A 55,468-nucleotide genomic window follows, 5' to 3' on the forward strand; every position below is an offset into this window, starting at 1 on the left:
ACCCGGAACCCGGAACCCGGAACCCGGAACCCGGAACCCGGAACCCGGAACCCGGAACCCGGAACCCGGAACCCGGAACCCGGAACCCGGAACCCGGAACCCGGAACCCGGAACCCGGAACCCGGAAGGTGGACCGGACCGGGCTGATCACTGGGACACCGTGCGGGTGCAGCGGCGGGTCCTCGGGGTCGTCCGCACGCTGACCGCGTTGGACCGACTGCTGGACGTTCTTCCGGCGCTGGCCGACGACATGCGGGTGGAAACCCGGTTCGCGGTGGCGGAAGGCTCGAAGTTCGCATCACAGCTCACCGACCACCTGCACCGCTGCGAAGCCCAGGTCGCGGACTGGCACGACGCGACCGGCGAGAACTTCGACTTCGCGATCTCCCCGAGCGGCAACGGCCCGCTGCACGAGTTGGACGTCGCGGTGCTGACGATGTCGCACGGTGCCGGGCCGCACAAGTTCCGCGCCGTGGAAACCGGCTTCACCCAAGAGATTTCAGGCCTGTCCCGAACGCAACTGATGCACGAGGGGCGGGTGGTCCCCGCTGTCGTCGGACTGTCCCATGTGGACCACTTCGAGACGTTGCGGCGCAGCTGCCCGGAGGCCGTCCCGCGTGCCGAGGTGATCGGTGATCCGTGCTTCGCGCGCCTGCGGGCCAGCCTGCCGATGCGCGAGCTCTACCGGAAGGCAATCGGCACCGGGCCGCGGAAACTCGTCGTGCTCGCCTCCACCTGGGGACCGCAGTCGCTGTACGGCCGCCACGGCGACCTGGCGAAACAGCTGGTCAGCGCATTGCCCGCCGCCGATTACCAGGTGGCGCTGATCCTGCACCCGAACATCTGGGACAAGTACAAGCGCCTGCAACTCGAAGGCTGGACGCAGACCGCCCGGCGCAACGGGCTGATCCTGGTGCCGCCGCTGCGGAAGTGGCAGGCCGCGCTGGTCGCCGCGGACGTGGTCATCTCCGATCACGGCTCGCTGGCCTTCTATGCCGCTACCCTGGGGAAACCGCTGCTGCTGGCGGCCTTCGGCAGCGACGAGGTCGTGTCGCGATCGCCCATGGCGACGCTGGGTGAACGGGCGCCCCGGCTGGATCCGAACACAGCCGTGCGACCCCAGATCGACTCGGCCAAACCGATCAACGGTCATCAGGAGCTGGCCGCGAGCGCCTTCCAGGACCAGGCCTACCCGCGACTGCGCAAGGTCATCTACGACCAGCTGGGCTTGCCGGAACCGCCGTGGCCAGCGCGCCCGGAACCGGTGGAGCTGTTCACTCCGTGAGCTTCCGGCGCACCCGCTCGGCCTTCGGGCTGTGCGCCTGCTCGTAGATCGCGAGCGCTTCGGCCAGGTGCTCCTGGGCGTCCGGCCGCCCGGTGGCACGCAGCGAATCCGCCAGCATTTCCAGCGGCTCGGCCAGGTCGAACGAAGCGTTGCGCTCACGAGTTGCCGAGATCGTCTGTTGCAACGCGGGGATGGCCTGCTCGTGCTGCCCGAGCGCCTGGTGCGCGGCGGCCATCGCGACCCGGATGCGGGACGGAATCCGCTTGTCGCCGGGGAATTCCGCCATCCGCTCAAGCGCGGTCCCCAGCACCGCGACTGCTTCGTCGTGCCGCCGAAGTCCGGTGAGCGCCTTGCCCATCAGGTATTCCTGCAGGGCCACGCCGCGCGGTCGACCGAGCTCCTCGTTGAGGCGTCGAGACCGCTCGAACAACTCGACGGCCTCGGTGAACTCCTCGCGGGCATGCCGCACCTTGCCCTGGAACTCCAGCGCCGACGCCAAGATCCGCCGATGCCCGGCCTGCTCAGCGACCTGCACTGCCTGCACGCACTCCCGCAGCGCCGCGGGCAGCTCGCCGCGTTCCATCAGCAGCTGGCCCCGCAGGCTCCGCATCCGAGCCTCGGCAACCAGGTTCTTCAGTTCCCGCGCGGCCCGGATTGCCCGCTCCAACGCCCGCAAGGTGTCCGAATAGTGCTTGTGCTGGTTGTGCAACGCCCACAGTGGACCGTCGCAGAGCGCGACGACGTCGACGTGCCACCCGCGCTCGGCGGCCAGCTCGACCAACGCTAGGAGGTTGATCCGCTCGCGCTCCAACCACTCCAACGCCTCGTCCGCCGAGAACGGGTTCTCGCCGGTGACCTCGTCGTCGACGACCCGGAGCCGACTGGGCTCCATCACCATCCGATCGGCGAAAGCCCCCTGCCGCCGATACCAGCCGACCAACCGCCGCAACGCCTCGTCACGCCGATCGGCACCGAACTCCCGGGCCGCCGCCGCAGCATGCTCGCGCACGAGGTCGTGAAACCGGTACTGGTCCTGATCGTTTTCTTCCACCAGGCAGGTCCTGTGCAGTTCGTCGAGTCGGTCTTGAGCGTCGAACTCGCCGAGATCGGCCAATGCCGCCACCGCCCCAGCTCCGAAAACAGGACCGGGAAAGACCCCGAGCAGCGCGTAGAAGTCGAATTGCGCGGCCGGAAGCTGCCCGGTCACCAAGTCCAGCGCCGTGAAGGCCTTCTTGAAGTAGCTCCGCCGCCGACGCTGATCGGACAGCTCCCGAACCGCCCGAGCGATGCTCCAGGACGCCTTCTGGTTCAGCAGCCCGGCCACGATGTACAGCGCGATCGGCAGGTAGTCGCACCGCTCCACGAGCTCCCCAGCAGCCGCGGGCTCGGCGTCGATGCGCTCCCGCAGCCCGTTTCGCCGCAGGTAGTCGAGCGCATGCTCCGGTTCCAGCTCGGTCAAACGGATCGGTCGAACCCCGCTTGGCACGAGTTCGGCGGCGTCCTGGTGACTCGTGCACAACACCATGCTGTGCGCCGAGGCAGGCAACAACTCTTCCACTTCTCGCGGGTCAGCAACATTGTCGAAGAAGAACAACAAACGCTGCCCGTTGGTCTGGCTGCGCAGCAGCGCGATCTTGTCGTGCACCGACAACGGGATCCGCTCCCCCGACACGCCGAGCGAGCGCAGGCAATGCTCGACGGCCTGGTCGAGGCCGCGCCCACTACCGAAGTCGAAGCAAATCTGACCGTGCTCGAACAACTCGCTGACCTGGTGCAACCAGTAGCTGCCCAATGCGCTCTTGCCGACCCCGCTGGGCCCGCTGATCACGGCCCAACCAGCTCGCGCCCCGCGCTGCTCGGCCAACACCCCGTCCAAATCCGCCCGCTGCGGCTCGCGATCGACGAAGTGGACCGGCACCGGCGGCAGCTGAGCCGGACGCTTCGCGGCGGCCTGGTGGAAGTGCACGTCGCCGTGGAGCGTCCCGACCTGCACGAGGTTGTGCACCTCACCGCTGTTCGTGTTGCCCATACCCACCCCAGAGGCGCCGAACGGTAACGATCACCTGACGATACGCGACGGGCACCTGTTGCCGATGCGACTCGATGGCGCCAACCAGGTGTCGGTCCCGAACAGCAACCCAGGTACCCTTCGCCCTAGGCCCTCGTAGCTCAGGGGATAGAGCACCGCTCTCCTAAAGCGGGTGTCGCAGGTTCGAATCCTGCCGGGGGCGCTCAAAAGGTCGATGGATACGCGGCGGGTAGGTCGTGCACATCGTGCCGCGTCGCGCACTTGGCGATCTCCTGGCGCCTGCGCGCATAGACCGGATCGCGATCAGACACATCAGCGCCCTCTCGACAGGTGCCCTATGCTCACCGTCAGTGGAACGAGCGTAGGGTAAAGACCTACGGAGGTGACAGTCATGGGGCATACTCCTGCTCGGGTGCCTCCCGAACTCCTTCGACGGCCGATCCGGGTCCTGCGCCCGCAAGACGCTGGCGCTGTCTATGCCCATCCGCGCCCCGAGGTCGCTCGCCTCACCCGTGCGGGGGCGCTGCATCGGCTCGCTACCGGGTACTACGCCGCGGTGCCGGATGATCAGCTCGGTCGTCACTGGCTTCCGGAACTGGAGGCCGCCGCACTCGGCATCGCCGCCGCTGACGACGGCATCGACGCGGTCGCGCTCATGGGACTGTCCGCAGGACGCGTTCACGGCGTGATTCCACGCGGGCTCGCGGTCGCCGTCGTCGCCGCGGCTCGACGTCGGCCGGTGCTGCAGTTGGCCGATCGCGACGCCAGCGTCGTGTTCGTTCGCCGCGACGTCGCCGCGCTCGATCTCCAACAACACACCAATGAACTCGGCCGAGGCTGGGTCACGACGGTCGAGCAGACCATCCTCGACCTCGCCGCTCGCCCCGAGCTTGGCGGTATACCAGCAGAAACCCGCGCGGCCATCCAAGGATTGCTCCCGCGCGCCGATCACGACCTGCTCCGCGAACTCGCGACCAAACAACGTCGCCGCGCAACCCTTCAACGCGTCCTCGAAGGTAATTGACCATGCTCGATCCTGACGAAGAACAGGCTGTCGCCGAACAATTCGGAGTCGCGCGCGCTCAAGTGCGCCGTGACCACCTGATCTCCCACCTGCTGGCCGCCCTCAGCCAGCACTTGGCCGAACAAGTCCTCTTCTTCGGTGACACTGCCCTGTCTCGGACGTTCATCCCAGGAGGCCGCCTGTCCGAAGACATCGATCTGATCGCGCTCAGCGGACGCCGCGCAACCGCCGAAGCCCTCGAACGATCGCTGGTACGGGCCGTCCGGCGCGAATACCCAGGGCTTACCTGGAACCCTCCGTTGACGACGGTTCGCGACGTCGAACCAGCCGTTCTTGCTGCCCCGGACGGCACGACCGTGCGAATCCAACTGCTCAACCACACCGGATATGCGCCGTGGCCGACCGAACGTCGAGCGCTGGTCCAGCGTTACTCCGACGCACCGCCAGCCACCCTGCTGGTGCCTACCCGAGAGTCCTCCGCAGCATGGAAGACGACTGCATGGGTCGACCGCGCAGCATCTCGCGATCTCTACGACCTCTGGCTGCTCGCAAACGTTGGAGCGCTGGATGCAGCCGCGGCGGAGCTGTTCAGGAAGTACGGACCGACCAACAAGATGCCGACAGCGGACCAATTCGCCACACCACCTGACGAAGCCACCTGGCAACGCGAGCTAGCCGGGCAGACACGCCTGCGCATCACCGCCGTTGAGGCACTGGGCGAAGTCCGGCGCGCTTGGCAGGAGGTCCGAGAATCATAGGCGTGGTCAACGAGGCGAACATCTCCTAAAGCGGGTGTCGCAGGTTCGAATCCTGCCGGGGGCGCTCCAAGGATGGGGACGGGAACGGTGCTGGACATGACACCCTCCCTGTTCTCGTTGTCGTTTTTGCGCTAGTAAGGCCGCTGCTCACGGTTGAATAGCAACAGGACGGCCTCGCCAGCGGCCTGACGCGCTGCTGGGACGGTCGACCCATTCAGCCGGGCGGTACGTTCGATCGACTCGCAGATGACGTAGTCGAATCGCCGATCGGGGCGTTCGGCCTCGGCGAGCAAGTCTTGGATGCAGCCATCACGAGTGATCGGGATGTTGAACTGTTCGTGCGCGTGTCCGCCCCCGCGTGTCGAGGTCCATGCGGACGGATTCGACGTCGTAGAAGTGCGCGACGATCAGCCCGTCTTCGGGAAGGGCGCGCTGGGACGAACCGAGCTGTCGCGGCAAGGAGAGTGTGGGGCTCGCATGTCGCGAGTGGACACACGTCCCAGTCATGCGAACCGCAGCAGAGTTGGCTGTGTGGCAGCGTCGATCGACTCCCCGCCCGCTGCGGCTTTGCTGTAGGGGCTTCGCGCACGTCCTACGCTGCGTTGTCCAGCCCACGCGCGGACCTGTTCCGGGCCTGCCATTGCGTCACTTCCCACAACACTCGTGCCTGTTCCGCGGCAAACCGTTCCCCTCGATTCCTTCCACGGTGCGGATTTCGGCGATCAGTTCCGGCGGTTCGTCAGGAATCAGTCGTCCGGTGGCGTCGTCACGGCACTCGTTTTCTCTTGCCAACGCTCACATTCCTCGCCCGATAGTGTAGCAGCTCCCGATGGTGAAGTAGCTGGAGCCGAGGACGCGGCGGCGTATGAGCGCGGCGAGTGCGCGCGCCTCGGTCAGCATCTCCAACGCCGGGTCCCAGGGCTCGGTCGCGTAGGCGGTCGAGACACAGTGGTGTGCGGCGACGCGTTCGCGGTCCAGAAGAACAAACTGATCGCCCGAGAGGCGATCCGCCTTCACACAGACGATCAGGTCGTAGTCGGGCTCTGGGGTGGCCAGGGATGCGGCCAGGTAATCGTCAACGAGCACGCCGCGATCCTGAACGCGTGCCTCGACGGCGACCCCGAGGCCGCCGCTCGACCGGCACCATCTAGAGCTCACCCAGGACGCGATCCTCCAATGCCCCGGCACCCAGTTTTCCGGGAACCTAACGATCTGTCCCCGGATGCATCCGGGCGGCGCGTCGCACGGGTGGTCCCATATCCGCGGAGGCGATACTCGCAATGGCGTCGGCAAGGGCCCGCAGGTCGACACCCACGAGGTGATCCATCACCCGACGACGGACACTGGCCAGGTGACTCGGCCATGCTTCCTCCAGCCGAGCAAAGCCGTCCGCGGTGAGCACTGCGACCTGCCCGCGCTTGTCCGACTCGGCGCGCATCCGCTCGACGAGCCCGTGCCGCGACAGCCGCTCGACCACCCTGGTCATTCCGCTGACACTCAGCGACATGTAGTTCGCCAGCTGACTCATCCTGAGCGAGCGGCCCGGAGCCTCGGAGAGGTTCATCAGCACCGAGTATTCGGTGTTGCCCAGGCCCCGCGCGCCGCGCAGGTCCGCGTCGAGCACGCGCGGGATCACGACGATCGCGCGGGCCAATGCCCGCCACGCCGCCTCCTCGGCCGGCGTCAGGGGCTGAACCTCGAACTCCGCTGTCCGCTTCCTCACACTGCGAATATAATTGTTTGTTTCTGCAAGTTCAAGGGAGTGTGGATCTACTGAACAGGCAAGCAAGGAGCATTTCGTTGGTAGCCAACGTCCCGCACTCCCCCGCCGACGCGATAGCCGGACCCCCGCCAACGTCCGGCTTTCCCGGCGCCGCGACCATCCGCGATTCCGCGAGCAGGGCTGGCTCGCGTGTCCGTCCGGCCTCGGTGGGTGCGGCATGACCGTGACAGGCGCAAGGCCGGATGAGAGTCTCCAGCCGAACGAAGGACTCATCGCGCTGCGTGCCTGGTCGGCGGTGGCATCCGTCGCGCTGGGCGCCTTCGTGATCGTGACGACGGAGTTCCTGCCAGTGGGGTTCCTGCCTCGGATGGCCGACGGCCTGCATGTCTCGCTGGGCACGGCAGGCCTGATGGTGCTCATTCCAGGCATGAGTGCCGCTGTCTCCGCGCCGCTGATCCTGGTGATCGCCCGGCGCATCGACAGACGTCTGGTGATCGCCGGGCTCGGATTCCTGGTGACCCTCTCCAACGTGATCGCCGCCGCTGCTCCCGTCTTCTGGCTCGTCCTGGTCGGCCGCATACTCCTCGGTGTCGCGATCGGTGGCTTCTGGACAGTGGTCCCGCCGACCGGTGCGAGGCTGGTGGGGCGCCGTCACGGCACCCGCGCGAACTCGATCATCATCGGCGGCGTCTCCGCGGGAACGATTCTCGGCCTGCCTGCCGGGCAGTTCCTGGGCAACGTCCTCGGCTGGCGCCTGACCTTCGCGGCAGCGGCGGCCGTGGCAATCCTGATCGCCGTCGCACAGCTCGGCTTGCTGCCGAACATCGCGCCCCATGGCCGAACACGCTTTCGGGACTTCGGCAGCCTCTTCCGGATCCCGTTGGCCAGAGCCGGGCTGGCGGTCACGACTACCGTCTTCGTCGGACAGTTCGCGGCTTCGACCTACGTCACACCATTCCTGCTCTCGCATGCCAACTTGAGTTCCGCCCAGGTCACCGGACTCCTGTTCGGATACGGAGCGGCGGGCATTGTCGGGACGCTCGCCGGCGGCTCACTGGTGGCCCGAAGTCGCGTGACGACGTTCGCGGTTGCCGCGACCGGAGTCGGCATCGCCCTCGTCGTCCTGCCCACGCTCGGCGCCTCCGCCGTAACTGTGGGCATTCTGGTCGTCATCTGGGGATTCGCCTGGGGTGTGGTGCCCCTTGCCACCCAGATCTGGATGCTGGATGCGGCTCCGAAGGCGCAGGAGCCGGCGTCGGCGCTGGCTGTCAGCACTATGCAGATCTCGATCGCAGCCGGCTCCGCGATCGGGGGATTGCTGGTGGACTCCGCCGGAGTGTCGGCGGTGTTCACAACCGCGGGCGCGGTCGCGGTCGCTGCGGCGGCCCTGGCACTGATGTTGGGACGATCGATCCATACGCGTCGCCCCTCCACGCCTGTGGTGAACGAGTAAAGGGCGTTGACTCTTGCGAACGTGCAGCCACCGCAGCGCCCGGTAGGCGGTGCCGCGGTGGCTCTCGCTTCGGTGTCCGAACTCCGTCTAACTACTGGGGCTGCCGCGGATAACGAGGGCGTGCACTACGGGAATGTGCGTAGGCCAGGCGACCTCGCGCTCGAATGCGAGGGCATCCCATGACCTGGCGCGACCTGGATCACCTCAACCTCGATTGGGCCGGTCGGCTGAAGAACGCCGGCCTCGCGCCGGGGACCGGCTTGGATTCCGCGCCAACAATCATTTTATTTGCTTGCGCAATCAGTTGACCGAGTCTCGTTGGCGAGAGCTTTCCCGCGAGCGAACGACTCGCACATGGCGCAAGCCAGCCACAGTCGAACGGCCCTGATCGGGCCTTTACCAGCTCGATAAGGACCCACGCGCCTCGCGGGAAAGATCAGATATCGCGCTCCCCGATCTTCCGGAAAGCCGCGGCGAGGGCGGTCAGGTCCAGTCCGGCGAGGTGGTCCACGACGTGTCGCCGCACGCTGCCCAGATGACTCGGGTAGGCCTTGCGCAGACGGTCCATGCCCGCCTTGCTCAGGCGTGCGACCTGACCGCGGCCGTCTGACTCGTCACGAACCCGCGCGATGAGCTCTCGCCGTTCGAGCCGGTCGACGACCCGCGAGAGGCCACTCAGCGACATGGCCACCGCGTCAGCCAGCTCACTCATCCGCGTCGAGCGCCCAGGCCGCTCCGACAGCGTCATGAGTACCTTGTACTCGGCAATATTGAGCCCCTGCTCCTCCATGAGCTCCGACTCCAGGACACGCGGGATGACCAGCACCGCACGCGCGATCGCACGCCACACCGCCTCCTCGTCAGGAGTGAGCGGTTCCGGCCGTGGTTTGCGACTCACCCCACAATTCTAGGCGTGCTCGTACCAGCGGAAAGGTGCACCCCTCAGGCGCTCGCCGGTCGACCTCGCCTCACTCGGCAGAGCCGCCGAACGGCGGAACGGCGCCCAGCTGCTGCATCAGGTCGAGCAGAGTGGCGACGCCCCAATGTGCCACGATTTTCCCGCCCTCGACTCGCATGACGTCCACCGTGTAGAAACTCACGGTCTTGCCAGTAGCGGGAACGCCGAGAAACAGCCCTTCGTGCGTGCCGTGATAAGTCTTGTACGTGGTCACCATGTTCCCGGCAGCCACCTGCCAGTGGATCTCCGGACGGAAATCCGGGAACGCGTCCCGGAGTCCTTTGTAGAGCGTGAGTACACCAGCCTTATCCGCGGTGACACCGGGCTGCGGCGTGTGGTCCACGAAATCCTCGGACCACAACTCATCGAACAGGGCCCAGTCCCCCTGGCCCTGAATCTCCTCGGTGTTGCGGCGCACGATGGCGATCGCTTCGCCACCCACGGTCGGATTGCTCATCTTTTCACTCCTTGGTCACGGCGCCATCGGTACGAACATCAGGACGAACTGGCTCAGGCCTCACGAGAACCGCATCGCCGAAGGGGAAACTCGACCGACGATACCTACCGAACACACAGGCATCTTCTGGTTCGAGTATTCCAGGTTAATTTGCCTCGTCAAGCAACATTGCTAGTTCGAGCGAGGGGAGCTCACGAAGTCCCGTCCAGCGTCAGCCGATCAGGACTGGCGCCAGTTCGACCAGCTCACGGACCGGAAACCGCCCGTTCGGGCAACGGTCCGTGTCGGTGAGCGGCTGAATGCACACGTGATCGGCACCTGCCACGAGATGCTGCTCCACCCGTCGCTTGATGCCCTCCGCATCGCCCCACGCGACGACGGCATCGACCAGGCGATCGCTGCCTCCATCGGCAAAGTCGGCTTCGGTGAACCCGAACGTCAGGAGGTTTTTCGTTACTGGTCGCAACCGTGCAACTATTTGCTTGACATTGCAAGTTATTCGAGTACGTTCACGTGGGCGCCCTTGTCGTGGCCGCTCCATTCCGGACCACCGCGGCCTGCCGGCGGTCACCAATCCGTGCCGAACCAAGGAGGTTCACGTGGCTACCGTCAAGGATGCGAGGACATGGTCGGAGGGCTTTCTCCGCTTGGTGGACTTCTGTGACGCAGACGCCATCGCCGACCGCGTCAGCCAGGACGCATCGCTGACGAGCGGGAGTGGCGAAGCGGTGCTCTGCCGGGAGGCGATCCGCGCCATGATCACGCGGTTCCGCACGACGATCACGAGCCTGCACCACGACATCGTCCGTGCGTGGTCCGTGCCGGACGGGGTCATCGCCGAGCTTCGGGTCACCTACGTCCGACTGGACGGCACGACGCTCACGCTCCCGTGCACGAACATCTTCGACATCGACGGCGAGGGCCTGGTCAGCAACTACCAGATCTTCACGGACATGAACCCGGTTTAAGCCTGATCGGCTTCATTCCCCGCGGAGTACGGAAATGAAGCCGATCGAGCACCGAGGCGTCGTCGATCGTCGCGGGCACCGGCTCGGGGGTTCCGTCGGCAATCGCCCGCATCGCCTTGCGGAGAATCCTGCCAGAACGCGTTTTGGGCAGTGCCTCGACGATGGCGATGTCAGAAGCGAGGCCACGGTCCATCTCCACCGCGTCGTCGGTATTTGCTTGACGAGACAAGTTTATTGGAGTAGTTGTCTGTAAGTGTGATGTGTCGTCGCTACCCACCGCGGGGACGAAGGGAGGCGTTGTGCCCAGGGCAGTGAGATTTCGGCGGTATGGCGGGCCGGAGGTGCTTGAACTGGTCGAGGTCGAGCGCCCCCGCGCACCACGCGGGCGCCTCGTGGCCCAGGTCTTTGCGGCGGCGGTCAACCCGGGCGAGATCGGCATCCGTGAGGGGTTGTTCGCGCAGCGGTGGCCCGCGAACTTCCCTGAGGGGCAGGGCAACGACTTCGCGGGCCGTGTCGTGGAGGTCGGTGACTCCGTCGACGGGTTTCCGGTCGGGGCTGAGGTCATCGGTTTCGCACCGCGTGCCGCGCATGCCGACTTCGTAGTGATCGAGCCGAACGCGGTGGCCCTCAAGCCACCCGGCGTGAGCTGGGAACAGGCCGCATGTATCGCCGGGGTCGGCAGCACAGCTTGGGCTTCGGTGGAAGCTGTTGCTCCTGGCACCGGTGAGACCGTCGTAGTTTCGGCTGCGGCGGGCGGTGTCGGCACCATTTCCGCCCAGTTGGCACGACTGCGTGGCGCTCGCGTCGTCGGCACAGCCGGGCCGGGCAACTTCGAGTTTCTGCGCTCGCTGGGTATCGAGCCGGTCGAGTGCGGCGCGGGGCTGCGCGAACGTCTTGTAACGGTGGCGCCGCATGGGATCGATGCCTTCCTGGACAACTACGGCGATGGCAATGTCGATCTCGCGGTCGCGCTGGGGGTGGCTCCGGAACGGATCAACACCGTCGCCGACGGAGCGGCTGTCGCACGTTACGGCGTCCACGCTGATGCCCAGGAACAGGCGTCATCTCCGGAGATCTGGAGTCGTCTCGCGGCCCTCGTCGCCAGTGGCGCACTGACCGCCCATCGCCGCCGTCTATCCCCTGGAGCAGGTCCAGCAGGCTTATCGCGACGTCGCCACCCGGCACGGTAGCGGCAAGCGAGTCCTCCGACTCGTCGACGACGGCGGCGGTGCTGCCGCGCCCTCGCAAGACAAGGACAGAAACATGAATATCGAGATTCCTGCCCCGGGGAAATGGGTCGTGGACCCACAACGGTCGTCAATCAATTTCACCGCACGCCACCTGTTCGGACTCGCTGGGGTCTCCGGCTCGTTCGAACTGCTGTCGGGTGAACTCGTTGTGACTGATCCACCCACGGGCTCGATCGTTCGGGCTACCGCGAACGCCCAGAGTTTCTCCAGCGGCAACCCGAGCCGCGACGCCAAAGTTCGATCCAGCTCGTTCCTACACGTGGAGGAGCACCCAGCGATCGGGTTCGAATCGCTGGTGGTTGAGAAGCGGCATGACACCTGGATTCTGGTAGGCAATATCACCGCCCGCCCCCGGACAGCACCGGTGGAGTTCGCGGTGAGTTCGGCGTCCGTATCCGGGAACACTCTTGTCGTACGCGCGACCGGGACCGTCGATCGCTACGCGCACGGCATCACGGCCATGAAAGGGATGGCCGGTCGCCATGTAGAGCTGGAGTTGTCGGTGCACGCCGAGCGCGTCTCCGGGGCCGTACCACGCTCTGCCGCGGTTTCCCACGGCAATTCTCATCGAAAGGAAGAAACATCCATGACCGACCTCGCCAAAATCGCCGTCGTCTACTACTCATCGACCGGGACTGTCTTCGAGCTGGCGCAGTCCGTCGTCGCGGGCGCGAAGGACGCCGGCGCTGAGGTCAAGCTGCTCAAGGTCGCGGAGCTGGCGTCCGAGGAGGCGATCGCTTCCAACCAGGGCTGGGCCGATCACGTGAAGGCGACCCAGGACGTCCCCGTCGCCACCTCGGACGACATCCTGTGGGCCGACGCCGTCATCTTCGGCAGCCCGACCCGCTTCGGCAACGTCGCCAGCCAGATCAAGCAGTTCATCGACAGCCTCGGCGGCCTGTGGGCCCGGGGCTTACTGGCCAACAAGGTCTACAGCGGATTCACCGCCACGGCTACCGCGCACGGCGGGCAGGAGTCGACCTTGCTCGCGCTCTACAACACGGTGTACCACTTCGGCGGCTTCGTCGTGCCTCCCGGATACACCGACCCGGTCAAGTTCGTCGACGGCAACCCGTACGGCACCAGCCATGTCAACGGCAACGGGACGATTCCCGTCGACGACACAGCCCGTGACGCTGCCATGTTCCAGGGCAAGCGGGTTGCCACCATCACCGGTGCCTTGAAGGCCGGCCTCGCCGACGGACCTCTCGGTAGTGGTCTCGGCGCCAAGCTCTCCGCGTGATCACGGAGGGTTCACAACCAGATCTTGAACCGAAGGAATCACATGTACGACTACGTCATCGTCGGCGCGGGGTCTGCCGGATGTGTGTTAGCAGCCAGACTGTCCGAGGACCCGGAAGTAACCGTAGCTCTCGTCGAGGCCGGATCAGCCGACACCGCACCAGAGATCCACATCCCAGCCGCCTTCTCCACACTATTCAAGACCACCTGGGACTGGGACTTCGACAGCGAGTGCGAACCTGAGCTGGGCCGCCGTCGAGCCTACCTGCCCCGCGGCAAAATGCTTGGCGGGTCGAGTTCGATGAACGCCATGGTCTACATCCGAGGCAACTCGGATGACTATGACAACTGGGCGGCACAAGGAGCGCAGGGCTGGAGCTACAAGGACGTCCTTCCGTACTTCATCCGTGCGGAGAACAACGAACGGGGAGCCGACGAGTACCACGGTGCGGGCGGCCCGCAACACGTATCCGACAGCCGTTCACTCAGCCCGGTGGTGGACGTGTTCCTCGAATCCGCGATCGAGGCCGGCTACCAACATAATCCGGACTTCAACGGTGCCGCCCAACTCGGCGTGGGCCGTTATCAGGTCACGCAGCACAACGGGATGCGATGGAGCACCGCGGATGGGTACCTTCGACCGGCGCTCGACCGCCAGAACCTCACCGTGATCACCCAGGCGCTGGCCCATCGAGTGGTCTTCGACGGCCAGCGCGCGATCGGGGTGGAGATCAGCGAAGGGCACGACGTCACAGTGCTTCGAGCCGAACGCGAAGTCGTGCTGTCTGCCGGTGCCTACGGATCACCTCACCTGCTACTTCTCTCAGGTGTTGGACCGGCCGCCGACGTGAGTTCGTTCGGCATACCCGTGGTCGCGGACCTGCCGGTTGGTCGAGGTCTACAGGATCACCTGCTCTGCGCAACCAACTACCTGACTGATCAGGAGTCGCTGCGCACCGCGGCAAGCGCGGAAAACCTGGCGCTGCTTCAGCAGGCGGGGCGGGGGCCACTGACCTGCAACGTCGACGAGGGCGGCGGCTTCATCGAAACACGGCCTGGCTTGGTCGGGCCCGACGTCCAATTGCACAGCGGGCCTGTGCTCTTCTTCGATGAAGGGCTGGCTGCCCCCGCGGTCGACGGCACCGTGATCGCGGTGAGCACACTCAACCCGGAAAGCCGTGGGCACGTCCGGCTGAGATCCGCTTCACCAGATGCCGCACCACGCATTCAGCACAACTACCTCCAGACCGAAGCAGACCGGCAAAGCTTGATTGGTGGGTTGCGCGCGGCTATGGAGATCGCCGCGCAGCCAGCCATGAGCAAAGTAATCACGGGAAACTTCGACGTACCCGAATCCGACAGCGATGCCGACCTCCTCGCCTTCGCCCGGCAGAAGTCGCAGACGCAATACCACCCGACATCGACGTGCGCCATTGGGTCAGTCGTGGACCCTGACCTCCGGGTGCTGGGCGTGGAAGGTCTTCGCGTGGTCGACGCGTCAGTGATGCCGTCCATCGTGCACGGCAACACCAACGCACCGACGATCATGATCGCAGAGCGTGCGGCCGATCTCATCAGATCCGTCGGAGCTTGAGTTGTCCCCGCAGACCCGCCTTTTCGTTCACCCGGCGCCCCGCCGAGAGCTGCCTGGACGTGACGTGCGGTGGTGGCCGTAGTCCGCAACGCAGGGCGCCCTCGAAGCCGGCATCAAGGAAAGCGGCACTCGCGCTGCTGGACGGCTCAAACCGGCGTTGAGCCGTCGGCGCGTCCCGCTGCTCAGCGAAAACGAGCGAAGAACGCGCGCACGTCGCCGACAAGCAGATCGGGCTGCTCCATCGCCGCGAAGTGCCCGCCGCGGTCGAACTCCGTCCACCGCACGATGTTATTGTAGGTCTCCGCCACCGATCTGTCCGGCTGGTGAATGTCCTTGGCGAAAACGGCCACCGCCATCGGCCTGTCGACTCTGGTCAGCCGGCCCCGCAACCAGCTCGACGACTCGTGATACAGCCGCGCTGAGGAAGCTCCTGTGTTCGTCAGCCAGTACAGCATCACGTTGGTGAGCAGCTGGTCCCGGTCGACGGCATCTTCCGGCAGGTTCGTGGAATCGGTCCAGTCCTTGAACTTCTCCGCGATCCAGGCCAACTGCCCGACCGGGGAGTCGGCTAGCCCGAAACCCACCGTCTGCGGCCGCGTCGCCTGAAGGCGCAGGTAACCGGAAAGCTCCTGGTCGAACCGTTTGCGTGCGGCGAGCCGGCGTTGCTCCTGGACCGACGGATGTTCCGGAGCACCGCTCGGTCCGGTCACCAGCATGTTGACGTGCACGCCGAGCACCTGGTCGGGATGGGCGGCCGCGAGCTCGATGGAGATGTTCGAGCCCCAGTCCCCGCCTTGGGCTCCGTATTTCCGGTACCCAAGCCGCCGCATGAGCTCGTCCCAGGCCAGTGCGATCCGCTCAAGGTCCCAGCCGGTTTCCGTGGTCAGGCCGGAGAAGCCGTATCCCGGCATCGACGGCACCACCACGTGGAACGCCTCGTCAGCCTGGCCGCCATGGGCCACCGGATCGGTCAGCGGGCCGATGACCTGGAGGAACTCGACCACCGAGCCGGGCCATCCGTGGGTCAGGACCAGCGGGATGGCGTTCTCCTCTGCCGAGCGGACGTGCAGGAAATGCACGTTCTGACCGTCGATCGTGGTGGTGAACTGCGGGAACGAGTTCAGCAGCGCTTCCTGGGCCCGCCAGTCGTAGCGGTTCCGCCAGTACGCGGCGAGTTCCTTCACGTATCCCAGTGGAATGCCGTAGGTCCAGCCGACGCCCGGCAGTTCGTCCGGCCATCGTGTCCGGTCCAGCCGGTGGTACAGGTCGTCCAGTTCGGACTGCGCAATATCGATCCAGAATGGACTTATTTCCCCACGTTCTTCGAGTTTCCCTGCTCGCGTGTCCACACTCCCCAAAGTACTTGCTTGTATATGCAAATTCAATCTCATCGCGGACGTGCCCGCCGGTAGCCAGCAGCTCGTGGGCGGCGCGGTGCGCGAACGCTCCATACCCATCGCCCCGAACACGTCGGGAGCGATACGCAACTGCTCGCGTGCGTCCTGCCGCGGCTCTACGACCGGCTACCACCGCATACACGACGGGAGCACTCGGCCGCGTCGGTGGGCTTCGGACGAGCAATCGTGCCGAGCGGTTCAGCCACCAGCCGGTCAGCGGCTCGTCTTCACCTCACGGCCGAGCAGCCGAACCCAGCCGGACGGAAGACGTGACTTCGTGACCGCATGGACACCCGAAGACCTCACCCTGCTCACCGAATCCGACTCGGACGATGACGACGGGCTCGGTCGGTGGCTGGGGCGCAGCGGCGGCCATCAGGCGTCACCACCTGGGTTGCCGACCTGGAAGCTTCCCTCGATCACCAGCATGCCGCTGGAAAACCACTGGTCAGACGTGGGACAGTCTGCGTGTAGCCCTGCCGGGGGCGCTCAACCGCTGGTAAACGACGTGGGGGCTGATCTAGTGCAAGATCAACCCCCACTTTATCCCCATCTTCGCCTCAGCCCTCTAGCTGCATGTTCGCCAGCGCTTCGGCTGCCGAGCTGCTGATCAGCCCCCGGTTCATGTACACGTCCTGGGTCATGCTGACGTGCTCGTGACCGAGGTAATCGGCGATCTCACGAGCGGTCAACCCCCGCCCATCCCGGCGGGCAGCAGTTGCACAGAGGGCTGGCGGATCAGACCTGGTAGGCCGGCGCCCCGAACGGAGCGATGCGGTTCGGCTCTCGGCCGAAACCTTCGATCATGAGGTGATCGTCGTGGGCCTGCACAGTCGCGTACGACGTAGTTGTCGTGTCGACCATGCCCTTGAAGTTGATGAAGTGGGTGCCACCGGTGAAGCCGTAGTTGCCGGCGTGGTTGTGGCCGTTGAACCAGGCGACGACGTTGTCGTAGGACGTCACCAGCTCGACGAGTTGGGCGTCGTTGTAGGCGTTGTGCTCGTTCACGGGATAGATCGGGTGATGCGCGTTGAGGACGACCTTCTCGCCCGCGCGGCGGGCTTGCTCAAGGATCTGCTCGATCCAGGCGAACTGCTCGGCGCCGATGCCACCGTTCCAGGTCTGGGCGTTGGGCTTGCCTGCCGCCTGAAGGTCGGCGCGCATCTTCTCGGCGAGGGCGTACTTTTCGGATCCCTTGGGGTTTCCGTAGGTGCTGATGTCGTTGGTATCGACCACGATGAAGCGCCAGCCGTTGCGGCGGAACTGGTAGTACGACGAGGGCATGCCCATCGTCGGGAGCAGCTCGGCGCGGGGCATCTGGAAGTCGTGATTGCCGAGAACCTGGTACTTCGGCATCTGCAGCTTGTCCCAGATCGGCATGATGGTGTCGAAGCTCACTGGGAACTCGTCGACCATGTCGCCAAGGTGGAACGAGAAGCGGAGGTCGGCCTCGTTCAGTGTGGCCACGGCCTCCTTCAACTTGGCGACCGACAGCCGGTAGAGACGCACCGGACCGTCGGGCTTGTCGGCGTACTGACAGTCTGCGATCACGCCGAACCGCAGCGGCGGCGCGCTCGCGGACGCCGCCGAAGCTTCGGCCGGCAGCGTGGTGAGGGCGGCGGCGACGCCGGCGGCGAGGCCGAGGAAGCGGCGGCGGCTCGGCGAGCCGGTAGCGGGGAATTCTTCGGAATCGGTTGGTCCGGGGGAAGTGGTGGCCACAATGCGCTCCGAGAAGTCGTTGAACAATCAACGCGAGTAGATCGGCGCAGAATGGCGCCGTGGCAACGGAGTGCAGCCCCATGCGTTAACTGCGCAAGAAGTTCGACTGGGCTATGCAGTGCGACTGGGCTATGCAGTGCGACTGGGCTATGCAGTGCGACGACGGGGCGCGGCCGAGGTCGGGTCTGCCGCAGGATGCGGACGTGAATCTCCACCGATGTCCTGTCTCGGTGAGTGTCGCGGGTTCGAATCGTGCCGGGGGCGCTCCGAGGATGGGAACGGGAGAGGTGTACGGGCAGGAAGATCCCCAGGTCGCGAGCACGATCCTCGGCGTGACCCGGCTGGCCTTCCCGGAACAACTCGTCGAGATCAAACTCATCGCACGTGTCTGAGCGATGTCTCGTAAGTCGGGATGGGTGCTGATCGGCTGGTCGGGCAGGTAGTTGATCACGTGTGGGCGCGCAGATGGTCACCGCGTCGGGGTCGGAGTGGATCGTCCCGGTCTGCGGCCGGGCCAGTTCCGCGAACTTGGCGTTCGCGCCGGTCCGCAAACGGCGGGTCGATCGGGTGACGATCGTGGACGGCGGCTACCACGGCGTCCGCAGCCACCGCGGCACGAGTCGCCGGGAATGGCCAGGCGCGCCAAGGACTTGGCAATGACGCGGCCGGCTTCCCGAACTACGAGACACGCCCTCGTAGAACGCGCGATCAGCCGGCCGTCAGGCCGGCGGGTAGATGGCGGTTTCGGTGATGCTGGTCCAGTCGTTGTCGGTGTTGCCGTCACCGACTATCCGAACGTACCGGGCCTGTGTGTCGGGGATGTCGTACTTCTCCGACCGCAGTGTGGTTCCGCCGGTCGTGCCTTCGAACTGGGTGGTCCACTCGTCCCCGTCGATCGAGGTCTGGATCTCGAAGTCCTGCTCGCGGGAGTCGCCCTTGTGCCAGGCCAGGTCCACCGAGCTGACCGTCTTGGCCGTGCCGAGGTCGTAGCTGATCCACACGCCATCACCCTCGTCCGACCAGCGCGTGGCCGGGTCCTGGTCGAGTGTGTTGGCCGGCACGTTGCCATCGTCGTCGCTCGCGGTCACCTCCGACACCTTCAGCGCGCCGCCCGCTGGCGGCGGAGTCGGACCGGGATCCTCCGACGGCGGCGGTGTCGGGCTGGGGTCGTTGGATGGCGGCGGTGTCGGGCTGGGGTCGTTGGACGGCGGCGGGGGCGGGGTGGGGGCGTCCGACGGCGGCGGGGTGCTGCCGCCCTCGCCCAGGGTCACGTCGTGGATGACGACCTCGCCGTAGTTGCTCTCGTCGCAGGGACTGGAGTTCTCGCAGTTGGCCTGCGTGTAGGCACCGGCCTTGAAGTAGCCCGTGGTGAAGTCGGCGTCGAGCGTGGCCGCCAGCCCACCGTTGTAGTACGCGTTGATCGTCCCATCCGCCACCACGAACTTCACCTGGAAGCGGGTGTTCGGCTGGAAGTTGTCGGTCACCAGCTGGTAGTGGGCATCGTCGCCGTTGGTGACGTAGAGGTTGCTGCCCTCGACCCGGAACACCGACACGTCGTCGTCGCCGCCGTGGATCTGGCCGACGACCATGTGCTGCTTGTCGTTGGGCAGGTGCGTGACCGTCTGGTCGATGGTCATGACATGGGTCCCGTCAGTGGCCGCCCACGACGCTTCCTCTGAGCCGTTCATCTCCCGCAGTTCCGAACGCGGGTAGTTGGAACCGCCGGTGGTCACCCCGTTGACCGCGGACCGGAACACCACGCCGTCGCACCCGGGGGCCGCCGTGAACCACGGATCCACCTGGTAGGTGTCCAGTTGCGGCTGCTCGACCTCGTCCGGGCTCTCCTCAGCACCGATCGGCAGCTGGATCTTCCAGCTGCTCAGGTCCAGCACCTGCGCCGGGTAGTCACAAGCCTGGGCGCCCGAGGCGGCCTCCAGTGCGGAGCCGGGGGCGGCGAAGACCGGCACAGCGACCGCCACGCCGACCAGCAGGGTGCCGGAGACTGCAAACGTCACCATACGTATTCGTTTCATGCCACCGGATCCTGTCGGCGTGCGGCCGCTCCCGGCACGGGCTGTCCTCTTCCTGTCATCGTCCGACACCGCACCCGCAACACGTAGTTGGTCTGCATGTTGTCGTCACAACGTCGAGTAGTCGCCGAGTGGGAAATTCGCCGAGATGGACAACGGCGTCGGCCTGCATCACAGGATTCGTCACGACTTGCTGACCCGTCGTCGTCAACTAAGACTGGAGTCGGACGAGTTGCGGGCCACCGGACGGTCTTTTTCCTTCGATCCTTCGCGCCGAAGTGGTGGCAGCCAACATGAACCAACGCTTGATCGAACAGGAGCAGCGGCTCTGACAGCACGGCGCGCAGGCCGGCGTTCGGCGAGGTGACGTTCGGCAGGTATCGACGATCAGGCGCTCAGCCCATTGGCGGCAGGGCGTTCCTGGCCTTGACCGCGAGCGTGTACGGGTCGCCGACGGGCGTCGTCGGGCAGTCGTTTCGCTTGGTGTTCCACGTGTTCTCCAGCGCGAACCAGTCGATGGTGGACGGTGGTTCGCCGGTAGCGAGGGTGTGTTCCAGAGTGGACAGGTAGGTGCGCCAGCGCATGGCATAGAAAGTCGCCGACCAGACCGGCCCACTCGCGGTTGGGGTAGTCGTGAAGGCCGCCGTTGTCGCTGCCCTGCTTTGGGGGAAGGGATGAGCGCCGCCTCCTGGGTGGTTGTGGCGGCTCGGGTGTCACACGCCGATTGCTCCGTCGATTCGTTCGCGGAGGAGGTCGGCGTGGCCGTTGTGGCGGGCGTACTCCTCGATCAGGTGGACGAGCACCCAACGCAGCGACACCTTGCCGCGCCACGAGTCGGCCCCTTCGACGTCGAGGTGGGGTGCATCGGCGACGAAGTGCTCGGCGAACGCCACTTCACCACGCCAGGCTTCCCACGCAGTCGCGACGACCACGGGATCGGCGACCGCACCGTCGAAATCCCCATCGGGGTCGTCCTCGGAGGAGAAGAGGGGCCGCGCGTCCTGCCCGGCCAGCACGCACCGGAACCAGCGCCGTTCCACATCGGCGAGGTGTCGGAGGAGTCCGAGCAGTGAGAGCGTGGACGGTTCGACGGATCGCCGGGACAGCGCGGCGCCCACACCCGCGCACTTCAGCTCCAGGGTTGTGCGCTGGGCCCGCAGGACATCGGCGACTTCCCGCCGGGCGGCATTGGTGTCGGCGACGATCAGCCTGGCACCGGCCGCCGCGAGTTCGCGGGCCAGGAGGGTGCCGACGTGGCCGAGTCCCACGAGGCCGATGCGGCGGCCGTCGAGTGCGGCCCGCCCGTCGAGATGGGTGCAAAGGGCGCGCAGCGCCGCCATGACTCCCACGGCGGTGTGCGGGGAGGAGTCACCGCTGCCGCCGAGTTCGCGGGGCTTGCAGAACACGTTCGTGGTGCGCTCACCGATGGCGGCCATGTCATCGGGTGTGGTTCCCACGTCCGGCCCGGTTGCGTAGCGACCGTGCAGGCTGTCGATGACGTCTCCGACGTCGTGTAGAGCATCCCGCCGCCCCGTCGGATCGAGGACCTGCCCAGGAGGGAGTGCGACCACGGTCTTGCCGCCCCCGTGCCGCACTCCGGCGGCGGCGCACTTGTCGGTCATGCCTGCCGACAGGCGTAGCGCGTCGGCGAGACCGTCGGTCCAGTGCGGGTACTGCCAGAACCGACATCCGCCGATGGCCCGTCCTCGGGCCGTCGAGTGGACAGCCACGATGATCGGTAACCCGCTGCGCTGGCCGCGGCGCACCACTACTTCCTCGTGCTCAAGCTCTGGATGTTCGCTGGTCGCGTTCACGTGTCCTCCCGAGGATCAGCAGACCGGAGCTGGACTGGACACCGAACGATCTGGAGATCGCCTGGTGCCCAAATGACCGAGATCTGAACTCGATGCTATTCATACGAACTGGATTCATGGATTCACGCCGAACATATGATCGGAACTTGGTGATAATTTCGGGTCATGGATGAACTTGATTCGGCGATCCTGGCCGAGCTCCAGAGCGATGCGCGGCAGACCAACCGCGAACTCGCCCGCCGACTCGGTGTCGCCCCCTCAACGGCGCTGGAGCGCGTCCGGTCCCTCGAACGGCGCAACGTGATTCGCGGCTACCACGGAGAAGTCTCGCTGGCTGCGCTGAACCGAAGCGTGCAAGCGCTGATCTCGGTGCAGGTGCGGCCCCTGCACCGGCAGGTGATCGATTCCTTCCAGGACTTCGTGGCCGCCCTGCCCGAGGTGCTGTCGGTCTTCGTGCTGGCCGGAAGCGATGACTTCCTGCTCCAGGTGGCGGTGCAGGACCTCGACCGACTTCACGCCTTCCTCGTCGACCGGCTCAGCAAGCGCAAGGAAGTCACCGGCTTCAAGACCTCGGTCATCTACCGCCACACACGTTCCACAGCCATCTCGCCTCTGGAGCCGGTCAGTGCTCGTGAGTGAGGAATCCTGGTTCGCACCGGAACAACCACTCACGAGCCCAAACCGTCGCGCCTATTCCCACAGATCGGTGCGGTGCGCGTCGACCAGTGCGGCGATGCGCGCCACGACTTCCGCCGCCGACTGGGCGGCCAACCGGCGACCATCGCGCAGGCGCAGCGAAACCTGGTCGTTGACAACCTCTTTCGCACCGATCACCGCCTGGTACGGGACGAGCCGGGCTGCCCTGATGCGGGCGCCCAGGCTGCCGTCCTCCGGCCCGGCGAGCTCCGCCCGCAGCCCCAGTTCGGCGCACCGCCGCACCAGGTCAGCGGCGTGCGGCAGTTCCGCGTCGGAGATCGGCAGCACCACCAGCTGGGTCGGCGCGAGCCAGGCCGGAAAGGCGCCGCCGTGCAACTCGATGAGGTGCGCCACCGCCCTTTCCACGCTGCCGATGATGCTGCGGTGGACCATGACCGGCCGGTGCTTGGCGCCGTCCGCGCCGATGTAGTGCAGCCCGAACTGCTCCGGCTGGTGGAAGTCGACCTGCACGGTGGACAGGGTCGCCTCGCGACCGGCGCTGTCCGCGATCTGCACGTCGATCTTCGGCCCGTAGAACGCCGCCTCGCCCTCGACCGCCTCGTACGCCAGTCCCGAACGCTCCAGGACTTCGGTCAGCAACGCCGCGGCCCGCTGCCACATCTCTGGCGCGGCAACGTACTTCCCGCCCGCACCGGCCAGGGAAAGCCGGTAGCGGACCGGCCGGATGCCCATCGCGGCGTACGCCTGGCGGATCATCTCCAGCGCCGCCTGGGCCTCGTCGGCGACCTGCTCCAGGGTGCAGAAGATGTGCGCGTCGTTGAGGTGGATGGCGCGGACTCTGGTCAAACCGCCCAGCACACCGGAGAGTTCCGATCGGTACATGTCGCCCAGCTCGGCCATCCGCAGCGGCAGTTCGCGGTAGCTGTGCGACCTGGACCGGTAGATCAGCGCGTGGTGCGGGCACAGGCTCGGTCGCAGCACGAACTGCTCACCGCCGAGATCCATCGGCGGGAACATGTCGTCGCTGTAGTGCGACCAGTGCCCGGAGATCTCGTACAGTTCCCGCTTGCCCAGCACCGGTGAGCACACGTGCCGGTAACCGGCCCGGCGCTCGGCGCCCCGGATGTACTCCTCCAGGGTGTGCCGCACGACGGCACCGTCGGGCAACCAGTACGGCAGGCCAGCGCCGATCAACGGGTCGGTGTCGAACAGGCCCAGCTCGCGGCCGAGCTTGCGGTGATCATGCATCGGGTCTCCTCGCGGATGTTGAGGCGAGTGACCACACGACGAAACCCCGGGCACTCGCCCGGGGCTTCCAAGACAACGATCAGCGCGCCGGGACATCCTCCGGCGTCGTAGTCAGACCAGCACGCTGCACACCAGGAACGCTACCAGCTCCGCCAAAACCACCGCCGCACCATTTCGCCCCGATCCGGCGAGGGGTGAAGGGCACCTTTCGCCAAGTTACTTGGTAGAAGGTGCCCTTCACCCCGTTTCCGGTGCTGTTAGCGGCTTCGTGGGATGCGGTAGACGGAGATGTGGGAGCTTGATTCGGCGGTGAATTCGGCTCCGGTCCAGTCCGCGTGCCTGGTCTCCATTTCGAACCCGGCCAGCTGGGCCATGAGGTCGAGTTCTGCTGGCCAGATGTAGCGGTGCGGACTGCGGTCCAGCCGGGCCTGCCTGCTCTCGTCGAACGTGAAGTGGTGTGACACGAGGTGCTGGCGCAGGACGTCGTAAGTGTCCAAACCGATGTAACCGGGCTCGGCACGGAAGACCAAGGCGTCCTGCCCCGGTGGGAGCCTGCGCAGCTCGGGCACCCCAAGTTCGATCACGAACCGGCCACCGGGGATCAGATGGCGGGCGGCGTTGCGGAAGCAGGCGACCTGCTCAGCTTGGGTGAGCAGGTTCGAGATCGTGTTGTAGACCAGGTAGACGAGCGAGTAGCTGCCCGGCGCGGTTGCGGTCGCCATATCCCCGATGACCACGGGGATCGTCGTTTCATCTGCCTTCGTCCGCAGCTGATCGATCATCGGACGGGACAGCTCGATGCCGGTGACGGGCACTCCTCGCTCGGCGAGCGGGATGGCCACGCGGCCGGTGCCGATGGCGAACTCAAGCGCCTGTCCGTCACCGGCCAGTTCCGCGAGGCGGTCCACTGTCTGCCCCAAGATCTCGGGCGCGAACATGCCGCTACCTGGTGTGTCATAGCGCTGGGCCGCATCGGCGTCCCAGATCTCATCCTGCCGCATGCCGCGACAATCGTCGTGGGTGTCGATTTTGTCCACCGATTTTGGCGGCTCAACGGGCGAACGGACTGAGGTCCGATCCCGTCGCGCGGACATGACAGCGGATATCCGCGCCATCGAGGAGTGTGCGCGGATTCCGGCGCATCGTGTCGCGCACGCCGATGTCCGAACTGTTCAAGACAGGGCTGTGGCGCCCGCTCATGATGGGCACATGCACGTCGACCTTTCCATGGCTTCAGCTTTCATGGCCACACACGCCCGGCTCCTCGATCGCCGCCGCTACCAGCACCTGCTCGGCGAGGCCGATCCCAGAGCGACCCTCGCCGCCCTTGAGGCGTACTGCAACCCCGACGGCGGTTTCGGCTGGGGCCTCGAACCCGACCTGCGGTCCGCGGAGAGCCAAACCGGACCGGCGCTGCACGCGTTCGAGGTGTTCGCGGACATCGCCCCGGTCAGGAGCCCACAAGCCGTCGAGCTCTGTGACTGGCTGGCATCGGTGACCTTGCCCGACGGCGGGCTGCCATTCGCGCTGCCTGTCACCAACCCCGCAGGCTGCGCACCCTTCTGGGCGGACGCCGACCCGAACGTATCGTCGCTGCAGATCTCCGCGATCGTCACGGCGAACGCCCACCACGTCGCCGCCCACGATCCGGACGTGGCCTCCCACCCGTGGCTCGCCCGCGCCACCGAGTACTGCCTGTCCGCGATCCGCGAGCTCGAAGGCCAACCGCACGCTCTCGTGCTCGCCTTCGCCGTGGGGTTCCTCGACGCCGCATACGACACCCATCCTGAGGCGCCCAAGCTGCTGGACCGGCTCCGCGACCACCTCCCCGAGAACGGGCTCTTGCACGTCGAAGGCGGCGCCGAGGACGAAATGATGCGTCCGCTGAATTTCGCGCCCTTGCCCGACCGCCCGGCGCGAAACCTGTTCGCGCCAGACGTGATCGCTGCCGATCTACGCCGTCTCGCAGACCAGCAGCAGCGCGACGGGGGCTGGCCGGTCGACTTCACCAGCCACTCCGCCGCGGCCACGTTGGAATGGCGCGGATACGCCACCGTCGGCGCCATATCGATCCTCAAGCGCAACGGCATGCTCGGATGAAGGGACGGTCGTCGACCCGACGTCGATGACCGCGTTGAAGGTGCGCTCGGTCGTTTCGAAGAGCGCGGGGCGTGAATGCGCCGGATGTGGCCGGAATTCGAAGACCGCATTGCCGAACACCTCGCCCGCGAAAGCGGCGGTTCCGCAGGCGGCGATGAAGAAGTACCGGCGCAGAGATCCGTGCGCTGCGGGGGCGCAAGAACCTGACCCCCGGGGGAATTCTTACCGAGCACGGATCACAGGATGCGCGACAGAGGCGATCTGCCAGGCCTTTTCTCCCGCGAATCGCGGTGCTGAGCGCGTGATCAATCGGCCGAAAGGTCGGGATGACGTTTCGGGAATCGGCCCTTCGGGCAATGGGACTCGGACTTTTAGATGATGTTGGGAACGATGCTGGTGCATAGCGTCGTCGCCGTCATGCAGTCGACGACGCAAGGAGCACAGCATGTCCCGCAGTTGGGACGGAAACCGGGGCCGCCGAGCTGGCAGGCACGGCCGCCCCGGAAAGCCGTCGTTCGTCATCGGCTCCCTGATCGGTGCCGCCCTGCTGGTCCTCGGAATGCCTCCGGCCGCCGCCTTCGCGGACCCTCCCAAAGCACTGCCTTCCAGCGCTTCCGAGCCCGACGCCAAATGGCAACCGGCTTTCGACTACGACGGGGACGGTTGCTATCCCACTCCCGCCATCGGATCAGACGGGACGGTGGCCCCGGGTTTGGACCTCGCTGGCGATGTGAACGGGAACTGCCGCGATGCGTCCGATCTCGACAACACCAACTCGTACGCACGTGGTAAGTGCAACAACGGCTGGTGCGCGTACATGTACGACCTGTACTTCGAAAAGGACCAGGTCGTCCACGGCAGCGGCGCGTTCGGCGGGCACCGGCACGACATCGAGCACGTCATCGTGTGGGTGCACAACGATGAAGCCAAGTACGTGTCGGCGTCAGCGCACGGCGATTACGACACCAAACCCGCCTCGGAGGTCGCCTGGGAGGGAAGCCACGCCAAGATCGTCTACCACAAGGACGAGCCCGGCACGCACGCCTTCCGCTTCGCGAGCGGGGACGAGCAGCCGGAGAACCACAAGGGGGCCTGGCAGTACCCGACGCTGGTCAGCTGGGACAGCTTCCCCTCCGGCATCCGCGACAAGCTGACGTCGGCCGACTTCGGCAAGGCCAGCCTGGGAATCAAGGACGGAAGTTTCGAGGGCAACCTCGAAAACGCCAAGCCGCAGGACATCCCGTTCGACCCCAGGGGTTGATTCCGACGTCTGACCGATCGACGCCACACCGGGTGTGCCACTCCCAGCCGGGAGGGACACCCGGTGCGGCGTTTCCGGAGGTCCGAGCCAGCAGCGAGGGCCCGGCGCGTACTTCGACCGATGAGGTAGGTCGGCGAACGCCGAGCATCACTCGCCGGGAACGTCGCGAAATGCGTAGATTGATCGCATGGGCGATCTCGTGGCACCGCTCGTGGTCTTGGCCATCTTCGGGGTGGTCTTGATCGGTTTGCCATTGCTCGCGTTCCGCGCTCGGCGGCGACGCGGCGGTGGCGTCTTGGGACCGTTCGAGGAGATCTGGCATCCGGCTGCGCACCGAGCGCGCATCGAAACCGAAGTGCAAGAGCAGCGTCTCGCGCCCCCGATGCCATCACCTGATGATCTGTGATCCCGAACGGCGACCACGCTCAAGATTTCCCGATCCATTGACGATCTCCAGGTGCGCGGGTTGTTGACGCGGTTGACGGACCGATGAGGTGCGCCTGTGAACGGTGAAGGGAATTCGGCGTCTGCGGCGATGGTGCCGGTGGGAACCGAGGGCACGCGGCTGGTCGTGCTCCGCGGCCCCTCGGGATCGGGCAAGTCGTCGACGGCTCGGCGGCTGCGCGATCATCTCGGCCGCAGCGTCGCCCTCATCGAGCAGGACTAAGAGCTCGCGCGGATTGGGTGTAGCCGGGGGTGGCCGTCAGGCAAGCGGCGTGAGCCGCTTCCTCCCACGTTCGCAACTCGCACCGCCGCGGGTTCTCAGAGGTCTTCTCGCGAGGACAGCCCCGACGTGGTGTATCGGACATACATGAGTCGGGGATCCCGGAGACGAGAAGGCCTCTGAGGTTCCGCTACCCGCACCGCCACGCAAACCAATCCGCGCACTCTCTAATTTCGTCGAATCGTGCTCAAGGAACACGACAGGCCTCGCGGGGCCAACATCGATCTGATCTCCCAGGTGACGAGATTCGCGCTCGACCGCGGGTGGAACGTGATCCTGGAAGGCATCATGCACGCCGAGCGGTACGCCGACATGCTCGACCGATTGCGCCACGATCACCTCGGCAACACCGAGTTCTACTTCTTCGACGTGGGCTTGGACGAGACCATCCTTCTCTGGGGCAACGAGGCAGTTGCGTGACCGGGTGCCGGTTACTTTGTGCAGCTCGCCGCTGAGCGTAGCAAAGTCTTTCCAGCACAACAGGTGTGGCACTGGGCGTTCGATTCGAGCGGTTGCCGGTGGGGAAACGGCCACGACTTCGAGAATGACGGCGAACTCGACTTCGAGTCGTTCCAGCGCTACGTGGAGCTGCGGACCTCGTGGGGCGCGGCCAGCAAGCGCAACATCCAGTTGCCGCTGCTGCTGGCCATCGCGAACGTGCTGCAAGATCGGCTCGACCATGCCGGCATCGCCGTCTACGACGTGCAGATACTGCTCGCCCGGTATGTGGAACGCGACGGGATGTTCGTCGACGTCCTGTCCGGAACTTCGCTGCTCGACTACGAAAGCCACCTGCGTGCGGTGTGGAGTCGTTGCCCTCGGTTCGGCAAGCCGGCTGAGTCTCGATGATCGACGAGCCTGGTCACAACCGGCCGGTGCGCTCGATCAGCCGGCCGGCGAAGTCGAGCGTCTGGTCGAGGCTGGGGAACACCGCGAAGGCGTCGACGAACGCTTCGTCCACACCGGACTCCGCGTAGCGCTTGAGGTTGTCGGCAAGCGTGTCGATGGACAGGTCCGGTTCCAGGTTGATTCGGGTGGCCGTCTTCAGCGCGTCGGGATCGCGGCCCGCATCCTGTGCGGCACTGCGGGCGATCGACCACAAGTGGTCGGCGACCTCGTCGGGCAGCCCTTCGAACCCGAGCCAACCGGTGGCGCTGCGGCCGACGCGGCGCATCGCGGCCTCGCTGGCACCGCCGATCCAGATGGGCGGTCCGCCCGGCTGGACCGGGCGCAGGTCGGCGTGGACCGGCGGCAGGGAGAAGAACTCGCTGTCCCAGGAGACCGGGGTGGTCGTCCACCATGCTTGCAGGAACGCCAGCAGGTCATCGAGCATCCTGCCGCGCCGGTGCCAGTCCCCACTGCGGGAGATGTCGTGCTCTTCCTTCATCCACCCCAGTCCCACGCCGACGTCGAGGCGGCCGTCGCTGAGCACGTCGAGCGTGGTCAGCAGGCGGGCCAGGTGCGGCGGCTCGTAGTAGAAGGTGCTGAGAGTGCTGGCGTTCAGCCGCACACGGCTGGTCGCGGTCGCGGCGACGGTCCACAGCAGAATCGGATCGAGGTAACGGGTCATCTGCGGCGGGTACGGCTGCTCCTTGCCCGGATAGATGCTTTCCATCTGGACCGGCGTGACCAGGCGATCGCCGACCCAGAGCGTGTCGTAACCGAGGTCTTCGAGTCCTCGGCAGAACTCGCTCAGGCCGGCGGCGCTGCTGATCGCGGGACCGACGATGGGAAGTGCGAAGCCAAGCTTCATCGCGAGAATCCTCTCCTTTCGGTGGTGCTGCGGCTCAGCCGGAAAGTTCCGTGACGCCGAGGGCAAAGTCCCAGTTCCCCACGCCGTGGCGAGCGAGGCCCATCGTGACCACGCCCGCTCCTTCCAGCCAGTGCGCCATTTTCAGGTCGCCGACGTCCAGCGGGCGCAGCCCGAGGCTCTCGATGAACGCCTCCACGCCCGCCTTGGCTCGCGCATCGTCGCCGGCGATGAAGACGACGGGCCTGCCCTTCTCCAGGACGTGACGGAAGACGGTGTTGAAGGCCTTCACCACGCTGGCGCCGGCCGGGGCCACCTTGGCGACTTCCCGCGCGATCGAGGTCTCCTCGCGGTGAGCCAACCCGTCGGCCGTGGAATTGAATGGGTTGCTGATGTCGACGATGACCTTGCCCGCGAGGGCGTCTTCGTACTCGGCGACGACCGGAACGACGCTGGCGTACAACAGGGCCACGATGACGATGTCCCCGGCGGGGACGGCGCCCCACTCTCCCGCCGTGGCGCTGCCGCCGAGCGCCTTGGCCAGGTCGGCGGCTTTGGACTGATCGCGGCCCATGACCTCGACGGTGTTGCCGCCCGCTACCGCCAGCGCGCCGATGGTGCGGGCCATGTTTCCGGTGCCGATGATGCTGATGCTGCTCATGAGGTATCCCGTCGTTGACTGACGATCGAAAAGGTTGACTGCGCTGGCTTTCCCGCTCAGATCGCCGCGGTGCCGCCGTCGACAGCCAGCTCCATCCCGTTCACATAGCTGGAGTCGTCCGAGGCGAGGAACAACGCGACCGTCGCGATCTCCTCGGGGCGGCCCATCTCTCCCCGCGGGATCAGGGATTCGAACTGCTGCTTCGTCGCCTCGTCGAACAGCTCCTCCTGTTTGGGCGTGGCGACCTGGCCGGGGGTCAGCACGTTCACCCGGATCCGCCTGTCCTTCAACTCGGACAGCCACACGCGGGCGTAGGCCTGCTGCACGGCCTTGCTCGCCGCATACACGCTCCACTCCGGATAGCCCTTGAGCGAGGCGTTCGACCCGGTCATGAAGATCGAGCCGCCGTCGTTGAACAGTGGCAGTGCTTTCTGCACCGTGAACAGCGTGCCGCGCGCGTTGAGCCCGAAGGCGGCATCGAAGTGCTCCTCGGTGATCTCGCCGAGCCTGCGCTGCTCGCCCATCCCGGCACTGGCCCACAGCACGTCGATCGCGCCCTTTTCCTGCTTGACCGTGTCGAACAAGCGGTCCAGATCGTCCAGGTCGGCCGCATCGCCCAGCACGCCGGTCACGTTCCGGCCGATCTGCTCGACGGCGTCATCCAGCGTTTCCTTCCGCCGGCCCGTGATGAAGACGTGCGCTCCTTCTTCGACGAACAGCTTGGCGCCGGCCAGCGCCATACCGCTTGATCCGCCCGTGATCACCGCGACCTTGCCACCGAGCTTTCCCACGATCACTCCAATTGAATTGACGAGGTGTTATGTACACCGATCTGTGTGCCTAACGTATCGGACGGTCGGCCGGAGCGCAAGCTATGTACACCGGGCGTTACCCAACGAGCTATACTGGGGGTATGACGGAGTTGGAGAAGGGTCCCCAAGGCCGGCGCCGCGGCAGGGGCGCGCGCGAGCGCATCCTCAGCGCGTCACTACAGCTGTTCCGCGAGCAGGGCATCAACCACACCGGCATGGACCAGCTCTGCGCGGTGGCCCAGGTGTCCAAGCGCACGGCCTACCAACACTTCGCCGGCAAGGACGAACTCGTCGCGGAATACCTGCGCCGATTCGATCCCGACGTCATGCCCGGCGTGTTCGACCGCACCGACCTCACACCCCGCGAACGACTCCTCGCGGCCTTCGAGGCGCCCACGACCGCGACACAGGGGACCGAGGACGTCACGCCCCTGTGTCCCTACATCGCGGCGTCCGTCGAAATCCGCGACCCGCAACACCCGGCACGCCAACGGGCACACGACTACAAGAAAGCTGTTGCTGCCCGGCTCGCCGACACCGCCCGCGAAGCAGGCGCCACCGACCCCGAACAACTCGGCGAACAACTGGCGCTGCTGCTCGATGGCGCCTCGGCCCGCAACCGGGCCCTCAACGCCGAAACCTTCCCCACCGCCGCCGCCATCGCCGCCGTCCTCATCGACAGCGCCATTCCCGCGACGGCCCAGCGATGACTGGATGATCGACGTACCCGACGCGTCGGTCGCGACACACCAGGACGCGATCGTGCGGGCCTGGATCGCGGACCTGCCGAGTCTGGTCGCGGAGTTCCTTGATCGCTGGGAGTTGCGGCCGGACGGCCCCACCCGCCACGGCGTTGCCTCGCTCGTGCTGCTGGTGGTCCGGGCCGACGGTGTGCCGGCGGCGCTGAAGTTCCAGCCGGTCAACGACGAGAACGTCGGCGAACCGGTCGGGCTGCGGGTATGGCGCGGTGACGGTGCGGTGCGGCTGCTCGATCACGACCCGGACACCGGCACCATGCTGTTGGAACGGCTGGACGCCGACCGTCCACTGTCGTCGATGGCCGACGCATCGCCCACGAGGTCGACCACCTCCACAGCACGCTCTACACTGACCAGATGCGGATCGGCGTCGAGCCTATCCCGGTCGAGCAGTACCGCGGCACCGGCAGCACCTGGAAGTACTGACCGGTCCGGAAATGTCGGGCCATGCCGCTAGGTTGCAGCCCATGGCCGTGACTGCGCTGTCTACCCGGGTCCGCCTGGGCCGCGTGGGATTGTCGAGGTCGTTGCCCAGTACACGACGCTGCGGCAGCTCGGCGAGACCCAGTTGCAGGGTGCCTGCCCCTTCTGTGGCTCAACCGCATTTCGCGTTCGGCCGATCCACGACACCTTCCACTGCTACCGGTGTGGAGAAGGCGGCGATGTCACCATGTTCACCGCCAAGATCGAGCATTACCGATAGCCGCCGACCGAACAGCCAACTTGGCTGGAGCAACGCCAGAACAGCGGTGTCGCCCAAGAAGCAGCTCGCCAACGTCGGGCAGGTTCTGACGGCTGTCGCGGTCGTCAGCCTGGCTCTATCCGTGTCAGCGTGGTGACGCACGCGCGTGGTTCAGTGATCGAGTGAGCTCGCGGTTGGCCGCGCGTGCTGCCTCCAGTTCGGCGGTCCGCTCGTCGAGCGCGGCGGTCAGCTCGATGTTGGCTTGCTCGAGGCGGGTGAGCTTGCGTTGAAGTTCGTCGGTGTCGGTTGCTGACCCGACACCGGTTTCTCGCCATACCTCGTTACCGAGGGTCTCCGCGAGCCGGGCTTCCAATTGCCGCACTCTGCTGGTGAGGCGGTTGTTGCGTTCCTGGGCGTTCGCCAGGTCGGCCTGCAGGGACGCCCGCGTCACTGGTGATGTTCCGCCTTGTCCATCGGATGGCACGAGCTCCGCTGCGTGGACCTGGGCGAGGAGGTCTTTGTGGCGGTAGAGGAAGCTGCGGTCGACGCCGGCTCTGCGCGCGATGGCCGATACGCTGATCGGTTCACCGCTGCGGGTGGCGTCTGAGATGGCCTGGACAACACGTTGGCGACGGCGGGCCGAGTCGGCCCGCCGCCCGTCGATTATGGAAGAGTTCACTCGCTCCGCCTGCTGTCGGTGTCCGGTTGGGGCTGTCGGATCGTCGGCATGCCGAGCAGGGTGTTCCGTCCTTTGCGGACGATCGCTACGGCGTGCTGGATCTGGGCCTGCTCCTCGGTGGTTAGGTCGTCGAGGTCTGCTTTGACGCGGTCGATGAGCCGTTTCACCCGCGAGATTTCCTGATCGGAGGGCGTGGCTTCGGTCTTGGCCCACTCGTCGGCATCGAAGGTGCTGAGCAGCCGCTCGCGGCTCCGGCGAAGATCGGCCAGGTATGCCTCTAGGTCTGGCAGGTAGGAGACGTCGGTGCGGAAGAATCCGCAGCCCACGCATCGGAAGCGGACCGGACACGATGTCCCGCCGGCTGCGACGTTGCTCGGCTCGGTGCAGAGCCCGTAGGGCACGGAGATTTCGCCGACCCCGCGGCGGATGTGTTCCGAGTCCAGCAGGTCCTGTACTTTTCGCCAGATTCGGTTGCCGTGCCGGTCAAACTGCATCGCGGTGACCCGGTCGACCGCGTCTCGGCGACGCTCGTCGCGCACTCGGTAGTAGGCCTGAGTCGTGGTCAATTGGCGATGGTCCATCAGCTGGCGCAGGACATCCGGATCAACGCCCGCATCGGCGTGCCGCTGGGCGTAGGTGTGCCGGTAGGCGTAGGGGAAGATCTTGGCCTTGTCGAACGGCAGTTGTTTTGTAACCGTGGCGCCGTCGATCTCCAGTGTGGCGGGAACGAGGAAGTCAGGAAGCGCGTCGATCCAGGCGCGGTGTTGCTGGACGCTCGCGATCGACTTTCGTCCGCCGGGGTTGCCTGCCGGTGCCGGAAGCAGCTTCAGCTCACTGGTTGGGGTGTCGGGGAAACGGGCACGGATACGCTCCTGCTGCCTGGTGATCACTCCGGCAGTGGCCTGTCCGATGGGCAGTCGTCGACCGAGCCGGTAGTTCTTGTGGTTGTCGTAGAGCAGTACGTGCGAACCGTCCGGGTCCTGGGTCAGGCAGTCGAAGGGCAACCTGCAGATCTCGTCAGGCCGCCGCCCTGTGTCGATCATGAGTTCGACGGCGACGCGGATCTCGCGCGAGCTCATGGACTCCAGCAGGTCCAGGTTGTCGCACAACGTCGTCATCACGTCGTCCGGCAGGTCCCGCCCGGCTTCGGTGTCCTCGGGCTCGTCGGGAAGGTCTTCCTTGTCCAGGGCGAAGTCCGGCGGCAGTCCTTCCAGGGGCTGCCCGCTCTTGGTGAGGCCCAGCGTCCGGCACCGCTGCAGGACCTTTCTCACGCTGCGGCAGATCCTGACATGGCGGTACGAGCTGATCTTGCCGTCAGCGACCAGGAACGCGAGTCGATTGCAGAAGGCGAGGATGTCGTTCCGGCCGAGGGCGCTGAGCACGTTCCCGCGGTCCGCTCGCTGCAGCCGCAGGCTTTCCAGCAGCAGCACCATGGCGTTGATCTGGCCCTGCGTCGTGGTCCGGGAGCCCTTGCCGCGGCGACGTGGGAGATCGTCGTAGGCCCAGATCTTCAGGGCTTCTTTGAAGGCCGGCTGCTGGATCTTCTCGAAGTGCAGTTGCCCGGGGCGGCCGAACACGGTCAAGTCCCACGTGTCCTTGCGCCGCTCGGTTTCCGGTGTGGCCGCCCGCCGGCGCAAGCACGTCCTGAACACCTGGGCGAGGGTGTAGGTATGGGACCCCACCGCGTCCGGGTCGACCTCGTCCACCGAGCGCAACCCACGCGCGCGGAGATGGTCGACCAGGGGACGCAGCAGCTCAGCCGACGTCTTGACGCCCTGAGCCGTACGCTCCTGGAGCGCGTAGAGCACCTCAGCGACCGCGTACTCGCTCAGGCCCCGCAGGCTCACCTCCCCGCTCACGGCAATCGCCGGTTCGGTCTGGCGCCAGACCGTCTCGTCCGGCGCGTCGGTTGTTCCGCGGGTCCGTGTGCGCCACCGCATCCCGTGGGCATGGCAGTAGAGCACGATCGGCCCGGTGCGTGCGCGGTAACAGGCGGCCACCGCGCAGAATCCGTATCCCCGGAGCGGGCAGACACGCGGGTCGGCCAGGAAAGCGTCCAGGGACAGCTTCATCGTGGCCCGCTGATTGCGGTGGGTCATACACAGACCCGACTTCTTCGAGGTCCAGGGCCGCGGGCAGTCGGCCACCAGGCAGGCGCTGATGCCGATGTTGCGCTGCCATCGTGGGGTCTGCTGCAGGAACGAGTCGAAGTCCCCGTCGGCGCCGTGCTCTCGCCAGTAACGGCGGCACACGGTGCACAGGCCACTGCTGTGGGTGGCCCGCTTGCCACATTGGACAACCTTGCAGAGCGGCGAACCCAGCACCACGTGGTCAGCGGGGAAGAACGCGACCTTCAGGTTCCAGTCCCACCGCAGCAACGCCAGGAAATCGGGGTCCAGCGCCTCGGCGAGCTCCGTGACCCTCGAATCCCTGGTCTCGTCCCCGGATGTCAGTACTGCGACGCCCATCAACGGGTGCCGTCCTCGAGCAGTTCCCGCGGCGAGGGCACCCGAGTGACCGCGTCCCGTAGCCGGTCTCGTGACGGGTGCAGGTACGGCAGGACCGAGTTCGGGTTGCGCTGGCCAAGCAGTGCCTGCAGTTCGTCCAGCGAAGCGCCGGCGTCGACGGCATTGCCGGCCATGGCGTGTCGCAGCATGTGCGGCGCGACCGCGCGATCCAGACCGGCTCGGCGGGCGAGGTCGGAGAACAGCTCGTTGATCGCACCGGGTGACATCGGCATGCCCAGCGGCTCTCGGTAGAGATTGACCAGCAGGAAGTCGCTGCCGCCCGCTCCCAACCGCGCGTAGCGCTCGTCGAAATACTGGTCGAATGCCTGCACAACCAGGAAATCCACCGGTTGGACCCAGGACAGGCGGGACTTCGACCAGGCCCCGTTCGAGTTCTGCCGACGCACGACGTGCAGGTGAGCGCCGCCCTCCCGGCAGCCCAGCGCCCGCGAGTCCATCAACAGATGGCAGTCCCGCCGAAGAAGCCCCGCGGCCTGACCTCGCCGCAGCCCCACGCGGGACAGCAACAGCACGACGAGGCGGTCGCGCGCGTTACGGCAGGCCTTGAAGAGCGCGACGATCTCCTCGTCGGTGGCCCGATCCACCTGCGTCTCCGGCTCGTGCAGCCGGTGCTGGACTCCGAGGCGAACAGCGAGCTTGGTGTCCTCGCCCCGTGCTGCGATCGGCAAGTCACGCGCGTCGGCGATCTCGTACAACTGCCCCAGCACAGCAGCTGGTGCCTCGGCAATCGAGACCGCGAAGGTCAACAAGCCCCGAACCGCCGTCAGGACCTTGTTGACCTGGCGTTCCTGACGGACCGGCTTCGCGCCCGGACCGAGCACGACGTTCCCCGAGCTCGGCGTGTGTTGCAGCCAGACGATGAACAAGCCGAGATCTCGAGGCGCCTTCGGCCAGTCCCGTCCGGTCCGGTCGCACCACGCGAAGTACAGGGCCACGCCCTCGGCGTAGGCCTTGGTCGTCAGCTCGGCCCTCGACCGGCCGAACCGCAGATGACGCAACCACTGGTCCGCGACCGGCACGACCTGAAGATCACTATCGATCACCGTCCAGTACCGCGCACCGGACGGCACCTTTACCGGAAACGCCCTCAACTTCTCTCCTCACGCTCTGTCGCCACCTGCAACGATCAGCCACAGAACCACACCCCTTGAGAAGCCAGGTCAACGAGTCGACGAGACGTCGACCCGCAACGTCACACAACAGATCTTCTTCCCCCAGAGAACGCTGCGCCGCCACCGAACCCGGCCTCAAGCCAGCGAGTTCGGCGCCGACGAGATGCGCGCGTGGTACCGCCCGGCGGACCGGCTCGGTTTCGCCGACGAGCGCGTCATCGCACAGGCCGCGACGCTGGACGACACCGTGCAGCGCATCCTGCACGAGGCTTTCGGCGAAACGGTCGGCAACTCGTAGGCAGTGGGCAGCGGCGCTCATCGGGTATCGATGTTGGAATGCGCGACTGATCTTTCGCCGGATGGCGGACCGGACGCGGTCGTCGCCTACGTGCGCGGCTGGCGACGCGCGGTGGCTGAGCGGCAGCGCACGGTCGTGACCGAGTGGACGATTGCTGGGTGATTGGTGCTCTTGCCCGGTTGTTCCAGGTGAAAGCGACTCCCATCCGGACACCGATGGGTTGGGACGCTTGCGCGCTCTCGACCACCCGGCACCGAGGTCAGCGTTGGCCGGGGCGTGCTGGGATCATGCCGGTTGGCGCCTGGGTGCTACCTGTCGGTGGTAGTGGTGTGCCCGGATCTTGGTAGCGCCCGATGGGTTTGAAGGCGGTGAACTGCTCGATCGGCTTGTCGGCCAGGTATGCGGTCATGAACTGCCGCCCGATCGCGCTCGGAAACGCATCGCTGAGCATCGAGCCATCCGATCCCAGCACCGGCACCGGTTGGTTCTTGTCGTCACTGGCGCTGATCGACACCGCCATGGCGATCTGCGGCGTGTAGCCCGCCGTCCACACCGTCATGGCCTTGTCCGGGGAGCCGTTGAACTGGGCGATGCCGCGCACCCCCGCGACCGTGTGCTCCCTGCTGCCCCAGGCGGGAGCAGCGGTCCGCTGGCCCGAGAGCATGGCCTCCGTGACGTTCCCGGCGATGTTCTTGCTCACCGCGGGATTTTCGGAGAACGCGCTGTGCGGCTCCGAGTCGAAGCTGAACAGCTCGTTCCCGCTGCTGCTCAACACCTTTTGGACGAAGTGCGCCTCGTGCCGGACACCGTCGGCGGCGAGCGTCGCGTATCCGCTGGCGATATCCGCCGTGCTCACCGGGTAGTCGCCCATCGCGATGCGCGGCTCGACCACGCCGTCCGCGCGCTGCATCGAAGGCTCGCCGTTGACTTCAGGGGCAACACCGGCTCGCAGCGCGGCGTCGCGCACCTTGTCGGGGCCGAACTGCAACGCCATGTTCACGAAAGCCGTCGAGGCGGACCCGGCCATCGCGGTCCGGACGCTGCACTTCGCCATGTCCGGACAGCCCGGGGCGGCGTTGCGGTAGGTGGCTCCCTCGATCACCTGCGGTGAACTGCCGTCGTAGACCTCGCCGATGCCGTGTCCCTGCATCAGTCCGGCGGCGACGACGAACGGAGCGATCGCCGGGCCGGGTGGCTGCGCTGCCTCGGCCCAGTCGAAGCCGCCGATCTGCCGGTCGCCGCTGTGGTAGGCGCGGACGGCACCGGTGTCCGGTTCGACCGCCACCAGCGCGGTCCGGAGATTCTGCGGCTGGTCCCCGGTCACTTCGGCGACCGCGTCCTCCGCGGCGCGTTGCGCGCCGCGATCGATGGTCGTGATGATCGTGCCGCCCAGTTGGTGCAACTGCTGGGTGGTGATACCGGCGTCTTCGAGTTCCTGCAGCACCCGTTCGCGGATGTGGAACAGCGGGCCGGACATCTCCTCACCGCGCCAGGCGAACCGCTCCCGCGTCACCGGCACCTTCATGAGTGCGCGCTGCTGGGCGTCGACCATCTGGTTGTTCAGCATCTGGTCGGCCACGTACGTCCAGCGCCGACTGGCGCCGATCTCGTTCACCCGCGGATCGTTCTCGTTGGGTTTCTGCACCACGCCCGCCAGCAAGGCCGCTTCGGACGCGTCCAGGTCGCGGGGCAACTTGCCGAAATAGGCGTTGGCCGCGGCATGGATCCCCCAGGCCCCGCGACCGTAGTAAGCGGTGTTGAGGTACGCCTTGAGAATCTCGTCCTTGGGATGCTCGTTGGTCATCTTGACCGCAAGCACGATCTCCTTGAACTTCCGGAAGTACGTGTGCTCGTCATTGCCGGTGGCCAGCTTGATGTACTGCTGGGTCAGCGTGGAGCCACCCCCTGGACTGCCGGTGAGCTGGGCGTAGACGGCGCGCAGGATCCCGAAGAAGTCGAATCCGCTGTTGCGGTAGAAGGAGGCGTCCTCGGCGGCGAGGGTGGCCTGCCGCATCGGCTCGGAAACCTCGTTCAGATCGCGGATCATGATCCGGTTCCCGGTCTCCGGAACGATCCTGGTCATCTCGGAGCCGTCGGAGTACTTCAGCACGATCGACTGCTGGGTGCTGTTGGCGACCACCTGCGGATCCGGAACCTGCCAGATCAGGTACCCGGTGGAGAAAGCGCACAGCGCGGCCAAGAGCAGTCCGGACATTGTGGACACTCCGGCCCACAGAACGCGCCGTCGAATCTTGCGTTTACGGACTGCCGGTAGGACGACGGTGGGGGCATCGCGCACAGTATTCACCTTCCGCAGCACAGGTGCCGATTCTCTAGGCGAATGGTTGACCAGTCAGCGGACGTAGCGATTCATGACTGGATCCGAACAAGTTCATTACATTCACCGGCGCACGCGTTGCGTGGCGACAGGCTGTTGGTGCCGATGCCGACTGCGTCGGCTCACATGCGCTTTGTCATGACAGCGACATTAGCCAGGCGTGTTCTGGCGAACATCGACCGATAGGCCAGCGAACATTGGCCGATAGGTCGGCGAAACATCGAACGAAAGGACCATTCGGTCGCGGTGCCGCACATCTCGTCGGGAAATCCGCCAATGCGCTGCGCTGTCGGTGGTTGGCATGCCCTCGGTACGGGGTAGTCGTGCACTACACCGGTTCTCCGGCACGATTGGAGGGACCACCATGGAATACAGGCAGCTAGGACGGTCCGGCCTGTATGTTTCAGCGCTCGCCTTGGGCACCATGACCTTCGGCGGCAAGGACATCTTCGGCACCTTCGGCAGCACCGATGTGGCGGGCGCCAAGCGGCAGATCGGCATGTGCCTCGACGCGGGCGTGAACCTGATCGACACCGCCAACATGTACTCGGCCGGTGCCGCGGAGGAGATCCTCGGCAAGGCCATCGCGGGCGCGCGCGACCAGGTGCTGATCTCCTCCAAGGTCCGCCTGCCGATGGGCGGCGGACCCAACGACGAGGGCCTGTCCCGCCACCACATCCTGGCGCAGGTCGAGGGCAGCCTGCGCCGCCTGGGCACCGACTACCTGGACATCTACCACGTGCACCAGTGGGACGGGCTGACCCCGCTCGACGAGACCCTGGAAACGCTCGACACCCTCGTGCACGCAGGCAAGGTCCGCTACCTGGGCGTCTCGAACTACACCGGCTGGCAGCTGATGAAGGCGCTCGCCGTCGCCGACCTGCACGGTTACCAGCGCTTCGTGAGCAACCAGATCTACTACTCGCTGGAGTCGCGCGACGCCGAGTACGAGCTCGTGCCGCTCTCCCTGGACCAAGGCCTCGGCATCCTGGTGTGGAGCCCGCTGGCTGGCGGGCTGCTCTCCGGCAAGTACCGGCGCGGGCAGCAGGCGGGCGAAGGTCGACGTCTCACCGAATGGAACGAGCCGCCGGTGCGGGACGAGGAAAAGCTCTACGACACCATCGAGGCCGTCGTCGACATCGCCGCCACGCACGACGTCTCGCCCGCGCAGATCTCGCTGGCATACCTGCTGGCCAAGCCCGGCGTGACCGCCGTGATCATCGGCGCGCGCAAGGACGAGCAGTTGGCCGACAACCTCGGCGCGGCCGACGTCCGCCTGACGGCGTCGGACATCGACCGACTCGACGAGCTGAGCGCCCCCGACCTGATCTACCCGCACTGGCACCAGGCCAGCCTGGTGTCCGCGCGCTTCAGCGAACCGGACCTGGCCCTGCACCGACCGGCCAGGTGACCGGGCCGCGAGCACCTCGTCCGGGCCGATCTCGCACCCGGCTTCCGGTGGCGCGGGTACCCGGCGGCGATCTCCACCGCGAGATCGCCGTCCTGTTCGGACTCGACGGCACGCGCTGGCAGTGCCTAGCGAGGAACGAGGCGCAGCGTCGCGGCCTCCGCGTTCTCGTCCAGCAACGCTCGCACGTACGGGCTGCCCTCGTACTTCGCCCCGTAAGCACGGGTTACTTCCGCCAGCGTGGTGGTGTCCCGAACCGGTTCGGCGTGCACCGGGTGGCGGTGTCCCTTGTCGCGGACCTCCGCGTCCGGGCGGGCGACCAGCCGCCGGTACCACCCGCCGTGCGGCCCGTTCATCGAGCGCACGAACAGGTCATCCCCGACGTGCACGACCCAGATCGGGGTTGACCCCGTGGAGCCGTCCGGTCGCTGGAAGCCGATGGTGATCTCCGGGACATCCGCGAGGTGTTCCAACGGATTGCTGATCATCACGATCACCTCTGCATTCGGCATTTCAGGTGGTGAACCTCTTGTGCAGGGCTTCGAGGCCGTCGCGGTTGATCTTCTCCAGACTTCTCGCGGCGATGGTGGCGATGCTCAGGCCCCGCCCGGCAGCGGAGCCGACGGACCGACGAGCACCTCGGGCGAGGCGGGCTGGTACTCGAAGTGGGTGCCGCCCGCGAGCACGCCCGAGCTGCAGGGCCCCGCCGACGACCATGCCCACGCCCTGCTCAACTGCGGTCGGTAGCAGCCGCTGGAGAGCGCGTTCGTGGTCCAGCAGCGTGTAACGACCCGCCAGCAGGAACCCGCCGGGACGCGGCTCGTCCAGGGCCAGGGTCAGTTCGATCGGTTCGACGCGGTTGGTGCCGATGCCCCACGCCTTGATGACGCCTTCATCGGTGAGCTTCCGCAACGCTCGGAAGGCACCGGTGCGCGCGGTGTCGAAGGTCTGCAACCAGGCGTCGCCGTGGAAGTCCTGGGCGACGTCGTGCACCCAGACGAGGTCCAGTCGGTCGACGCCGAGCCGCTTCAGGCTGTCCTCGATCGACCGGTGCGTGCCGTCCGCCGAGTAGTCGTAGACCACCTTGTTGGGGCGACCGTGCTCGAACAGCCCACCTTTCTCGCCGAACTCACGCGCACCGCTTTCCACTTCGTCGAGGACGAGCCGTCCGACCTTCGTGGACAGCACGAACGAGTCCCTGGGCTGCCGGGAAAGCAGCCCGCCGAGCCGGAACTCGGCCAGCCCCGCGCCGTAGAACGGGGCCGTGTCGTAATAGCGAATTCCCTGGTCCCAGGCGGCGTCCAGAGTCGCGCTGGCCTCGTCGTCCGGGACGGCGCGGAACATGTTGCCCAGCGGCGCGGTGCCGAAGCCGAGCCGGGCGGGGAGGAACGAGGCGAGACGCATGGTGGTCTCCTTCCGAGTTCCCCCACGGCAGCCGGACGCCGGGCCGACTCGCACCGGCGACGGTTCTCCGACAACCGGTGTTGCTGGTCGGTCTGTGCGGGACTTCGGCCGCCTGCCGGTAGGGGCGCGTCGTGGCGTGCAGCGATGCCCTATGCGGCGGCTAGGACCGTACTGCGGTTCGCCGGTGATCGCAGATCCGATTCGAGCAGGTCGAAACGACCGGGAAGCGGGGTGGCGTATCCGATGAATCCGTTGGAAATCAACGGATTCATCTATCGGTGCAGCACGATCATCGCGTGGTGCCACTGATGAGCGGCGGCCCCAAGGCGCTGCGTGAGGATGCACGCCCCGGTTCGGTTTTGGCGATTTCGCGCGAAATCGCCCGTTCTCGGCAGGACGCCGTGCTCGAACGGAACCCGATCCCGGCCGATGTCGCGCCGGTTCGCGGCGTCAGTGGAAAAGCGGGCAGGTCTGCGGAGCCCGGGTCCGCCCGCGCCCCACGAGGGTGACTTCGAGGCGTCTGGTGGGCTGGTCCTGGGCCGTGGCATTGACCGCGGTGCACACGATCTGGTCGACGGCCATCGTGGACAGTTGGGTCACGTCGGTGCCCAACCTGACCGTCATGTCCGAGGCACGAGAGGTCAGCACGATAGGCTCGGCATCCGGCGGAACCTCGCTGGTGAAGCCCTGTGCGCGCTCCTCGGCGGTGGGACCGGCCGCGAGCAGCGCGAGCGCGCCCGACGGCGATCGCTCGCCCGCGGCGCGCACCACCGGAGTCAGCTCACCGTTGAACACCAGGTAGAACGCGTCTCCCTCGATCGGCCCGCTCGGTGCGGGAGCGCCGGGGATGACCCCGCTGGGCCGGACCCCGCATCCGGCGGCGAAGGCGGCGAAGGCGGCGAGCAGCACGGCACCGGCGAGCAGTCCTCGGGAGATGCTGCGTCCAGTCACGGTTGACCTCCGCGATCACGTGGCAGGCGAAGGGTGAACACCGCCCCGCCGTGCGGGCCGTTGCCCGCCACCAGGCTTCCGCGGTGCAGCCGCGCGTTCTCCCACGCGATGGCCAGTCCAAGGCCGCTGCCTTCGGAGCGGGTCCGGGCGGTGTCGGCTTTGTAGAACCGGTCGAACACGTGCGGCAGCACCCGCGGATCCAGTCCTGGGCCGTGGTCGCTGACCTCGACGGACATCCAGTCCGGCCCGACCCGAAGGCGCACCGATACCGGTGCGGCGCCGTGCTTGAGCGCGTTGCCGACCAGGTTGGCGACGACCACGTCCAACCGGCGCGGGTCCAGGCGGGCCACGATCTCCGGCGGCAGGTCGGTTTCGACGGCGTCCGACCACCCGCGGCGGCGCAGGGACGCGCGCACCACCGCCGCCACGTCGACTTCGTCGATCGCGAGGGTCGCCGCGCCGGAGTCGAACCGGCTGATCTCGATGAGATCGTTCACCAGCCGGGTGAGGTTGTGCGTTTCCTGGCTGACCAGCCGGGCCGCCTTGCCCGCGTCCCCCGGCAGCCGGGGTGCTTCGTCGTCCAATACGTCGGTGAGCGCGGTCATCGCCGCCAGCGGGGTGCGCAGTTCGTGGGACACGTCGGCGACGAAGCGGCGGGCGTCGGCCTCCATCCGGCGGAGCTCCCCGACCTGCCGTTCCAGCGCCTCGGCGGTGGTGTTGAAGGTTTGCGCCACATCGGCCAGTTCATCGTGGCCGCGGACCCGCAGCCGGGTCGTCAGATCCCCCTCGCCCAGCCGGTGTGCCGCCTGGCGCAGTTCGCGCACCGGGCGGAGCACGCTCCGGGCCGCCAACAGCGCCAGCAACAGCGCGAAAACCAGCGACAACCCGCCGGTGAGCCAGGCCATCACGGCGAGCTGATCGATGCTCTGCTGCTCGGGGAACAGGCTGCGCACCGAATAGATCTCCAGGCCCGACGCCTGCGACAAGCCGTTCGGCCAGGTGATCATCACCTGGGTTCCGATGATCAGGGTCGGTTCGCCCCGCCGGGAAACCCGTTGCCAGGCGACGTGGTCGGCGCGCACCTCCTGCCGCAGTTCCGGCGGGAACGCGCTCGGATCCAGGGAGCCGGAGGATCTCCGCGCACCGTAGACCGCGACCGCGGTGTCCTCCCGGTTCGACAGGGCGTCGGCGATCTCGTCGAGCTGGGCCTGGCTCGGTGGGAGGTTGCGCACCGGAAACAGCCTCGTGACCTGGTCGACCAGGGCCAAGGCGGCTGTGTCCTGGGCCTTCTGCAGGATCACGTTGCGGGCGTGGACGTAACCGACGCCCGCGACCGCTGTCGCGGTGGCCAACACCAGCAGCGCGAAGGCCAGCAGCAGCCTGACGCGCAGGCCTCGCACCCGATCGGCGATTCGCCGCCAGTTCACAGCGGTCCGAAGCGGTAACCGAAGCCGCGCACCGTCTGCACGTAGACCGGTGTGCCCGGATCGTCCTCGATCTTCGCGCGCAGCCGCTGCACGCAGGCGTCCACCAGTCGCGAATCGCCGAGGTAGTCGTGCTCCCAGACGGCTTCCAACAGCTGCTGGCGGCTCAACACCCGGCCCGGCGAACCGGACAGTTCGAGCAGCAGCCGCAGCTCTGTCGGGGCGAGGCCGATCGGCACCCCGGTCTTGCTGACCACCATCGCGGCCCGGTCGATGGCCAGGTCACCGTGCTTCGCGAGTTCCGGCTGCGGCGCGCTCTGCCGCGCCTGGCCGTCGGTGCGCCGCAGCACGGCGCGGATGCGCGCCTCCAACACCCTGGCCCGCACCGGCTTGACCACGTAGTCGTCGGCACCGGCCTCCAAACCGGCCACCACGTCCATGTCGTCGTTGCGGGCGGTGAGCATGATGATCGGCAGGTCCGTGGCGGCCCGGATGCGGCGGCAGACCTCGAAGCCGTCCATGCCGGGCAGCATGAGGTCGAGCACCACGGCATCGACTCCGGACAACGCGGCGAGGCCGTGCTCACCGGTTCCCACGGCGTCGACCGTGTGCCCCTGCCGGGTCAGCGCCAACTGCAGGCCATCGCGCACCGCTTGGTCGTCTTCGATCAACAGCACCCGGGACATAGCACCAACTATCGCAACGCGGACTGGGACCACCTGCTGGTGAGCGGGGATCCCGGTCTTACCGGAACAACCACTCACGACCCTCAGTACAGCAGGAGCAGCATCGGTGCCACGGCCAGCACCGTGCACCCGCCCGCCGCCGCGATCGCGCTGAACACCCCACCGATGGGCAAGACCACGGCCACCACCAGCGCGATCAGCCCAGTTCCCACCCAGACCACCGCGCCGCGCCCGGCATCCGGCGAATCGTGCCGGTGCGTCAACGCGGCGGCCAGGCAGCACAGCACCGCGGCCAGCAGCACGCTCCCGACGACGTCGCTGAACCGGTGCCATCCGGTGATCATGGTGGCCGAGGCGATGATCGAAACGCCAACCGCGCCCGGAATCGCGACCCACCGACCGGTTCGGGCGGGCAGCACCAGCAGGAACGCGAACAGCAGGCCCATCGCGGCTGCGGTATGGCCGCTGGGGAAGCTGTTGTGCGTGGTGGATCCCTCGACATCGAGATCAGGACGCGAGATCAGCAGCTTGCCCACCCTCGCGACGGCGACCGAGCACAGCACCGCCCCGGCACCCGCCACCCCCGCCAACGGCCGTCCGCGCAGCGCGCCCACCAGCAGCACCAAGCCGAGCAGCACGGCCAGCACCGCCGGGTCGCCGAAGTAGGACAGCACCGTCTTGGCGGGCTCGACCAGCGCGGTCGGCTGCTCGTAGCTGCCGCCCCGCTCGGCACGCGGTACGAGCCAGCCGTCCAACTGCTGGCCACCGCGCGTCCAGACGAACACCAGGCAGGTCAGTGCCAGTGCGAGCGCGTAAACGAGGGCGGCGGCGAGCAGGCGGCGGCGGTGGCCCCGCGGCGGCCTCGACAGTTCCGGCACCGTTCGAGCGGCAGGCAGCGCGTTCACCTGCTCGATGCTCGGCCGAGGAGGTCCTGACGACGTCCGCGCCATGTCATCGTTGCGTCACAGTTCGCCCGGCCGCCCGCGTGCGGACCTGTTACCCGACCATTGCTCTCCCGTCATCGAGCCGGGAACGGGTCCGCACAGTCTCCGTCGACCATGGCGGACATGACCGATCTCCAGGCTTTCCCGACACGGGAACGCGTCTTCGAGGCGATCACCAAAGTCCTCGCCGTGGTGTTGCTACCGGCGGCCTTCCTGCGCACACCTGGTCGTGCCCGCCACATCGCCTGCCAGTGGGCGTTGGCCATCCGGTTCCCGGCCGAGAACCTCGACGGGCTCACCCGCGAAGCGCGGACGATGTTCACCACGGCCCGCAGCGAGGCGTTCTGGCGGGACGGCCAGCTGATCGGCCTCACCTCCGGGCACCGGGACGCGGCGGAACAGCACCGGCTCTTCGAGGCGGAAGTCCGGCGAACCGGCTCGCCGCACGCGGCCCGGAAACGGGTTCTGCCGCCCGCGGAATCGGCCCACGTCAAGGGCATCGCGATGGACGTGCGGCCGAGGGAAGGCGCGCGCTGGCTGGAGACCAACGGCGGTCGCTACCAGCTGTACCGCACCTACGACAACGAGTGGTGGCACTTCGAGCACCGCCACCGGGCGCCGCGGCGGCAGCCGAACCCGGGGTGTCGGGAACCCGGCGTCAGTACCGCTGCGCGTACCGGGTGGGGGATTCGCTGAACATCTCCTTGAAGTCCCGGACGAAGTGCGCTTGGTCGGCGTACCCGAGTTCCGCCGCCAGCGACGCCCAGTCGGGATCCGCGCCCGCCGCCAACCGCTCGGTCACCTCGTGCAGGCGGTAGCGGCGGATCACCCACTTCGGACCGATGCCCACGTACTCCGCGAACAGCCGTTGCAGCTGGCGGACGCTGGCGCCGACGTCCGCCGCGAGCGCATCGACCCTGGTGATCCTCGGATTCGCCGCGATCTCCGCGACGATGTCCGCCGCCTCCCACGCCCTGGGGTCCGGCTCGGGCAAGTGCGCTCTGAGCAACCGCTCGACCGCAGCCACATCCGGCGCATCCGGCAGATCCGGGCCGAACACCTCGCGTGCGTCGATCGACCGGTCGGTGATCGCCGAGACCGGCCCGCCGAGGAACGGCTGGAAGCAGCCGGGCCGGAACGCCACCCCGAACACCCCACTGCGGCCTGCCAAGACCTTGACCTGGTAGCCGCTGGAGACGCCGCTGACGGTCGCGCGGCGGTCCTGGAACGTCAGGTGCACGTTCGGATAGGGCACGATCAGCTGCCGGTAGGGCTCGGGGTAGTCCCAGGAGACCACCCAGTAGCGCGCGACGTAGCGGGCCAGGTCCGGCGAAGGGGTCGGGAAGGAGTGGCGTTGGAACTTCCGCCACGCACTCCCGAGTTCGCGGGTGTCCCTGGTCACGCCCGGGAGTCTATGTCGCGTTTGTTCAAGACACCTGACGCGCACCGTGTTTGCGTTGGGACATGTCAGACGCACAGTTCATGGCCCGCGCGGCCGCCGCACTCGTGGAGATCATCCGCCGTATCAAGCCGGACCAGCTCGATGCGCGCACCCCGTGCACCGACTACGACGTCCGCGGATTGGTGAACCACCTGCTGTTCTGGGGACCGTCGCTGGAGGGGGCCGGGCGCAAGGAGATCGTGCCGCCGGACGGGGCCGAGGCGGACGTGGACCTGACCGGCGGCGACTGGGCCGCTGCCCTCGAAGCGCACCTCGATCGCACCGTCGCGACCTGGAGCGAACCGGGCGCCTGGGCGGGCACCACGCACATGGGCGGCCCGACGGAGCTGCCCGCCTCGTTGGTCGGCGGCATGGTCGTGGGCGAGCTGGTGGTGCACGGCTGGGATCTGGCGAAGGCCACCGGCCAGCAACTGGTGGTGGACGACGACCTCGTCGAGTACGTGCACGGGGAGATCGCGAAGACCGCCGAGCAGGGCCGCCAGATGGGCGTCTACGGCCCCGCGGTGGCCGTACCGGACACCTCGTCCACATTGGACAGAACGCTCGGCCGCACCGGCCGCAACCCGGCCTGGACCCCTTGACCCCGGTCCGGCGCGAGGTGGAGACCGAAGGCGCCGCTAGTACTCGAAGGCGAGCGCCGGTTGGGTGTGGGCGCTGTTGCTCCGCTCGAAGTCCAGCAGGTGTTGCTTGCGGTCCAGGCCGCCGCCATAGCCGGTGAGGTTGCCGGTGGAACCCACCACCCGGTGGCAGGGCACGATGATGCTGATCGGGTTCTTGCCGTTGGCCAGGCCCACCGCCCGCGAGGCGCTGGGCCGCCCGATCCGCTCCGCCAGCTCGCCGTAGGAAACCGTTTCGCCGTAAGGGATCTCGCACAACGCGGCCCACACCGTGCGCTGGAACGGGGTGCCGGTCAACGCCGTCGGCACGTCGAACTCGCTGCGCTGCCCGGCGAAGTACTCGGCCAACTGCTCGATCACCGGGCCGAAGGGGGCGTCGTCCGGCTCGCCGAACCTCTCCTCCGGCGGGCGGTGCCGCTGGCGGTCCATGTAGAGACCGGTCAGGGCACCGTCGACCGCGACGAGGGTGAGCGGGCCGACGGGGCTGTCCACGACGGTGTGCACGGTAGGCATTGCTAGTCCTTTCTTCAGGCCGGTAGCCGGTTGATCGCGTGGTCGCCGGTCGCCCACAGGTACTGCACCGCGTACGCGCGCCAGGGGCGCCACGCAGCGGCGTGACCGGTCAGCGCCGCTGGTGTGGCGGGCAGGGTCAGGTTACGGGCGGCGTACCGGACTCCCAGGTCGGTCGGTACGAAGGCGTCGGGATCGCCCAGCGCGCGCATCGCGATCGTCTCGACGGTCCAGGGGCCGAAGCCGGGCAGGGCGGCGAGCCCGGCGCGCGCCCGGCGCCAGTCGGTGCCGACGCTGAGGTCCATGTCGCCGTTCGCCAAGGCCTCGACCAGGGTGGCGAGCGTGGCGCGCCGCGCCTTCGGCAGCGCGAGCCTGGCCGGATCGAGCGAGGCGAGTGCCGTGACGTCCGGGAACAAATGGGTCAGCTCGCCTGCCTGGTCCGACACCGGCTCGCCGTGGTCGACGACCAGCCGGGCAGCGTGCGTGCGGGCCGCCGCGGTGGACACCTGCTGCCCGAGCACCGCGCGCACCGCGAACTCGGCGGCGTCAACGGTGCGGGGCACTCGGCGCCCCGGCTCCTTGTCGACCAGCGGTGCGAGGACCGGGTCGGCGCGCAGCAGGCCGTCGATGGCGACCGGGTCGGCGTCCAGGTCGAGCAGCCAGCGGCACCGGGTGATCGCGGCGGACAGATCCCGCAGGTCGGTCAGGGTCAGTCGGCAGTCGATGTGGTCGGGTAGCGGTCGAAGCGCGACGATGCCGTGACCGTGCGGCAGGCGCAGGGTGCGGCGGTAGGCACCATCGCGCCACTCCTCCACCCCGGGGATCGCGGTGGCCGCGAGGTGGCCGAAGAGGTTGTCCGGGCACAGCGGCGCGCGGAACGGCAACCGCACCGCCAGCGATCCAGCGGCGGTCGGGCGCTGCCGGGAAGCGCGCGCCCGCAGTTCGGTCGGGGCGAGCCCGAAGATTTCCCGCACCGTGTCATTGAACGCCCGCACGCTGGAGAAACCGGCCGCGAAGACGACGTCGCTGATGGGCACGGTGGTGGTCTCGATCAGCAACCGGGCGGTTTGGGTGCGTTGCGCGCGGGCCAGCGCGAGCGGCCCGGCCCCGAGCTCGGCTTGGAGCTGGCGCTGGATCTGCCGGACGCTGTAGCCCAGCCGCGCGGCGAGTCCGGGAACGCCGTCCCGATCGACCACCCCGTCGGCGATCAACCGCATCGCCCGCGCCACCAGATCGGCCCGCTCGTTCCACTGCGGCGAGCCGGGGCTGGCGTCCGGTCGGCACCGCTTGCACGCCCGGAATCCGGCCTGCTGCGCGGCGGCCGCGCTCGGGTAGAAGCGCATGTTCGCCGCCTTCGGCGGCACCACCGGGCAACTCGGTCGGCAGTAGATGCCGGTGGTGATCACCGCGGTGAAGAACCAGCCGTCGAACCGCGCGTCCTTGGACTGCACGGCCCGCACGCAGCGCGCCACGTCCTCATGCATGCCCCCAAGCATCATCGCGCGGACGGGCCGGAGCTAGCGGAAAAACGACATCATCCTGCGCACTGCCACGTCCGCCCGAGTTCGGCGCGGCGAACACCCATGCGGATTTCCCGCACAGCTTCGTCGAACTCGCGACGTACGTGGACGGTGCGGGCCGGATCCCGAGCGACGCGAAATTCGTTGCGCTGCGAGCACCCGCCGAGTTGCTACCCGAGCTGGTGGAGCGCATCAGCAACACCAGCGAGAATCTCGCGGCGTGCCTTCGGCGCTTCGAGGGCCTGCACATCGGCCACCCAAGACCTGTTGCGGCGAAAAGGAATCCCGCTGAACCGAACACCAACTGGCGACACCTTCGTACCGTCCACAACAGCACTCGGCACCGCAATAATCTTCCGCCAAGCGAACAACACGACAATCCCGAAATCCACCGGGTCACAAACCGTGATCGGCGCACCACGTCGCCGTAGTTGATCCGATCGTCGACCTACGGCTGGTCCACCTGAACGCCCGGGACCACCGAGTCGGCCCGCGCCGACTCGGTGGCCGCATCAGCAGGAATCGCTGGTACGTCCAGATAATCCAACCGCCGCGCGCAGGACCGATCCCCGCCGAAGATCAGCCCCGCCAACCAAGCCATGCCGTACAACTACCGCCCCCAACCCCAAACCCTCCGAGGCGCGGTGGTTTGGGAGGGAGTGTTAGGAGGGTTTTGATTTGGTTGTAGAAGGCTTGGGGGTTGATTTGTTCGATGACTGTTGCGTTGGGTTCGAGGCCGTGGACTCCCCAGGACATCGCCGCGTAGCCGCGGGTCAGTTCGCCTGCCGTCTCGACGTCGACGTGGTAGCGGGCGCTGCGGCGGATCAGTTCGGGGTGCAGCAGGAGTGCGGTCGTCAGCGAGTCGGGGTGGGTGGTGCCCTCGATGCCGACGCTGCGGTCGAAGTCCAGCGTCGCCGCGCAGACCCTGGTGAAGAACCGGGACAGCGGGGTGTCCAGGGCGGCGATCTCGTCCAGCTGGGGCTGGGCGAACACCGCTTGGTCCAGGGTCAGCGGCGCCCACGGGACCACGACGATCTCGAAGCCCGCCGCGAACACCGCCTTGGCCGCCTCCGGGTCGACGTAGAAGTTGAACTCGGCGGCGGCCGTGATGTTGCCGCGAGCGTTGTTGGAACCGCCCATCACGTAGAGGGTTGCGACGTTCCGGGCGAAGTCCGGGTCCTTGATGGCCGCGGTCGCGATGTTGGTCAGCGGGCCGATCGCGGCGATCGACAGTTCGCCGGGGCGCTCGGCGGCCAGCCGGATCAACGCGTCCACCGCGTGTTCGCGTTCCGGCGCGCAGCCGGTCAGGTCCATGGTCATGCCGCCAACGCCGTCGCCGTGCACGTTCTCGGCGCTCTCCCACGGCCGCACCAGCGGGCGGCGGCAGCCCAGGTGCACCGGCACCTCGCCGAGACGTCCGGCGACGTTGCAGGTCAGGAAGGCGTTGCGGACCTGCTGGTCGAAGCCGACGTTGCCGGCGACCATCGTCACGGCGCGCAGCTCGGCCCGTGGGTCGAGCAGGCCGACGAGCAGGGCGATGCAGTCGTCCTGCGCCGTGTCGGTGTCGATCACCAGCGGGATGGGCTCAGGCGTTGGCATTACGACTCCTGTTCAGCGAACCTGACGACCGACGTACTTTACGTCCGGTGACGGCCGAGACCTGGGGATCAGCTGCCCTCGATCGCTGACGCCCCAACGATTCCTCGTATCGCGGACAGATGCTGTCCTAAACGACTCCTAGTGTTGGTGGCACGGACCGATTGCAGAGGAGTCGATCATGGCGACCTACGTCCTGGTTCCCGGAGCCTGCCACGGCGGTTGGTGGTACGAGCCGCTCGCGGCGGAGCTGCGCCAGGAAGGGCACGTGGCGTACCCGGTGACGTTGACCGGACTGGGCGACCCGCAAGAACTGCTCGCCAAACCGATCAACCTGGACACCCACATCGAAGACGTGGTGCGGCTGCTGGTGGAAGCGGACCTGCACGATGTCGTCCTCTGTGGACACAGCTACGCCGGGATGGTGATCACCGGGGTCGCCGACCGGGTCCCGGAACGGATCGCGTCCCTGGTGTACGTCGATGCCTTCGTTCCCGAGGACGGAGCTTCGGTCATGTCGCTGACCAGCGGTTTCTGGCACGACTGGTACATCGGCGGGGCGAAGGCGGACGGAATCGGGGTGGCGCCGCTGCCGGTGCTGGATCCACGGGCGACGCCGCATCCGCTGGCCTGCCTGGTGCAGGCGATCCGGCTCACCGGCGCACTGCGGCGGGTCCCGCGCCGCGAGTACGTCTACCTGGCCAACTTCGAGAACACCCCGTTCACCCCGTTCTACGAGCGCCTGCGGGAAGATCCGGGGTGGCACGTCCGCTCGCTGCCCGTCGGGCACAACATCCTGCGCGACGCCCCCGACGACTTCCGGAAGATCCTGCTGGGCGCCGCGCCGTGATGCCCGCTCACTTGGCCGGCGGCAGCTTGAAGGACGCTTTGCGAGCGGCTTTGGCGACCTTCTTGTCCGGGTGCTGGCCGCCGATGAGGGCGAGCACGGCCTGCACGTCCGGATGATCCAGGCGCCACATCTGCTCGATGATCTCCTGCTCCTGCCCCACCGGCACCGTTTCCGCCAGCACATCGGACAGTTCGTCGGGTTCGACGGTGTCCAGCGCGGCGCCGAGCATGTCGGTGAGCAACCACGCCGCATCGGACACCGTCGATTCGAGCTCCGGTTCGCCAGGGTCGAGCTGGTAAAGCGTCAACTTCGCGTACGGCCGCAGCGCTGGCTCGTCCAGCGCCTGCCGCCACCGCTGCGGCGCGCTCGCGGCGACCGGTCCGGCGATCGCGATGGCGATCATCCGATCCTCCGCGTCACCTGCCGCGGCGGACGTGAGGAGTTCATCGGTGCCCGCCACCGCACCGCGAGCCGCGAACCAGGCCTCCGTTTCGGTCGCCAACTCGTCGTCGGTCGCACCCTTGGCGAAGTCCACCAAGTCGAAAGCGGTCATCTCGTCGACCGGTGGCAGCAGCCGGACCTCGACACCGCCTTCGGTCAACGCGCCCGCGAACGCGAACTGACCGAGCGGGGTCAGCCGGGCGATCCCGTCGCTGGCGTACGCCGCGCCGAGGTCCGCCAGGATGCCGACCAACCGATCGGCCGGATCGCCGTAGGTCTCGACCCAGGATTCCCAGGCGCCCTCGGGGGCGAATTCGTCCGCCACGATGTCCTCGATCATCTCGCGCAGTTCCACGAGCGGGATGCCTTCGTTGCGGGACAGGAACAACGACACCATGGCGACGCTGGCGACGTCGGAAAGATCGAGTTCGGTGACGTCGTCCTGGAAGATGTCATCGGTGAGCACGCCAAGCGCGTCCGCCCAGACGTCCAGTACCGCTTCATCGCCGCCGTCCGGCCAGTCACCGGCGGTTGGGCCGAGTGCGGCGGTGCTCGGGCCGACTTCGACGAATCCCAGGTCGACCGCAAGATCCCAGAGGCCGCGCAGCTCCGGGATGTCGGTCAGCTCGGTAACCGATTCCGGTACCCGCACGCCGAACACCTCGGCAGCGGCGATCGCATCCGCGGCGTCCGGCTCGCCGTCCACCAGCGGGCGCCCGTCGGCCCACCGAGCCAACCGCTTGGCGCGGTCCAGCAGCGAGCTCTGCCTGGCCTGGGCGGCGAGCTCTTCGTCCGGGGGCAGCCGCAGCGGCGGCAGCTGGTCCGGCAGGCCGAGCGCCTCCCGCAGGCCGACGGGTTCGGCGAACGGCCCGGCGCCGTGCTCGTCGATCCAGCGCGCCACCTCGGCCTCGTCCGTCGGGTCGATGCCGTCGGCGGCCATGGCCTGCCCGACGCGCCGCCCGAATCCCCAGTTCGCCGGATCCATCACGATTTCGGCGAACCGGGGCTCGATCTCGTCGACCTTCCGATGCAGGCCGCTGACCTGCTGCGCCGACAGTCGTCCGGTGTCGGCGGCGAAGGTCAGCAGCTCGCGAACGGTGGCGATCACCTCGTCCAGGTCGGCAGCGTCTTCCACCGTCACATTGCGCGGGTACCGCTGCAGCAGCAGCTCTTCCAGGTCCGCTGGTCGCAGCGCGGTCAGGTCCACACCGACGTGCTCGTGCAGCAGTCGGAGCAGGATGTCGGCATCATCGCTGTTGCCTCGGGTGGGTTGTTCCTGCTTGTCAGCCCACTCGGCCAATTCGGGCAGCAGACTCTCGACGGGGTCGCGCTCCATACCTGAAGCGTATCGACCCCGCAGCTGGCTCGGACGTCAGGCCCGTAGCGGAGCCACCGCCGGTCACGCCCGGGAGCCACTTGACCCGCAGTGCCGCACTGGACACTCGGAGTAGCGACGCCGGGGTGCGTTTTCCGAGACGCACATGCGCTCGGGAATGACAGGTTGGGCAGCCGGTAGAGGTTCGACGCTTCCCGGTGCGCCAGCACGGACTTTCACGTGCCGCCAGCAGCGTGATGCCCGTCAGGTGAGGTTGGCGACGCCGTCGAGGATCCGGTCCAGGCCGAAGGTGAAGTCCGGGTCCGCGGCTGGATCTTCGCCCGGTCCGGGTGAGTTGTTGAAGACGCCCGAGGCCAGCAGTCCGGCCACCTCGGGGAAGTCCTCCGGGTTGACCAGCTTCGCGAGGCTCTCGCCGTAGCGCCGGGTCGCTTCGGGTTCGTCCACACCCGCCGCGCGACCGGTTTCCAGTTCTTCCGAGAGCACCGTCGTGTAGCGGACGTATCCGCTGATCAGCATGACCACCCCGATCTTCTGCGCCCAGTCGAGCTCGGTGGTCCGCAGGACTCGCAGCGCGGCCTCCAGCCAGCTGATCTGGTTCGGCCCGATCGGCGGCCCCGAGACGGGCACCTGCGCCAGCCACCGGTGCCGGTGGTTCACCCGGCGCTCGGCCGCGGCCCACTGCCGCAGTCCTTCGCGCCAGTCCGCCGGCTCGACGTCGATCTCCGGTGCGGTACCCATCGCGAAATCCTGCATGAGGACGAACAATTCGTCCTTGGAACCCACGTAGCGGTACAGGGACATGGTGGTGAAGCCGAGTTCCTTGGCGATCTTGGGCAGCGTGACCCCGCCCAGCCCGTGCTGATCCGCCAGTTCGACGGCCGCGCGCACCACCCGATCCACGTCGAGTTCCGCCGGTCTGCCCAACCGCGAGCTGGTCGGAACGCGCCACAGCCGACGCAGTTCCGCGGGCACCGCCGCATCGTCCATGCTCATGCCTCTCCGAGGTCAGC

56 protein-coding genes, 2 tRNA genes and 1 pseudogene are annotated in these 55,468 nt (G+C 67.2%); 25 read left to right on the top strand and 34 right to left on the bottom strand.

Annotated features, from left to right (window positions below):
* The coding region (locus tag ACTWQN_RS35600; RefSeq protein WP_443208069.1) for a CDP-glycerol glycerophosphotransferase family protein at window positions 1–1,285 on the top strand (1,285 nt) is incomplete at its 5' end.
* Here ACTWQN_RS35600 and ACTWQN_RS35605 read toward each other — a convergent pair.
* The gene (locus tag ACTWQN_RS35605; RefSeq protein ID WP_443208070.1) at window positions 1,275–3,314 is read right to left on the bottom strand and encodes a tetratricopeptide repeat protein; all 2,040 of its coding nucleotides are present in this window, start codon (window positions 3,312–3,314) and stop codon (window positions 1,275–1,277) included. The genes ACTWQN_RS35600 and ACTWQN_RS35605 overlap by 11 nt on opposite strands.
* A gap of 129 nt (window positions 3,315–3,443) precedes the next feature.
* Here ACTWQN_RS35605 and ACTWQN_RS35610 point away from each other — a divergent pair.
* The 4 genes from ACTWQN_RS35610 (at window position 3,444) to ACTWQN_RS35625 (ending at window position 5,165) form a co-directional block, all read left to right on the top strand.
* Window positions 3,444–3,516: transfer RNA gene (locus tag ACTWQN_RS35610), tRNA-Arg, on the top strand.
* Window positions 3,517–3,705: 189 nt separating this feature from the next.
* Window positions 3,706–4,338 (top strand): hypothetical protein, encoded by a 633-nt coding sequence (locus ACTWQN_RS35615; RefSeq protein WP_443208071.1) that lies wholly within the window; start codon window positions 3,706–3,708, stop codon window positions 4,336–4,338.
* Window positions 4,339–4,340: 2 nt separating this feature from the next.
* On the top strand, window positions 4,341–5,096 hold the full coding sequence (locus ACTWQN_RS35620; RefSeq protein ID WP_443208072.1) for a nucleotidyl transferase AbiEii/AbiGii toxin family protein: 756 nt from the start codon (window positions 4,341–4,343) through the stop codon (window positions 5,094–5,096).
* 1 nt (window position 5,097) lies between these two features.
* A tRNA-OTHER gene (locus tag ACTWQN_RS35625) sits at window positions 5,098–5,165 on the top strand.
* A 726-nt stretch (window positions 5,166–5,891) separates the two neighbouring features.
* Here the strand turns inward: ACTWQN_RS35625 and ACTWQN_RS35630 are convergent.
* Window positions 5,892–6,182: a hypothetical protein gene (locus ACTWQN_RS35630; RefSeq protein ID WP_443208073.1), complete on the bottom strand. Its 291-nt coding sequence runs from the start codon at window positions 6,180–6,182 to the stop codon at window positions 5,892–5,894.
* A 118-nt stretch (window positions 6,183–6,300) separates the two neighbouring features.
* Window positions 6,301–6,819 (bottom strand): MarR family winged helix-turn-helix transcriptional regulator, encoded by a 519-nt coding sequence (locus ACTWQN_RS35635; protein ID WP_443208074.1) that lies wholly within the window; start codon window positions 6,817–6,819, stop codon window positions 6,301–6,303.
* A gap of 217 nt (window positions 6,820–7,036) precedes the next feature.
* On the opposite strand from ACTWQN_RS35635, the gene ACTWQN_RS35640 reads away from it, so the two are divergent.
* Window positions 7,037–8,272: an MFS transporter gene (locus tag ACTWQN_RS35640; RefSeq protein ID WP_443208075.1), complete on the top strand. Its 1,236-nt coding sequence runs from the start codon at window positions 7,037–7,039 to the stop codon at window positions 8,270–8,272.
* 436 nt (window positions 8,273–8,708) lie between these two features.
* On the opposite strand, the gene ACTWQN_RS35645 is transcribed toward ACTWQN_RS35640, so the two are convergent.
* From ACTWQN_RS35645 to ACTWQN_RS35655, 3 genes are all read right to left on the bottom strand, one after another.
* Window positions 8,709–9,122: a MarR family winged helix-turn-helix transcriptional regulator gene (locus ACTWQN_RS35645; protein WP_443208076.1), complete on the bottom strand. Its 414-nt coding sequence runs from the start codon at window positions 9,120–9,122 to the stop codon at window positions 8,709–8,711.
* 118 nt (window positions 9,123–9,240) lie between these two features.
* A complete protein-coding gene (locus ACTWQN_RS35650) occupies window positions 9,241–9,687 on the bottom strand; it encodes an ester cyclase (protein ID WP_443208077.1) in 447 nt (148 codons plus the stop codon).
* Between the two features lie 211 nt (window positions 9,688–9,898).
* Entirely contained in the window at window positions 9,899–10,153 is a 255-nt protein-coding gene (locus tag ACTWQN_RS35655; RefSeq protein ID WP_443208078.1) for an LLM class oxidoreductase, read from the bottom strand.
* A 133-nt stretch (window positions 10,154–10,286) separates the two neighbouring features.
* On the opposite strand from ACTWQN_RS35655, the gene ACTWQN_RS35660 reads away from it, so the two are divergent.
* Window positions 10,287–10,655 (top strand): nuclear transport factor 2 family protein, encoded by a 369-nt coding sequence (locus ACTWQN_RS35660; protein ID WP_443208079.1) that lies wholly within the window; start codon window positions 10,287–10,289, stop codon window positions 10,653–10,655.
* Here ACTWQN_RS35660 and ACTWQN_RS35665 read toward each other — a convergent pair.
* Window positions 10,633–10,884 carry a hypothetical protein gene (locus tag ACTWQN_RS35665; RefSeq protein WP_443208080.1) on the bottom strand — a complete coding sequence of 84 codons (252 nt, stop codon included), beginning with the start codon at window positions 10,882–10,884 and terminating at the stop codon, window positions 10,633–10,635. The genes ACTWQN_RS35660 and ACTWQN_RS35665 overlap by 23 nt on opposite strands.
* Window positions 10,885–10,996: 112 nt before the next feature.
* Here ACTWQN_RS35665 and ACTWQN_RS35670 point away from each other — a divergent pair, with 112 nt between their 5' ends.
* The 3 genes from ACTWQN_RS35670 to ACTWQN_RS35680 all read left to right on the top strand — a co-directional run bounded on the left by ACTWQN_RS35670 (window position 10,997) and on the right by ACTWQN_RS35680 (window position 14,741).
* Entirely contained in the window at window positions 10,997–11,845 is an 849-nt protein-coding gene (locus ACTWQN_RS35670) for an NADP-dependent oxidoreductase (RefSeq protein ID WP_443208081.1), read from the top strand.
* A gap of 73 nt (window positions 11,846–11,918) precedes the next feature.
* Entirely contained in the window at window positions 11,919–13,148 is a 1,230-nt protein-coding gene (gene wrbA / locus ACTWQN_RS35675; RefSeq protein WP_443208082.1) for an NAD(P)H:quinone oxidoreductase, read from the top strand.
* Between the two features lie 42 nt (window positions 13,149–13,190).
* Window positions 13,191–14,741, top strand: a complete 1,551-nt coding sequence (locus ACTWQN_RS35680; RefSeq protein ID WP_443208083.1) for a GMC family oxidoreductase — start codon at window positions 13,191–13,193, stop codon at window positions 14,739–14,741.
* Window positions 14,742–14,923: 182 nt separating this feature from the next.
* Here the strand turns inward: ACTWQN_RS35680 and ACTWQN_RS35685 are convergent, their stop codons facing one another.
* The 6 genes and pseudogenes from ACTWQN_RS35685 to ACTWQN_RS35710 all read right to left on the bottom strand — a co-directional run bounded on the left by ACTWQN_RS35685 (window position 14,924) and on the right by ACTWQN_RS35710 (window position 21,701).
* Window positions 14,924–16,210 (bottom strand): epoxide hydrolase family protein, encoded by a 1,287-nt coding sequence (locus ACTWQN_RS35685; RefSeq protein ID WP_443208084.1) that lies wholly within the window; start codon window positions 16,208–16,210, stop codon window positions 14,924–14,926.
* 488 nt (window positions 16,211–16,698) lie between these two features.
* Window positions 16,699–16,830, bottom strand: coding sequence for a hypothetical protein (locus ACTWQN_RS35690; RefSeq protein ID WP_443208085.1), 132 nt, complete (start codon window positions 16,828–16,830; stop codon window positions 16,699–16,701).
* Between the two features lie 46 nt (window positions 16,831–16,876).
* On the bottom strand, window positions 16,877–17,884 hold the full coding sequence (locus tag ACTWQN_RS35695) for a metallophosphoesterase (RefSeq protein WP_443208086.1): 1,008 nt from the start codon (window positions 17,882–17,884) through the stop codon (window positions 16,877–16,879).
* A 692-nt stretch (window positions 17,885–18,576) separates the two neighbouring features.
* On the bottom strand, window positions 18,577–19,875 hold the full coding sequence (locus tag ACTWQN_RS35700) for a polysaccharide lyase family 7 protein (RefSeq protein WP_443208087.1): 1,299 nt from the start codon (window positions 19,873–19,875) through the stop codon (window positions 18,577–18,579).
* Between the two features lie 407 nt (window positions 19,876–20,282).
* Window positions 20,283–20,474: pseudogene (locus tag ACTWQN_RS35705) on the bottom strand (alpha-N-acetylglucosaminidase C-terminal domain-containing protein); the annotation flags it as partial.
* Window positions 20,475–20,600: 126 nt separating this feature from the next.
* On the bottom strand, window positions 20,601–21,701 hold the full coding sequence (locus ACTWQN_RS35710; RefSeq protein ID WP_443208088.1) for a mycothiol transferase: 1,101 nt from the start codon (window positions 21,699–21,701) through the stop codon (window positions 20,601–20,603).
* Between the two features lie 165 nt (window positions 21,702–21,866).
* Here ACTWQN_RS35710 and ACTWQN_RS35715 point away from each other — a divergent pair, with 165 nt between their 5' ends.
* Entirely contained in the window at window positions 21,867–22,340 is a 474-nt protein-coding gene (locus ACTWQN_RS35715) for an Lrp/AsnC family transcriptional regulator (RefSeq protein WP_443208089.1), read from the top strand.
* A gap of 51 nt (window positions 22,341–22,391) precedes the next feature.
* On the opposite strand, the gene thrS is transcribed toward ACTWQN_RS35715, so the two are convergent.
* Together thrS and ACTWQN_RS35725 are read right to left on the bottom strand one after the other, a co-directional pair.
* Complete coding sequence (thrS, locus tag ACTWQN_RS35720) at window positions 22,392–23,606, bottom strand: threonine--tRNA ligase (protein WP_443208090.1); 1,215 nt, start codon at window positions 23,604–23,606, stop codon at window positions 22,392–22,394.
* 257 nt (window positions 23,607–23,863) lie between these two features.
* Window positions 23,864–24,607, bottom strand: a complete 744-nt coding sequence (locus ACTWQN_RS35725; protein ID WP_443208091.1) for a class I SAM-dependent methyltransferase — start codon at window positions 24,605–24,607, stop codon at window positions 23,864–23,866.
* 208 nt (window positions 24,608–24,815) lie between these two features.
* Between ACTWQN_RS35725 and ACTWQN_RS35730 the strand changes: the two genes are divergently transcribed.
* From ACTWQN_RS35730 to ACTWQN_RS35755, 6 genes are all read left to right on the top strand, one after another.
* On the top strand, window positions 24,816–25,706 hold the full coding sequence (locus ACTWQN_RS35730; RefSeq protein ID WP_443208128.1) for a prenyltransferase/squalene oxidase repeat-containing protein: 891 nt from the start codon (window positions 24,816–24,818) through the stop codon (window positions 25,704–25,706).
* 445 nt (window positions 25,707–26,151) lie between these two features.
* Window positions 26,152–26,967, top strand: a complete 816-nt coding sequence (locus tag ACTWQN_RS35735) for an NPP1 family protein (RefSeq protein ID WP_443208092.1) — start codon at window positions 26,152–26,154, stop codon at window positions 26,965–26,967.
* A gap of 187 nt (window positions 26,968–27,154) precedes the next feature.
* Window positions 27,155–27,373 carry a hypothetical protein gene (locus ACTWQN_RS35740; RefSeq protein ID WP_443208093.1) on the top strand — a complete coding sequence of 73 codons (219 nt, stop codon included), beginning with the start codon at window positions 27,155–27,157 and terminating at the stop codon, window positions 27,371–27,373.
* A gap of 96 nt (window positions 27,374–27,469) precedes the next feature.
* Window positions 27,470–27,634 (top strand): P-loop NTPase family protein, encoded by a 165-nt coding sequence (locus ACTWQN_RS35745; RefSeq protein WP_443208094.1) that lies wholly within the window; start codon window positions 27,470–27,472, stop codon window positions 27,632–27,634.
* A 240-nt stretch (window positions 27,635–27,874) separates the two neighbouring features.
* Window positions 27,875–28,111: a P-loop NTPase family protein gene (locus ACTWQN_RS35750; RefSeq protein WP_443208095.1), complete on the top strand. Its 237-nt coding sequence runs from the start codon at window positions 27,875–27,877 to the stop codon at window positions 28,109–28,111.
* An 18-nt stretch (window positions 28,112–28,129) separates the two neighbouring features.
* Window positions 28,130–28,540: a hypothetical protein gene (locus tag ACTWQN_RS35755; protein WP_443208096.1), complete on the top strand. Its 411-nt coding sequence runs from the start codon at window positions 28,130–28,132 to the stop codon at window positions 28,538–28,540.
* Window positions 28,541–28,553: 13 nt separating this feature from the next.
* Here ACTWQN_RS35755 and ACTWQN_RS35760 read toward each other — a convergent pair whose 3' ends face one another.
* Genes ACTWQN_RS35760 through ACTWQN_RS35770 form a run of 3 tightly spaced genes read right to left on the bottom strand, consistent with a single transcriptional unit; the run spans window position 28,554 to window position 30,893 of the window.
* Complete coding sequence (locus ACTWQN_RS35760; RefSeq protein ID WP_443208097.1) at window positions 28,554–29,444, bottom strand: TIGR03619 family F420-dependent LLM class oxidoreductase; 891 nt, start codon at window positions 29,442–29,444, stop codon at window positions 28,554–28,556.
* Between the two features lie 34 nt (window positions 29,445–29,478).
* Entirely contained in the window at window positions 29,479–30,102 is a 624-nt protein-coding gene (locus tag ACTWQN_RS35765; RefSeq protein ID WP_443208098.1) for an NADPH-dependent F420 reductase, read from the bottom strand.
* A gap of 56 nt (window positions 30,103–30,158) precedes the next feature.
* On the bottom strand, window positions 30,159–30,893 hold the full coding sequence (locus ACTWQN_RS35770) for an SDR family NAD(P)-dependent oxidoreductase (RefSeq protein WP_443208099.1): 735 nt from the start codon (window positions 30,891–30,893) through the stop codon (window positions 30,159–30,161).
* A gap of 122 nt (window positions 30,894–31,015) precedes the next feature.
* Here ACTWQN_RS35770 and ACTWQN_RS35775 point away from each other — a divergent pair, with 122 nt between their 5' ends.
* From ACTWQN_RS35775 to ACTWQN_RS35785, 3 genes are read left to right on the top strand one after another with little or no spacing between them, the layout of a single operon-like run.
* A complete protein-coding gene (locus ACTWQN_RS35775) occupies window positions 31,016–31,624 on the top strand; it encodes a TetR/AcrR family transcriptional regulator (RefSeq protein ID WP_443208100.1) in 609 nt (202 codons plus the stop codon).
* A gap of 4 nt (window positions 31,625–31,628) precedes the next feature.
* Window positions 31,629–32,129, top strand: a complete 501-nt coding sequence (locus ACTWQN_RS35780; RefSeq protein ID WP_443208101.1) for an aminoglycoside phosphotransferase family protein — start codon at window positions 31,629–31,631, stop codon at window positions 32,127–32,129.
* 57 nt (window positions 32,130–32,186) lie between these two features.
* On the top strand, window positions 32,187–32,375 hold the full coding sequence (locus ACTWQN_RS35785) for a CHC2 zinc finger domain-containing protein (protein ID WP_443208129.1): 189 nt from the start codon (window positions 32,187–32,189) through the stop codon (window positions 32,373–32,375).
* A gap of 124 nt (window positions 32,376–32,499) precedes the next feature.
* Here ACTWQN_RS35785 and ACTWQN_RS35790 read toward each other — a convergent pair whose 3' ends face one another.
* From ACTWQN_RS35790 to ACTWQN_RS35800, 3 genes are read right to left on the bottom strand one after another with little or no spacing between them, the layout of a single operon-like run.
* Window positions 32,500–33,033, bottom strand: a complete 534-nt coding sequence (locus tag ACTWQN_RS35790) for a DUF6262 family protein (protein WP_443208102.1) — start codon at window positions 33,031–33,033, stop codon at window positions 32,500–32,502.
* Window positions 33,030–35,501 carry a tyrosine-type recombinase/integrase gene (locus tag ACTWQN_RS35795; protein ID WP_443208103.1) on the bottom strand — a complete coding sequence of 824 codons (2,472 nt, stop codon included), beginning with the start codon at window positions 35,499–35,501 and terminating at the stop codon, window positions 33,030–33,032. Before ACTWQN_RS35795 ends, ACTWQN_RS35790 begins: the two co-directional genes overlap by 4 nt.
* Window positions 35,501–36,652, bottom strand: a complete 1,152-nt coding sequence (locus ACTWQN_RS35800) for a tyrosine-type recombinase/integrase (RefSeq protein ID WP_443208104.1) — start codon at window positions 36,650–36,652, stop codon at window positions 35,501–35,503. The genes ACTWQN_RS35795 and ACTWQN_RS35800 overlap by 1 nt, the downstream gene beginning before the upstream one ends.
* Before the next feature lie 184 nt (window positions 36,653–36,836).
* Here ACTWQN_RS35800 and ACTWQN_RS35805 point away from each other — a divergent pair, with 184 nt between their 5' ends.
* Entirely contained in the window at window positions 36,837–36,971 is a 135-nt protein-coding gene (locus ACTWQN_RS35805) for a P-loop NTPase family protein (protein ID WP_443208105.1), read from the top strand.
* 259 nt (window positions 36,972–37,230) lie between these two features.
* Here ACTWQN_RS35805 and ACTWQN_RS35810 read toward each other — a convergent pair whose 3' ends face one another.
* Window positions 37,231–39,186, bottom strand: a complete 1,956-nt coding sequence (locus ACTWQN_RS35810; RefSeq protein WP_443208106.1) for a transglycosylase domain-containing protein — start codon at window positions 39,184–39,186, stop codon at window positions 37,231–37,233.
* Between the two features lie 487 nt (window positions 39,187–39,673).
* On the opposite strand from ACTWQN_RS35810, the gene ACTWQN_RS35815 reads away from it, so the two are divergent.
* Window positions 39,674–40,720, top strand: a complete 1,047-nt coding sequence (locus ACTWQN_RS35815) for an aldo/keto reductase (RefSeq protein ID WP_443208107.1) — start codon at window positions 39,674–39,676, stop codon at window positions 40,718–40,720.
* 125 nt (window positions 40,721–40,845) lie between these two features.
* Here the strand turns inward: ACTWQN_RS35815 and ACTWQN_RS35820 are convergent, their stop codons facing one another.
* The 6 genes from ACTWQN_RS35820 to ACTWQN_RS35845 all read right to left on the bottom strand — a co-directional run bounded on the left by ACTWQN_RS35820 (window position 40,846) and on the right by ACTWQN_RS35845 (window position 46,087).
* A complete protein-coding gene (locus ACTWQN_RS35820) occupies window positions 40,846–41,205 on the bottom strand; it encodes a nitroreductase/quinone reductase family protein (RefSeq protein ID WP_443208108.1) in 360 nt (119 codons plus the stop codon).
* A 25-nt stretch (window positions 41,206–41,230) separates the two neighbouring features.
* On the bottom strand, window positions 41,231–42,121 hold the full coding sequence (locus ACTWQN_RS35825; protein WP_443208109.1) for an aldo/keto reductase: 891 nt from the start codon (window positions 42,119–42,121) through the stop codon (window positions 41,231–41,233).
* A gap of 450 nt (window positions 42,122–42,571) precedes the next feature.
* Window positions 42,572–43,072 (bottom strand): GerMN domain-containing protein, encoded by a 501-nt coding sequence (locus tag ACTWQN_RS35830; RefSeq protein ID WP_443208110.1) that lies wholly within the window; start codon window positions 43,070–43,072, stop codon window positions 42,572–42,574.
* Complete coding sequence (locus ACTWQN_RS35835) at window positions 43,069–44,499, bottom strand: ATP-binding protein (RefSeq protein ID WP_443208111.1); 1,431 nt, start codon at window positions 44,497–44,499, stop codon at window positions 43,069–43,071. The genes ACTWQN_RS35830 and ACTWQN_RS35835 overlap by 4 nt, the downstream gene beginning before the upstream one ends.
* A complete protein-coding gene (locus tag ACTWQN_RS35840) occupies window positions 44,496–45,182 on the bottom strand; it encodes a response regulator (RefSeq protein ID WP_443208112.1) in 687 nt (228 codons plus the stop codon). The genes ACTWQN_RS35835 and ACTWQN_RS35840 overlap by 4 nt, the downstream gene beginning before the upstream one ends.
* A gap of 83 nt (window positions 45,183–45,265) precedes the next feature.
* On the bottom strand, window positions 45,266–46,087 hold the full coding sequence (locus tag ACTWQN_RS35845) for a phosphatase PAP2 family protein (RefSeq protein WP_443208113.1): 822 nt from the start codon (window positions 46,085–46,087) through the stop codon (window positions 45,266–45,268).
* 162 nt (window positions 46,088–46,249) lie between these two features.
* Between ACTWQN_RS35845 and ACTWQN_RS35850 the strand changes: the two genes are divergently transcribed.
* Window positions 46,250–46,822: a D-alanyl-D-alanine carboxypeptidase family protein gene (locus tag ACTWQN_RS35850; protein ID WP_443208114.1), complete on the top strand. Its 573-nt coding sequence runs from the start codon at window positions 46,250–46,252 to the stop codon at window positions 46,820–46,822.
* Here ACTWQN_RS35850 and ACTWQN_RS35855 read toward each other — a convergent pair.
* The gene (locus ACTWQN_RS35855) at window positions 46,785–47,528 is read right to left on the bottom strand and encodes a DUF6597 domain-containing transcriptional factor (protein ID WP_443208115.1); all 744 of its coding nucleotides are present in this window, start codon (window positions 47,526–47,528) and stop codon (window positions 46,785–46,787) included. The genes ACTWQN_RS35850 and ACTWQN_RS35855 overlap by 38 nt on opposite strands.
* 62 nt (window positions 47,529–47,590) lie before the next feature.
* Here ACTWQN_RS35855 and ACTWQN_RS35860 point away from each other — a divergent pair, with 62 nt between their 5' ends.
* Window positions 47,591–48,169 carry a TIGR03086 family metal-binding protein gene (locus tag ACTWQN_RS35860; RefSeq protein ID WP_443208116.1) on the top strand — a complete coding sequence of 193 codons (579 nt, stop codon included), beginning with the start codon at window positions 47,591–47,593 and terminating at the stop codon, window positions 48,167–48,169.
* Between the two features lie 36 nt (window positions 48,170–48,205).
* On the opposite strand, the gene ACTWQN_RS35865 is transcribed toward ACTWQN_RS35860, so the two are convergent.
* The 3 genes from ACTWQN_RS35865 to ACTWQN_RS35875 all read right to left on the bottom strand — a co-directional run bounded on the left by ACTWQN_RS35865 (window position 48,206) and on the right by ACTWQN_RS35875 (window position 51,834).
* Window positions 48,206–48,718 carry a methylated-DNA--[protein]-cysteine S-methyltransferase gene (locus ACTWQN_RS35865; RefSeq protein ID WP_443208117.1) on the bottom strand — a complete coding sequence of 171 codons (513 nt, stop codon included), beginning with the start codon at window positions 48,716–48,718 and terminating at the stop codon, window positions 48,206–48,208.
* A 14-nt stretch (window positions 48,719–48,732) separates the two neighbouring features.
* Window positions 48,733–50,199: a DNA-3-methyladenine glycosylase 2 family protein gene (locus ACTWQN_RS35870; RefSeq protein WP_443208118.1), complete on the bottom strand. Its 1,467-nt coding sequence runs from the start codon at window positions 50,197–50,199 to the stop codon at window positions 48,733–48,735.
* Between the two features lie 615 nt (window positions 50,200–50,814).
* Window positions 50,815–51,834: a nucleoside hydrolase gene (locus ACTWQN_RS35875; protein WP_443208119.1), complete on the bottom strand. Its 1,020-nt coding sequence runs from the start codon at window positions 51,832–51,834 to the stop codon at window positions 50,815–50,817.
* 178 nt (window positions 51,835–52,012) lie between these two features.
* Here ACTWQN_RS35875 and ACTWQN_RS35880 point away from each other — a divergent pair, with 178 nt between their 5' ends.
* Window positions 52,013–52,681: an alpha/beta fold hydrolase gene (locus ACTWQN_RS35880; protein ID WP_443208120.1), complete on the top strand. Its 669-nt coding sequence runs from the start codon at window positions 52,013–52,015 to the stop codon at window positions 52,679–52,681.
* Between the two features lie 7 nt (window positions 52,682–52,688).
* On the opposite strand, the gene ACTWQN_RS35885 is transcribed toward ACTWQN_RS35880, so the two are convergent.
* Together ACTWQN_RS35885 and ACTWQN_RS35890 are read right to left on the bottom strand one after the other, a co-directional pair.
* A complete protein-coding gene (locus tag ACTWQN_RS35885; protein ID WP_443208121.1) occupies window positions 52,689–54,458 on the bottom strand; it encodes a hypothetical protein in 1,770 nt (589 codons plus the stop codon).
* A gap of 243 nt (window positions 54,459–54,701) precedes the next feature.
* Entirely contained in the window at window positions 54,702–55,451 is a 750-nt protein-coding gene (locus ACTWQN_RS35890) for a TetR/AcrR family transcriptional regulator (protein ID WP_443208122.1), read from the bottom strand.
* Window positions 55,452–55,468 lie beyond the last annotated feature (17 nt).

Origin of the sequence: Saccharopolyspora antiqui (genome assembly GCF_052246905.1) — a bacterium.
GTDB lineage: Bacteria > Actinomycetota > Actinomycetes > Mycobacteriales > Pseudonocardiaceae > Saccharopolyspora.

Bases quoted from the DNA above. Each gene is read 5' to 3' on its own strand.
- ACTWQN_RS35760 (WP_443208097.1), bottom strand. From the start codon at position 29,444: ATGAAGCTTGGCTTCGCACTTCCCATCGTCGGTCCCGCGATCAGCAGC.
- ACTWQN_RS35860 (WP_443208116.1), top strand. From the start codon at position 47,591: ATGTCAGACGCACAGTTCATGGCCCGCGCGGCCGCCGCACTCGTGGAG.
- ACTWQN_RS35620 (WP_443208072.1), top strand. From the start codon at position 4,341: ATGCTCGATCCTGACGAAGAACAGGCTGTCGCCGAACAATTCGGAGTC.
- ACTWQN_RS35890 (WP_443208122.1), bottom strand. From the start codon at position 55,451: ATGAGCATGGACGATGCGGCGGTGCCCGCGGAACTGCGTCGGCTGTGG.
- thrS (WP_443208090.1), bottom strand. From the start codon at position 23,606: ATGCATGATCACCGCAAGCTCGGCCGCGAGCTGGGCCTGTTCGACACC.
- ACTWQN_RS35715 (WP_443208089.1), top strand. From the start codon at position 21,867: ATGGATGAACTTGATTCGGCGATCCTGGCCGAGCTCCAGAGCGATGCG.
- ACTWQN_RS35865 (WP_443208117.1), bottom strand. From the start codon at position 48,718: ATGCCTACCGTGCACACCGTCGTGGACAGCCCCGTCGGCCCGCTCACC.
- ACTWQN_RS35680 (WP_443208083.1), top strand. From the start codon at position 13,191: ATGTACGACTACGTCATCGTCGGCGCGGGGTCTGCCGGATGTGTGTTA.
- ACTWQN_RS35765 (WP_443208098.1), bottom strand. From the start codon at position 30,102: ATGAGCAGCATCAGCATCATCGGCACCGGAAACATGGCCCGCACCATC.
- ACTWQN_RS35605 (WP_443208070.1), bottom strand. From the start codon at position 3,314: ATGGGCAACACGAACAGCGGTGAGGTGCACAACCTCGTGCAGGTCGGG.
- ACTWQN_RS35640 (WP_443208075.1), top strand. From the start codon at position 7,037: ATGACCGTGACAGGCGCAAGGCCGGATGAGAGTCTCCAGCCGAACGAA.
- wrbA (WP_443208082.1), top strand. From the start codon at position 11,919: ATGAATATCGAGATTCCTGCCCCGGGGAAATGGGTCGTGGACCCACAA.
- ACTWQN_RS35795 (WP_443208103.1), bottom strand. From the start codon at position 35,501: ATGGGCGTCGCAGTACTGACATCCGGGGACGAGACCAGGGATTCGAGG.
- ACTWQN_RS35885 (WP_443208121.1), bottom strand. From the start codon at position 54,458: ATGGAGCGCGACCCCGTCGAGAGTCTGCTGCCCGAATTGGCCGAGTGG.
- ACTWQN_RS35850 (WP_443208114.1), top strand. From the start codon at position 46,250: ATGACCGATCTCCAGGCTTTCCCGACACGGGAACGCGTCTTCGAGGCG.
- ACTWQN_RS35825 (WP_443208109.1), bottom strand. From the start codon at position 42,121: ATGCGTCTCGCCTCGTTCCTCCCCGCCCGGCTCGGCTTCGGCACCGCG.
- ACTWQN_RS35780 (WP_443208101.1), top strand. From the start codon at position 31,629: ATGATCGACGTACCCGACGCGTCGGTCGCGACACACCAGGACGCGATC.
- ACTWQN_RS35730 (WP_443208128.1), top strand. From the start codon at position 24,816: ATGCACGTCGACCTTTCCATGGCTTCAGCTTTCATGGCCACACACGCC.
- ACTWQN_RS35875 (WP_443208119.1), bottom strand. From the start codon at position 51,834: ATGCCAACGCCTGAGCCCATCCCGCTGGTGATCGACACCGACACGGCG.
- ACTWQN_RS35870 (WP_443208118.1), bottom strand. From the start codon at position 50,199: ATGCATGAGGACGTGGCGCGCTGCGTGCGGGCCGTGCAGTCCAAGGAC.
- ACTWQN_RS35650 (WP_443208077.1), bottom strand. From the start codon at position 9,687: ATGAGCAATCCGACCGTGGGTGGCGAAGCGATCGCCATCGTGCGCCGC.
- ACTWQN_RS35805 (WP_443208105.1), top strand. From the start codon at position 36,837: ATGCGCGCGTGGTACCGCCCGGCGGACCGGCTCGGTTTCGCCGACGAG.
- ACTWQN_RS35810 (WP_443208106.1), bottom strand. From the start codon at position 39,186: ATGTCCGGACTGCTCTTGGCCGCGCTGTGCGCTTTCTCCACCGGGTAC.
- ACTWQN_RS35735 (WP_443208092.1), top strand. From the start codon at position 26,152: ATGTCCCGCAGTTGGGACGGAAACCGGGGCCGCCGAGCTGGCAGGCAC.
- ACTWQN_RS35740 (WP_443208093.1), top strand. From the start codon at position 27,155: ATGGGCGATCTCGTGGCACCGCTCGTGGTCTTGGCCATCTTCGGGGTG.
- ACTWQN_RS35700 (WP_443208087.1), bottom strand. From the start codon at position 19,875: ATGGTGACGTTTGCAGTCTCCGGCACCCTGCTGGTCGGCGTGGCGGTC.
- ACTWQN_RS35840 (WP_443208112.1), bottom strand. From the start codon at position 45,182: ATGTCCCGGGTGCTGTTGATCGAAGACGACCAAGCGGTGCGCGATGGC.
- ACTWQN_RS35725 (WP_443208091.1), bottom strand. From the start codon at position 24,607: ATGCGGCAGGATGAGATCTGGGACGCCGATGCGGCCCAGCGCTATGAC.
- ACTWQN_RS35880 (WP_443208120.1), top strand. From the start codon at position 52,013: ATGGCGACCTACGTCCTGGTTCCCGGAGCCTGCCACGGCGGTTGGTGG.
- ACTWQN_RS35815 (WP_443208107.1), top strand. From the start codon at position 39,674: ATGGAATACAGGCAGCTAGGACGGTCCGGCCTGTATGTTTCAGCGCTC.
- ACTWQN_RS35615 (WP_443208071.1), top strand. From the start codon at position 3,706: ATGGGGCATACTCCTGCTCGGGTGCCTCCCGAACTCCTTCGACGGCCG.
- ACTWQN_RS35775 (WP_443208100.1), top strand. From the start codon at position 31,016: ATGACGGAGTTGGAGAAGGGTCCCCAAGGCCGGCGCCGCGGCAGGGGC.
- ACTWQN_RS35820 (WP_443208108.1), bottom strand. From the start codon at position 41,205: ATGATCAGCAATCCGTTGGAACACCTCGCGGATGTCCCGGAGATCACC.